Annotated in this window: 56 protein-coding genes (2 of these 56 running past the window's edge); 13 read left to right on the plus strand and 43 right to left on the minus strand. The window is 68.0% G+C overall.

Annotated elements, in window-relative coordinates; translation table 11 throughout:
* The 3 genes from ACT535_RS23320 to tesB form a co-directional block, all read right to left on the minus strand.
* Positions 1-393, minus strand: partial view of an ammonium transporter gene (locus tag ACT535_RS23320; protein WP_168457158.1) — the 5' portion only. It extends 1,104 nt beyond the left edge of the window; only the first 393 of its 1,497 coding nucleotides appear in the window; the start codon lies at positions 391-393; the stop codon falls past the left edge of the window.
* A 29-nt stretch (positions 394-422) separates the two neighbouring features.
* Positions 423-761: a P-II family nitrogen regulator gene (locus ACT535_RS23325; protein ID WP_024276769.1), complete on the minus strand. Its 339-nt coding sequence runs from the start codon at positions 759-761 to the stop codon at positions 423-425.
* 328 nt (positions 762-1,089) lie between these two features.
* A complete protein-coding gene (tesB, locus tag ACT535_RS23330; protein WP_168457157.1) occupies positions 1,090-1,965 on the minus strand; it encodes an acyl-CoA thioesterase II in 876 nt (291 codons plus the stop codon).
* A 204-nt stretch (positions 1,966-2,169) separates the two neighbouring features.
* On the opposite strand from tesB, the gene ACT535_RS23335 reads away from it, so the two are divergent.
* Positions 2,170-3,459, plus strand: coding sequence for a ubiquinone biosynthesis hydroxylase (locus ACT535_RS23335; protein ID WP_476366212.1), 1,290 nt, complete (start codon positions 2,170-2,172; stop codon positions 3,457-3,459).
* 54 nt (positions 3,460-3,513) lie between these two features.
* A complete protein-coding gene (locus ACT535_RS23340) occupies positions 3,514-5,397 on the plus strand; it encodes an ABC-F family ATP-binding cassette domain-containing protein (RefSeq protein ID WP_476366213.1) in 1,884 nt (627 codons plus the stop codon).
* Here the strand turns inward: ACT535_RS23340 and ACT535_RS23345 are convergent.
* The 23 genes from ACT535_RS23345 to ACT535_RS23455 form a co-directional block, all read right to left on the minus strand.
* On the minus strand, positions 5,366-6,310 hold the full coding sequence (locus ACT535_RS23345; RefSeq protein ID WP_476366214.1) for a LysR substrate-binding domain-containing protein: 945 nt from the start codon (positions 6,308-6,310) through the stop codon (positions 5,366-5,368). The two genes, ACT535_RS23340 and ACT535_RS23345, sit on opposite strands and share 32 nt — an antisense overlap.
* Positions 6,311-6,422: 112 nt before the next feature.
* Positions 6,423-7,496 carry a YeiH family protein gene (locus ACT535_RS23350; RefSeq protein ID WP_476366215.1) on the minus strand — a complete coding sequence of 358 codons (1,074 nt, stop codon included), beginning with the start codon at positions 7,494-7,496 and terminating at the stop codon, positions 6,423-6,425.
* An 86-nt stretch (positions 7,497-7,582) separates the two neighbouring features.
* A complete protein-coding gene (locus ACT535_RS23355; protein ID WP_476366216.1) occupies positions 7,583-8,140 on the minus strand; it encodes an SH3 domain-containing protein in 558 nt (185 codons plus the stop codon).
* An 85-nt stretch (positions 8,141-8,225) separates the two neighbouring features.
* Positions 8,226-8,999 carry a ferredoxin--NADP reductase gene (locus ACT535_RS23360; protein WP_476366217.1) on the minus strand — a complete coding sequence of 258 codons (774 nt, stop codon included), beginning with the start codon at positions 8,997-8,999 and terminating at the stop codon, positions 8,226-8,228.
* A 10-nt stretch (positions 9,000-9,009) separates the two neighbouring features.
* Positions 9,010-9,345, minus strand: a complete 336-nt coding sequence (fdxA, locus tag ACT535_RS23365) for a ferredoxin FdxA (RefSeq protein WP_476366218.1) — start codon at positions 9,343-9,345, stop codon at positions 9,010-9,012.
* A gap of 260 nt (positions 9,346-9,605) precedes the next feature.
* Positions 9,606-10,481 (minus strand): ABC transporter ATP-binding protein, encoded by an 876-nt coding sequence (locus ACT535_RS23370; RefSeq protein WP_476366219.1) that lies wholly within the window; start codon positions 10,479-10,481, stop codon positions 9,606-9,608.
* A gap of 7 nt (positions 10,482-10,488) precedes the next feature.
* The gene (locus ACT535_RS23375; protein WP_476331391.1) at positions 10,489-11,313 is read right to left on the minus strand and encodes an ABC transporter permease; all 825 of its coding nucleotides are present in this window, start codon (positions 11,311-11,313) and stop codon (positions 10,489-10,491) included.
* A gap of 143 nt (positions 11,314-11,456) precedes the next feature.
* The gene (locus tag ACT535_RS23380) at positions 11,457-12,890 is read right to left on the minus strand and encodes an ABC transporter substrate-binding protein (RefSeq protein ID WP_168457148.1); all 1,434 of its coding nucleotides are present in this window, start codon (positions 12,888-12,890) and stop codon (positions 11,457-11,459) included.
* A 169-nt stretch (positions 12,891-13,059) separates the two neighbouring features.
* The gene (locus ACT535_RS23385; protein ID WP_168457147.1) at positions 13,060-13,836 is read right to left on the minus strand and encodes a Crp/Fnr family transcriptional regulator; all 777 of its coding nucleotides are present in this window, start codon (positions 13,834-13,836) and stop codon (positions 13,060-13,062) included.
* A gap of 82 nt (positions 13,837-13,918) precedes the next feature.
* Positions 13,919-14,443 carry a nucleoside deaminase gene (locus ACT535_RS23390; RefSeq protein WP_476366220.1) on the minus strand — a complete coding sequence of 175 codons (525 nt, stop codon included), beginning with the start codon at positions 14,441-14,443 and terminating at the stop codon, positions 13,919-13,921.
* Between the two features lie 217 nt (positions 14,444-14,660).
* On the minus strand, positions 14,661-15,083 hold the full coding sequence (locus ACT535_RS23395; RefSeq protein WP_168457146.1) for a F0F1 ATP synthase subunit epsilon: 423 nt from the start codon (positions 15,081-15,083) through the stop codon (positions 14,661-14,663).
* A 132-nt stretch (positions 15,084-15,215) separates the two neighbouring features.
* Positions 15,216-15,449, minus strand: coding sequence for a hypothetical protein (locus ACT535_RS23400; protein ID WP_168457145.1), 234 nt, complete (start codon positions 15,447-15,449; stop codon positions 15,216-15,218).
* A 27-nt stretch (positions 15,450-15,476) separates the two neighbouring features.
* Positions 15,477-16,913, minus strand: a complete 1,437-nt coding sequence (atpD, locus tag ACT535_RS23405) for a F0F1 ATP synthase subunit beta (protein WP_476331102.1) — start codon at positions 16,911-16,913, stop codon at positions 15,477-15,479.
* Positions 16,914-16,946: 33 nt separating this feature from the next.
* Complete coding sequence (locus ACT535_RS23410) at positions 16,947-17,822, minus strand: F0F1 ATP synthase subunit gamma (protein ID WP_168457143.1); 876 nt, start codon at positions 17,820-17,822, stop codon at positions 16,947-16,949.
* 36 nt (positions 17,823-17,858) lie between these two features.
* Positions 17,859-19,391, minus strand: a complete 1,533-nt coding sequence (gene atpA / locus ACT535_RS23415) for a F0F1 ATP synthase subunit alpha (RefSeq protein ID WP_168457142.1) — start codon at positions 19,389-19,391, stop codon at positions 17,859-17,861.
* Positions 19,391-19,945, minus strand: a complete 555-nt coding sequence (locus ACT535_RS23420; protein WP_168457141.1) for a F0F1 ATP synthase subunit delta — start codon at positions 19,943-19,945, stop codon at positions 19,391-19,393. Before ACT535_RS23420 ends, atpA begins: the two co-directional genes overlap by 1 nt.
* Positions 19,946-20,181: 236 nt before the next feature.
* Complete coding sequence (locus tag ACT535_RS23425; RefSeq protein WP_476331095.1) at positions 20,182-20,907, minus strand: amino acid ABC transporter ATP-binding protein; 726 nt, start codon at positions 20,905-20,907, stop codon at positions 20,182-20,184.
* Positions 20,885-21,544 (minus strand): amino acid ABC transporter permease, encoded by a 660-nt coding sequence (locus ACT535_RS23430; RefSeq protein ID WP_476331092.1) that lies wholly within the window; start codon positions 21,542-21,544, stop codon positions 20,885-20,887. Before ACT535_RS23430 ends, ACT535_RS23425 begins: the two co-directional genes overlap by 23 nt.
* On the minus strand, positions 21,541-22,215 hold the full coding sequence (locus tag ACT535_RS23435; RefSeq protein WP_168457138.1) for an amino acid ABC transporter permease: 675 nt from the start codon (positions 22,213-22,215) through the stop codon (positions 21,541-21,543). Before ACT535_RS23435 ends, ACT535_RS23430 begins: the two co-directional genes overlap by 4 nt.
* Before the next feature lie 73 nt (positions 22,216-22,288).
* A complete protein-coding gene (locus ACT535_RS23440) occupies positions 22,289-23,098 on the minus strand; it encodes a transporter substrate-binding domain-containing protein (protein WP_476366221.1) in 810 nt (269 codons plus the stop codon).
* 238 nt (positions 23,099-23,336) lie between these two features.
* On the minus strand, positions 23,337-24,686 hold the full coding sequence (locus tag ACT535_RS23445) for a S41 family peptidase (RefSeq protein ID WP_168457680.1): 1,350 nt from the start codon (positions 24,684-24,686) through the stop codon (positions 23,337-23,339).
* Positions 24,683-26,086: a murein hydrolase activator EnvC family protein gene (locus ACT535_RS23450; RefSeq protein WP_476366222.1), complete on the minus strand. Its 1,404-nt coding sequence runs from the start codon at positions 26,084-26,086 to the stop codon at positions 24,683-24,685. Before ACT535_RS23450 ends, ACT535_RS23445 begins: the two co-directional genes overlap by 4 nt.
* A gap of 79 nt (positions 26,087-26,165) precedes the next feature.
* The gene (locus ACT535_RS23455; protein ID WP_476366223.1) at positions 26,166-28,070 is read right to left on the minus strand and encodes a M3 family oligoendopeptidase; all 1,905 of its coding nucleotides are present in this window, start codon (positions 28,068-28,070) and stop codon (positions 26,166-26,168) included.
* Between the two features lie 220 nt (positions 28,071-28,290).
* Between ACT535_RS23455 and ACT535_RS23460 the strand changes: the two genes are divergently transcribed.
* The 3 genes from ACT535_RS23460 (at position 28,291) to mepK (ending at position 33,001) form a co-directional block, all read left to right on the plus strand.
* Positions 28,291-29,016 carry a response regulator transcription factor gene (locus ACT535_RS23460; protein ID WP_476366224.1) on the plus strand — a complete coding sequence of 242 codons (726 nt, stop codon included), beginning with the start codon at positions 28,291-28,293 and terminating at the stop codon, positions 29,014-29,016.
* 96 nt (positions 29,017-29,112) lie between these two features.
* Positions 29,113-31,104, plus strand: coding sequence for a L,D-transpeptidase family protein (locus ACT535_RS23465; RefSeq protein WP_476366225.1), 1,992 nt, complete (start codon positions 29,113-29,115; stop codon positions 31,102-31,104).
* A gap of 457 nt (positions 31,105-31,561) precedes the next feature.
* Positions 31,562-33,001 carry a peptidoglycan L,D-endopeptidase MepK gene (gene mepK, locus ACT535_RS23470; RefSeq protein ID WP_476366226.1) on the plus strand — a complete coding sequence of 480 codons (1,440 nt, stop codon included), beginning with the start codon at positions 31,562-31,564 and terminating at the stop codon, positions 32,999-33,001.
* A gap of 31 nt (positions 33,002-33,032) precedes the next feature.
* On the opposite strand, the gene ACT535_RS23475 is transcribed toward mepK, so the two are convergent.
* The gene (locus tag ACT535_RS23475; protein WP_029876550.1) at positions 33,033-33,296 is read right to left on the minus strand and encodes a DUF2312 domain-containing protein; all 264 of its coding nucleotides are present in this window, start codon (positions 33,294-33,296) and stop codon (positions 33,033-33,035) included.
* 201 nt (positions 33,297-33,497) lie between these two features.
* Here ACT535_RS23475 and ACT535_RS23480 point away from each other — a divergent pair, with 201 nt between their 5' ends.
* Positions 33,498-34,430, plus strand: a complete 933-nt coding sequence (locus ACT535_RS23480) for a DMT family transporter (protein ID WP_476366227.1) — start codon at positions 33,498-33,500, stop codon at positions 34,428-34,430.
* 35 nt (positions 34,431-34,465) lie between these two features.
* Entirely contained in the window at positions 34,466-35,035 is a 570-nt protein-coding gene (locus tag ACT535_RS23485; RefSeq protein ID WP_476366228.1) for a DUF1036 domain-containing protein, read from the plus strand.
* A 6-nt stretch (positions 35,036-35,041) separates the two neighbouring features.
* Here ACT535_RS23485 and ACT535_RS23490 read toward each other — a convergent pair whose 3' ends face one another.
* The 9 genes from ACT535_RS23490 to obgE form a co-directional block, all read right to left on the minus strand.
* Positions 35,042-35,731 carry a tetratricopeptide repeat protein gene (locus ACT535_RS23490; RefSeq protein WP_476366229.1) on the minus strand — a complete coding sequence of 230 codons (690 nt, stop codon included), beginning with the start codon at positions 35,729-35,731 and terminating at the stop codon, positions 35,042-35,044.
* A 135-nt stretch (positions 35,732-35,866) separates the two neighbouring features.
* The gene (ykgO, locus tag ACT535_RS23495) at positions 35,867-35,992 is read right to left on the minus strand and encodes a type B 50S ribosomal protein L36 (RefSeq protein WP_024276737.1); all 126 of its coding nucleotides are present in this window, start codon (positions 35,990-35,992) and stop codon (positions 35,867-35,869) included.
* Between the two features lie 146 nt (positions 35,993-36,138).
* The gene (rlmH, locus tag ACT535_RS23500) at positions 36,139-36,621 is read right to left on the minus strand and encodes a 23S rRNA (pseudouridine(1915)-N(3))-methyltransferase RlmH (RefSeq protein WP_476366230.1); all 483 of its coding nucleotides are present in this window, start codon (positions 36,619-36,621) and stop codon (positions 36,139-36,141) included.
* Between the two features lie 33 nt (positions 36,622-36,654).
* Positions 36,655-37,035 carry a ribosome silencing factor gene (rsfS, locus tag ACT535_RS23505; protein ID WP_168457132.1) on the minus strand — a complete coding sequence of 127 codons (381 nt, stop codon included), beginning with the start codon at positions 37,033-37,035 and terminating at the stop codon, positions 36,655-36,657.
* A 145-nt stretch (positions 37,036-37,180) separates the two neighbouring features.
* Positions 37,181-37,825 (minus strand): nicotinate-nucleotide adenylyltransferase, encoded by a 645-nt coding sequence (locus tag ACT535_RS23510; RefSeq protein WP_476366231.1) that lies wholly within the window; start codon positions 37,823-37,825, stop codon positions 37,181-37,183.
* Positions 37,822-39,063 carry a glutamate-5-semialdehyde dehydrogenase gene (locus ACT535_RS23515; protein ID WP_476366270.1) on the minus strand — a complete coding sequence of 414 codons (1,242 nt, stop codon included), beginning with the start codon at positions 39,061-39,063 and terminating at the stop codon, positions 37,822-37,824. The genes ACT535_RS23510 and ACT535_RS23515 overlap by 4 nt, the downstream gene beginning before the upstream one ends.
* A 185-nt stretch (positions 39,064-39,248) precedes the next feature.
* Positions 39,249-40,184 carry a hypothetical protein gene (locus ACT535_RS23520; protein WP_476366232.1) on the minus strand — a complete coding sequence of 312 codons (936 nt, stop codon included), beginning with the start codon at positions 40,182-40,184 and terminating at the stop codon, positions 39,249-39,251.
* Positions 40,185-40,326: 142 nt separating this feature from the next.
* Positions 40,327-41,511: a glutamate 5-kinase gene (proB, locus tag ACT535_RS23525; protein ID WP_476366233.1), complete on the minus strand. Its 1,185-nt coding sequence runs from the start codon at positions 41,509-41,511 to the stop codon at positions 40,327-40,329.
* Positions 41,512-41,692: 181 nt separating this feature from the next.
* On the minus strand, positions 41,693-42,730 hold the full coding sequence (gene obgE, locus ACT535_RS23530; protein WP_168457127.1) for a GTPase ObgE: 1,038 nt from the start codon (positions 42,728-42,730) through the stop codon (positions 41,693-41,695).
* A gap of 85 nt (positions 42,731-42,815) precedes the next feature.
* Here obgE and ACT535_RS23535 point away from each other — a divergent pair, with 85 nt between their 5' ends.
* The 3 genes from ACT535_RS23535 to pdeM all read left to right on the plus strand — a co-directional run bounded on the left by ACT535_RS23535 (position 42,816) and on the right by pdeM (position 46,232).
* A complete protein-coding gene (locus ACT535_RS23535; protein WP_476366234.1) occupies positions 42,816-44,996 on the plus strand; it encodes a primosomal protein N' in 2,181 nt (726 codons plus the stop codon).
* A gap of 5 nt (positions 44,997-45,001) precedes the next feature.
* On the plus strand, positions 45,002-45,463 hold the full coding sequence (locus ACT535_RS23540) for an NUDIX hydrolase (RefSeq protein WP_476366271.1): 462 nt from the start codon (positions 45,002-45,004) through the stop codon (positions 45,461-45,463).
* 67 nt (positions 45,464-45,530) lie between these two features.
* The gene (pdeM, locus tag ACT535_RS23545; RefSeq protein WP_476366235.1) at positions 45,531-46,232 is read left to right on the plus strand and encodes a ligase-associated DNA damage response endonuclease PdeM; all 702 of its coding nucleotides are present in this window, start codon (positions 45,531-45,533) and stop codon (positions 46,230-46,232) included.
* Positions 46,233-46,244: 12 nt separating this feature from the next.
* Here the strand turns inward: pdeM and ACT535_RS23550 are convergent, their stop codons facing one another.
* Genes ACT535_RS23550 through ACT535_RS23560 form a run of 3 tightly spaced genes read right to left on the minus strand, consistent with a single transcriptional unit; the run spans position 46,245 to position 48,850 of the window.
* The gene (locus tag ACT535_RS23550) at positions 46,245-46,841 is read right to left on the minus strand and encodes a Smr/MutS family protein (RefSeq protein WP_476366236.1); all 597 of its coding nucleotides are present in this window, start codon (positions 46,839-46,841) and stop codon (positions 46,245-46,247) included.
* On the minus strand, positions 46,838-48,133 hold the full coding sequence (mltA, locus tag ACT535_RS23555; RefSeq protein WP_476366237.1) for a murein transglycosylase A: 1,296 nt from the start codon (positions 48,131-48,133) through the stop codon (positions 46,838-46,840). Before mltA ends, ACT535_RS23550 begins: the two co-directional genes overlap by 4 nt.
* 3 nt (positions 48,134-48,136) lie before the next feature.
* Positions 48,137-48,850: a Tim44/TimA family putative adaptor protein gene (locus tag ACT535_RS23560; RefSeq protein WP_168457672.1), complete on the minus strand. Its 714-nt coding sequence runs from the start codon at positions 48,848-48,850 to the stop codon at positions 48,137-48,139.
* A gap of 519 nt (positions 48,851-49,369) precedes the next feature.
* Here ACT535_RS23560 and ACT535_RS23565 point away from each other — a divergent pair.
* Positions 49,370-50,311, plus strand: coding sequence for an ROK family protein (locus ACT535_RS23565; protein WP_168457123.1), 942 nt, complete (start codon positions 49,370-49,372; stop codon positions 50,309-50,311).
* A gap of 10 nt (positions 50,312-50,321) precedes the next feature.
* Here ACT535_RS23565 and ACT535_RS23570 read toward each other — a convergent pair whose 3' ends face one another.
* Positions 50,322-51,179: a LysR family transcriptional regulator gene (locus ACT535_RS23570; protein ID WP_168457122.1), complete on the minus strand. Its 858-nt coding sequence runs from the start codon at positions 51,177-51,179 to the stop codon at positions 50,322-50,324.
* Positions 51,180-51,276: 97 nt separating this feature from the next.
* Here ACT535_RS23570 and ACT535_RS23575 point away from each other — a divergent pair, with 97 nt between their 5' ends.
* A complete protein-coding gene (locus ACT535_RS23575) occupies positions 51,277-52,203 on the plus strand; it encodes a DMT family transporter (protein ID WP_476366238.1) in 927 nt (308 codons plus the stop codon).
* Here ACT535_RS23575 and ACT535_RS23580 read toward each other — a convergent pair.
* Positions 52,191-53,105 (minus strand): hypothetical protein, encoded by a 915-nt coding sequence (locus tag ACT535_RS23580; protein ID WP_476366239.1) that lies wholly within the window; start codon positions 53,103-53,105, stop codon positions 52,191-52,193. The two genes, ACT535_RS23575 and ACT535_RS23580, sit on opposite strands and share 13 nt — an antisense overlap.
* A gap of 193 nt (positions 53,106-53,298) precedes the next feature.
* Between ACT535_RS23580 and ACT535_RS23585 the strand changes: the two genes are divergently transcribed.
* On the plus strand, positions 53,299-54,084 hold the full coding sequence (locus tag ACT535_RS23585) for a Bax inhibitor-1/YccA family protein (protein ID WP_168457119.1): 786 nt from the start codon (positions 53,299-53,301) through the stop codon (positions 54,082-54,084).
* A gap of 87 nt (positions 54,085-54,171) precedes the next feature.
* Here the strand turns inward: ACT535_RS23585 and ACT535_RS23590 are convergent, their stop codons facing one another.
* A complete protein-coding gene (locus ACT535_RS23590; RefSeq protein ID WP_476366240.1) occupies positions 54,172-54,927 on the minus strand; it encodes an SDR family oxidoreductase in 756 nt (251 codons plus the stop codon).
* Between the two features lie 86 nt (positions 54,928-55,013).
* Positions 55,014-55,712 carry the 3' portion of a GTP cyclohydrolase II RibA gene (gene ribA / locus ACT535_RS23595; RefSeq protein ID WP_476366241.1) on the minus strand. Its footprint extends 414 nt past the window's final position, so 699 of the gene's 1,113 nt are visible here — the last part of the coding sequence; its start codon lies beyond the right edge, outside the window — the gene reads right to left on this strand; its stop codon occupies positions 55,014-55,016.

Raw genomic sequence — 55,712 nt, forward strand, 5'->3', positions numbered from 1 at the left:
GCCGGTGACGCCGGAGAGGAACGCCTTGGAGAAGCCGCCGATGAAGGGCGAGCCGCCGGTGAAGGCAAGCGAGTAGCCGTAGAGCACCCAGATGAGACCGACGATGCACACGCTGTAGGCGACCTGCATCAGCACGGAGAGCATGTTCTTGGCGCGCACGAGGCCGCCGTAGAACAGGAACAGGCCGGGCACCGACATCATCAGCACCAGCAGCGCGGACGTGAGCATCCAGGCGACGTCGCCCTTGTTCACGGTGGGGGCGGCTGCAGCGGCGGGAACGGCGGTCGCGGCGTCAGTCGCCGGCGGGGCCGTCTGGGCCAGTACCGGCGCGGCTACCGCCAGCGCCAGAAGAAGCGCGGGAACCCCCACGCGGGACCACGTCTTGGACGTCATGGATGAATGCTCCGTGAAAGAGATGAGGCTCAAAGGGCGTCGGCGTCGGTCTCGCCGGTGCGGATGCGCACGGCGTGCTCGATCGGGATGACGAAGATCTTGCCGTCGCCGATCTGACCGGTCTTGGCAGACGCGGTGATCGCCTCCACCACCTTGGAGACCTGGTCGGCGGACACCGCGACCTCGATCTTCAGCTTCGGCAGGAAGCTCACGGCGTATTCCGCGCCGCGGTAGATCTCGGTGTGGCCCTTCTGACGCCCGTAGCCCTTGACCTCGGTCACGGTGAGGCCGTGTACACCGATACCGGTGAGGGCGTCGCGCACCTCCTCCAGCTTGAATGGCTTGATGATGGCCATGACGATCTTCATGGATCGGTCCCTGTCCCCTGATGCCGCTGCGCTTCGCATGAAGCCCGAGCGGTGTTTCTCGCGGCGGCTTCGCCGAGCGGGTCGGGGAGATCCGCGCCGCGGCTGGCAAGCCTGCGGCCAGAGGAATCAAGTACCGTGCCAAGAGAGTGGCAAGGCGGCGGATGCCGGGAGTCCCGTGCATATTTTTCCGCCACGGCGCGCGCCGCAGGGGCTTCGCCGCCTGCTCGCCGCTTTTAGTGCCTATTTTTTAATCTTAACGCCCAAGGGAAGGACACATATCGTTCGCACTTGCGTGATGACGCACTGCGGCGCCGAAGACGACGCCTGCCTATGCGCGCGGCGTTACCGGCCGCATGAGGCCTTCCTGTGCCGCCGAAGCAACCAGAATCCCGTCTCGGGTGAACAGCTCGCCGCGGCAGAATCCCCGTCCGGCCGAGGCTGCCGGGCTTTCCTGGGTGTAGAGCAGCCAATCGTCGGCGCGGAATGGGCGGTGGAACCACAGGGCATGGTCGAGGCTCGCCACCTGCACGTCCTCATCGAACACGGACTTGCCGTGGGGCAGCAGCGCCGCCTGTAGCAGGGACAGATCGGAGGCGTAGGCGAGCACCGCCTGATGAATGGGCAGATCGTCCGGGAGCGGGCCGCGGGCGCGAATCCAGATGCTCGGCCGGGCGCCCGCAGATCCGAGATAGGACATGTCCAGGCTGGTGGGCTTCACCTCCAGCGGCCGGTGCGCCATCCAGTCGCGGCCGGCGGCGCCGGGAAAACGGGCGAGCAGGCGATCCCGCCACACCTCGTCGCCGGGCAGATCCTCGGGCTGGGGCACCTCGGGCATCTGGCTTTGGTGGGTGAAGCCCTCCTCGGGCTTCTGGAACGACACCGACATGCTGAAAATGGCTTCGCCATGCTGGATCGCCACCACCCGGCGGGTGGTGAAGGAGCGGCCATCGCGGATGCGGTCCACGTCGTAGATGATGGGGACGGTCGGGTCGCCACCGAGCAGGAAATAGCCGTGCAGCGAGTGGGTGACGCGTGCGTCCTCCACCGTGCGGCGGGCGGCGACGAGGGCCTGGGCGATCACCTGCCCGCCGAACACCCGCCCCCCGGTGGGCGATACGCTGCGACCCCGGAACAGGTTGATCTCGAGCGGCTCGAGGTCAAGGATGCCGAGGAGCTTCTCCACGTCGGGATTCTGGGCGGTCATGCGGGGGGCTCGCCGACGGCAGCGCGCCCTCGGGGCGGCAGCGTCAATAGGTGGAACGGGATGCGGGTCGCGCGGTTCAGTCGAGGGCAGGACGCCACGCCCACGCCTCGACCGTCAACCCCAAAACGTCAGCCGGCTCCCCTATAGGCGAGCCGATCGGCCTTGGTCCGCGTACAACGAGAACAATCAGTAGGAGTGAAGGTCATGGGCTCCCCGAACGCACCGCTTCCGGAGACCGGCTGGTCCGCAAACCCGGCCGCCGCACATCTTGCGCCGGCGGAACGGGCGGATGTCGCCATCGTCGGCGGCGGCCTCGCGGGTCTGAGCCTCGCCCTCGCCCTGCGCCAGGGCCTCGGCCCGGATGCCGACATTGCCCTTTACGATCCCACCCTCTCCCGCGCCGGGCTCGACGACGGCCGCTGCTCCGCCATCGCCGCGTGCGCACGCCGCATGCTCACCAGCCTGGGGGTGTGGCAAGAGCTTGCCGGCAAGGCCGAGCCCATGCGCACCATGGTGGTGACGGACAGCCGCACCAAGGACGTTGCGCGCCCCACCTTCCTCACCTTCGACGGCGACGTGGAGCCGGGCGAGCCGTTCGCCTTCATGGTGCCGAACCTCGATCTGCAGCAGGCGCTGGTGACGGCCGCCCGCTCCGCCGGCATCGACCTGCGCGAAGAGGCCGTGACATCCTTCCGCAGCGAGGGCGGCGGGGTCGAACTGGCCTCCGGCTCGGGTGCGCCGCTGCGCGCCGGCCTTTTGGTCGCCTGCGATGGCGCGCGCTCGCGCATCCGGGAGATGGCCGGCATCTCCACCGTCTCGTGGGGCTACGGGCAGAGCGGGATCACTTTCGTGGTGGAGCACGAGCGCCCGCACGAGGGCCGCGCCGAGGAGCATTTCCTGCCCGCCGGCCCGTTCGCCATCCTGCCCTTGCCGGGCAATCGCTGCTCGGTGGTGTGGACCGAGCGCACCGCCGATGCCGAGCGCCTTCTTGCCCTCCCCTCCGCCATCTTCCAGGAGGAGCTGGAGCAGCGCTTCGGCCATCGCCTCGGCTGGGTGAAGCCGGTGACGAAGCCCCGCGCCTATCCCCTCGGCTTCGCCATGGCCCGCGCCTTCATCGGCGACCGGCTCGCGCTGGTGGGCGATGCCGCCCACGTCATCCATCCCATCGCCGGGCAGGGCCTCAACATGGGCCTGCGCGACGTCGCCGCCCTCGCCGAGGTGGTGACGGACGCCGCGCGCGTCGGCCTCGATTTCGCCTCCCCCACCACGCTGGAGCGCTACCAGCGCTGGCGGCGGTTCGACACCTTGGCCATGGGTGTCGCGACGGATGGGCTCAACCGCCTGTTCTCCAACCATTCCGATGCCCTGCGCGCCATCCGCGACGTGGGCCTCGGGCTGGTGGACCGCCTGCCCCGCCTCAAGGGCCTGTTCATCAAGGATGCGGCCGGCCTCACCGGCGAGGTGCCGAAGCTGCTGCGCGGCGAGACGCTCTGAGGCGGGACGCTTCCCCATCTTGCCCTGCCCGGCCCCGCCTGCGAAAAGCCGGGCATGATCGTTCTCGACGATATTTCCCTGCGCCTCGCCGGGCGCCTGCTCATCGACCATGCCTCCGTCGCCCTCCCCGAGAACGCGCGCGTAGGCGTGGTCGGCCGCAACGGCTCGGGCAAGACCACGCTTTTCAAGGCGCTGGTGGGCGAGCTGGAGCTGGAATCCGGCGCCATCCGCCTGCCCAATCGCACCCGCATCGGTCGCGTGGCGCAGGAGGCGCCGGCCGGGCCGGACAGCCTCATCGAGCGCGTACTGGCCGCCGACACCGAGCGCGCGGCACTGCTCCATGAACGGGAGACCACGCAGGACCCCAACCGCATGGGCGAGATCGAGATGCGGCTCCTCGACATCGGCGCCCATGCGGCGCCGGCGCGGGCGGCCACCATCCTCGCCGGCCTCGGCTTCGACGAAAGCGCGCAGCAGCGGCCCTGCTCGGAATTCTCCGGCGGCTGGCGCATGCGCGTTGCGTTGGCGGCCCTGCTCTTCACCGAGCCGGACCTGCTGCTGCTCGACGAGCCCACCAACTATCTCGACCTTGAAGGCACCCTGTGGCTGCAGGACTACCTCGCGCACTATCCGCGCACGGTGATCCTCATCTCCCATGACCGCGACCTTCTGGACGAGAGCGTCGACCATATCCTCCATCTCACCGGGCAGAAGCTGACGCTCTACAAGGGCGGCTTCACCTCCTTCGACCGGCAGCGGCGCGAGCGGCTGCTCTTGGACCAGAAGGCGCGCAAGAAGCAGGAGATGCAGCGCGCCCACATGGAATCCTTCGTCGCCCGCTTCCGCGCCAAGGCCACCAAGGCGAAGCAGGCCCAGTCGCGCCTCAAGGCCCTCGCCCGCATGGAGCCCTTGGCCGCGCAGGTGAGCGAGGAGGCGGCGGCGATCTCCATCCGCCATCCCGAAAAGCTGCTGTCGCCGCCCATCGTGGTGCTGGAGAAGGTGGCGGTGGGCTATGTGCCGGGCCGGCCCATCCTCCAGAATCTCAACCTGCGCATCGACGAGGACGACCGCATCGCCCTCCTCGGCCCCAACGGCAACGGCAAGTCCACCTTCGCCAAGCTCCTCGCCGACCGGCTGAAGGAGGAAAGCGGCCGGGTGGTGCGGGCGGACAAGCTGGAAGTCGCCTATCTCGCGCAGCACCAGATCGACGAACTGATCCCCGGCGACAGCCCCGCCCAGCATGTGCGCCGCCTGATGCCCGACGCGCCCGAGGCGCGGGTGCGAGCGCGGGCGGCGGAGATGGGCTTTTCCGGCGGCGCGGCGGACACGAAGGTGTCGTCCCTCTCGGGCGGAGAGAAGGCGCGGCTGCTACTGGGCCTCGCGACCTTCCACGGACCGCATCTGCTCATCCTCGACGAGCCCACCAACCATCTCGACATCGAGGCGCGCGCGGCGCTCATCGAGGCCATCAACGACTTCCCCGGCGCGGTCATCCTCGTCTCCCACGACCGGCATCTGCTGGAGGCCTGTGCCGAGCGGCTGTGGCGCGTGTCGGGCGGCACGGTGAAGGCCTATGACGGCGATCTCGACCAGTACAAGAGCGAGGTGCTCTCCCGTTCCGATGGCGACCGGATGACCGACAAGGGGCGCAAGGACCGCTCCGAGACCAAGGTGGAAGCCGCCTCCGCCCCCGCGCCCCGCCGCATCGCCACCGGCCCGCTCAAGAAGCGCATCCGCGAGTTGGAAGGGGCGGTGGACAAGCTGACGAAGCAGATCGAGGGGCTGGACGCAAAGCTCTCCGACGCCGGCCTCCATGCCGCAAAGCCCCTGGACGCCGCGCGCTTCGCCAAGGAGCGGGCCGAGGCGGCGGACAAGCTGGCGCAGGCGGAGGAGGAATGGCTGGAGGTCAGCGCCGAGCTCGAGGCCGCGGGCGGCTGACCGGCGCGGCGGGCGCTGTTTCGGGCGCCATCTCCGGCTCGCGCACCAGCGCCAGCAGCGCCTGTGCCGCCCGCGAATTGTAGCGGTCGGCGTGGCGCAAAGCGTAGAAGCGCCGGGCCGGCAATGTGAGCGGCAACTGCTTCAGTGTGCCCATGGCGAGGCCCGAGGCGGTGACGAGATCGGAAATCACCGTCGCCCCCGCCCCTGCGGCGACTGCGCTCACCACCGCTTCGTTGGACGGCAGCTCCAGCACCACCTTCAGCCGGGACGGATCAACCCCCGACACGCGCAGGGCATCCTCGAACACCTGCCGCGTGCCCGAGCCCGGCTCGCGCAGCACGAAGGGCATGTCGAGGAGATCGGCCGGGGTCAGCGCCTTCAACTCTGCGCGGGAATCGTGGGCCGCCACCACCAGCACCAGCCGGTCGCCGGGCACCGCGACCCGCGCCAGCAGCGCCTCCTCCACCTCGCCCTCCACGAAGCCGAGATCGGCCTCCCCCGCCCGCACGGCGGTCGCGACCTGGGCGGTGTTGCCGATCACCACCTCCAGCGCGATGTCGGGATAGAGCTTGTGGAAGCGGTGGAGCAGCGGGCCGAGCCAGTAATTGGCGATGGTCTGGCTGGCGTGGATGGACAACCGGCCGCGCCTGAGGCCGGACAGATCGGCAAGGATGGTCTCGGCCGCCCCGGCACGGGCAAGGACCGCTTCCGCTTCGGGGACGAAGACGCGGCCGGCTTCCGTCAGCTCGATGCGGCGTCCGACGCGGTGGAAAAGGGCGACCCCGCAGGAGGTCTCAAGGGCCGCGACAGAGGCGCTGACGGCCGACTGGGTCATGTTCAGCGTTTCGGCAGCGCGGGTCATGTGGAGCGCGCGGGCGACGGCGACGAAGACCTTCAGTTGCTCCAGCGTCATTCGCGCCCGATGACCCCCACGCTCAAACGCCGCGCGGGCTTGAGTACGCCGCGCTCAAACGCCGCGCGGGCTCAATGAAAAGGCCCGTGAGGCATGCTCACGGGCCTTCGTATCACATGAAGGTCTTGATGAGGATGAAGCTCAGCCCGGAGATGAACAGCCAGGCGGCGGCGCCGAGCAGAAGCGGCTTGATGCCCTTCAGCCGCAGCTTGCGCATGTCCGTCTCCAGCCCCATGGCGCCCAGCGCCACGGCGAGGAGGAAGGTGGTGGTGGTGGCCACCGGCATCTTCACCTCGGGCGGCACATAGCCGCTGGAGGCCACCATCACCATGGCGATGAAGCCGAACACGAACCACGGCATGGGCGGGCTGGCATGGCCGGCCGACTTGTCGCCGCGCGCCCGCATCACCGCCGCCGCGCCGAGGCCGATGACGAGGGGCGCCAGCAGCATCACCCGCGAGAGCTTTGCCACGGTGCCGAACTCGCCGGCCTGCTGGCCGCCCTGGAAGGCCGCCGCCACCACCTGCGCCACCTCGTGGATGGAGGCGCCGGTCCACAGGCCGAAGGCGTGGGCGTCGAAGCCGGTGAACGGGATCAGCGCCGGCATCAGCAGCATGGAGAGCGAGCCGAAGATGGTGACGCAAGCCACCGCATAGGCCACGTCCTCGTCCGATCCACGCGTCACCGTGTTGGTGGCGATCACCGCCGAGGCGCCGCAGATGGCGGTGCCGGCGGCGATCAGCTCCGAGAGCTGCCGGTCCACGCCCATGGCGCGGCCGAGCCAGCGGGTGACGAAGAAGGTGGCGAACAGGGTGAAGGCGACGATGGAGAAGCCGACCACGCCCACGGAGCGGACCTGCTCGAAGGTGAGCTGCAGGCCCAGCAGCACGATAGCGAAACGCAGGATGCGCCGGAGCGCGAACTTGACGCCCGGCTTGATGATGGCCGCCGTGCCGAAGATGTTGTGCAGCGCCATGCCGATGACGATGGCGAGGATGAGCGGGCTGACGAGCCCCATCCCCGGCACCTGCCGGATGGCATAGGCCGCCGCCGCGATCACCACCGTATAGGCCAGACCCGGCAGGATGCCGCCGAAGGCCGTCACCAGCGGACCGCTCGAAGACGGCGCGGCGACGGGGGGCACGGCGGGAATGAGCGCGGGATCGGTCAGGTGCTTGTCGGTCATGGCAGGGGTCCTCTTGAGACGAGGATGGCCCCCTGCCATGGATCGATCAAACGAGTTGTTTTTCTACAATTGATCGAATTATTCGATCAACGCACCACCACGCCGCGCCGCACGACGGTATTGCCGGCCGGGCCGCGCGTGGCGCCCACGTGGCGGCAGACGCCGTTGCGGCAGCTGGTGGCGCCCACGTGGCCAACCGGGCCGCGGGCGTAGGGGCCGTAGTAGCGGTTCCACTGGCCATACCACGGCCGCCCCACATAATGGGTGTTCCAGTAGGACTGGTTGAACGCCACCGCGGCGATGCCGAGGCCCGCCGCAACGGCGGCCGTCATCACCACCGGCGAAGCACCGGCGGAGGGCACGACCTTGATGTATTGCGCCGCCATCCAGCCGCGTACGTTGCCCAGCGCGACATCGCACCAGGTATAGTCTGCGAGACAGCCATAGGTCTGGAGCGCCGCGCCGGCCGGAACCGTGACGACAGCGGGGAAGCTGGTGCTCGGCCCCGCCCGAAGGTTCACATTCGTCACCGCCACCGCCGGCTGGGCCGCCACGGCGGCTCCGGCGGCGAGGACGCCGGCCAGCATGACGGCCGCTCCGGCCAGTGCGCGCAGGCGCGATCCAAAATCGAAACGTATCGGCACCAGCATCTCCATCATCGGGATCTGGCGCCGTAGCCTAGCTTCGGATCGTTACCGGCCCGTTGCATGATTTTGCAATCTGCAACGCTCAGCGCTCCGCGAAGGCCTTCTCGACCACATACGTCTCCGGCCGGTTGCCCGCGCCTTCCACGAAATCGCGCGATTCGAGAAGCGCCTTGGTGTCGGCGATCATCTGCGGGGAGCCGCACAGCATGACCCGGTCGTGCTCGGCGTCGAGGTCCGGCAGGCCGAGGTCGGCAAAGAGCTGGCCGCTCTCCATGAGATCGGTGACGCGGCCGCGATTGCGGAACGGCTCGCGCGTGACGGTCGGATAATGCAACAACTGCGTCTGCGCATATTCGCCGAGGAAATCATGCGCCTTCAGATCCGCCACCACCTGCTCGCCATAGGCGAGTTCCGCCACCTCGCGGCAGCCATGGACGAGGATGATGTGCTCGAACCTTTCATAGGCCTCCGGGTCCTTGGCGATGGAGACGAAGGGCGCGAGGCCCGTGCCCGTGGCGAGCAGATAGAGGCGCTTGCCCGGCTTGAGATTGTCCAGCAGCAGCGTGCCCGTGGGCCGGCGGCCGACGAGGATGGCATCGCCCGGCTGCAGCATCTGGAGGCGCGAGGTGAGGGGGCCGTCCGGCACCTTGATGGAGAAGAATTCCAGCTGCTCCTCGTGCGGAGCGCAGGCGAGCGAATAGGCGCGCAGCAGCGGCTTCTCGTTCACGTCGAGGCCGATCATGGTGAACTGGCCGCTCTTGAAGCGGAAGGCGCTGTCGCGGGTGGCGGTGAAGGAGAAGAGGCGGTCGGTCCAGTGACGGACCTCGAGGACGGTCTCGGTGTTCAGATTGCTCATGATCGCCTCCTCAGACCTCAGCCGGCGCCGGGGAGAAGGCGCTCTCGAACTTGCCGTCCACGTTCATCCACTGCGCGGCATCCGCCGGCGGCTCCTTCTTCTCGGCGATGTTGGGCCACAGGGCCGCATATTCGGCATTGAGCGCGATCCACAGCGCGGCGGCCGGATCGCTGTCGGCGGAGATGGCGGCCGCCGGGCATTCCGGCTCGCAGACGCCGCAGTCGATGCACTCGTCGGGCTTGATGACGAGCATGTTCTCGCCTTCATAGAAGCAGTCCACCGGGCAGACGGCGACGCAATCCATGAATTTGCAGCGGATACACTTGTCGGTGACGACGTAGGCCATGGGGCAGGTCCGGTTGTTGTTCGGATTTTATTTTAACCGGAGGGTGCCGGGCTCTTGAGGACTAAGGCCTTGCAGGGTCAATTAATTGCGGATTTTCTGACTATCGGGAGGATGTGGAAATAGTCATGTAAAACGCCGTCGTCCTCCGGATTGACCGGAGGACCCATGACAACGTGTGTCCCTGTCTTACCAAGCCAGCAACGATGGAAAGATAGGCCCTCCGGTCAATCCGGAGGGCGACGGCATCAGGTCGCCAAGCCTCACACCACCTCGGCCAGATTCGCCCCATTGAGGTTCACTGCCAGACCTTTCAGCGCATCCTCGTTCAGCTCGCCGCCCATCGCCTTCAGGCTTTCCTCGCGGATAAGCGCGCCGAGATCGGCCCGAAGCTGCACGAATTCCGGGGTCAGTTGAAGCGCGGCATCGCGCGGACGCGGCAGGGGGACGGTCACCTCGGCCTTGATGGTCCCGGGGCGGGCGGTCATCACGTAGATGCGGTCAGAGAGGAAGATCGCTTCGTCGATGTCGTGGGTGACGAACAGGACGGAGATGCCCAACCGCTGCCAGAGGTTGGTGAGGATCTGCTGCATGATGACCCGCGTCTGCGCATCTAGCGCGCCGAACGGCTCGTCCAGCAGCAGCACCTTCGGCCCCGTGGCCAGCGCGCGAACGATGCCCACGCGCTGCTTCATGCCGCCGGAGAGGCGGTCGGGATAATGGTCCTCGAAGGCGGACAGGCCGGCGAGGCCGAGCAGCGTGCGCGCGGCAACCGCCCGCTCGGACTTCCCCATGCCACGCATCTTGAGGCCAAACTCCACGTTCTCCCGCACCGTCTTCCACGGGAAGAGCGAATATTGCTGGAAGACCATGCCGCGATCGGCGGAGGGCCCCTTCACCGGCTCGCCATCCACCGTGACCGTGCCGGAGGTGGGCTTGAGGAAGCCCGCCACCGCATTGAGGAACGTGGACTTGCCGCAGCCCGACGGCCCAATGATGGAAACGAACTCGCCGGGATTCACCACGAGGTCCGCATCGCACACCGCGATGACGGCGCCATCGATGGTGTCGTAGGCGAGGTTGAAGTCGGAGACCTCGATGAGGCCGGTCCTGGCCGGCGCGGTCGCGGGGATCGCCATGATGGCCTCACTTGGCGCGCGACCAGGGCGTCACAGCCCGGCCCGCGATGCGGATGAGAAACGAGGAGCCGAGCCCGAGCACGCCGATGGTAATCATGCCCAGCGCGATGTCCGGATACTGCACCAGCGAGTAGGCCTCCCAGGTGAAATAGCCGATGCCGAACTGGCCGGAGATCATCTCCGCCGCGATCAGCGAGACCCAGGCGACGCCCATGCCCACGGTGAGGCCGGTGAACACCTGCGGCAGCACGGCGGGGAAATAGACTTCGCGAAACGTCGCCCGCTCTGTGGCGCCGAGGCAGCGGGCGGCACGCACCAGCACCTCGTCCACATTCGCCATGCCGTGCAGCGTATTGATGAGGATGGGGAAGAACGAGCCGAGGAAGGTGATGAAGACGATGCTTTCCTCGTTGGTCGGCCAGAGCATGATCGACATGGGCACCCAGGCGATGGCCGGGATGGGCCGCAGCACTTCAGAGACGGGGAAGACAAACTCCTTCAAGAGCTGGAAGCGCCCCATCAGCAGGCCCAGCGGCACCGCCACCACGGCGGCGAGCGCGAAGCCGATGAAGATGCGCCGGCAGGAAATGTAGATGTGATTGAGGAAGGCGCCCGTGGAGAACGCCGTGCGCGCGCTTTCCAGAACCTGCTCGGGCGAGGGCACGTTGATGAAGCGCACGTAGAAGGTCATGCGGTTCACCGTCACCACATGCCAGGCGAGGATGAACAGGCCGATGGCCAGCGCCCCGAGCAGCGTAGCGCGGATGGTGCCCGCGTTGAGCTTCAGCCAGCGCCGTGCCCGCCCCGCGAAGGAACGGTCGGGCGCCGGCATCGCCGCCACCGCGTCCCGCTCCGGCCGCAGCACGATGTGTCCCGGCACGGTCGGCCGGGCCGTCAACCCGTCGGCGAGATGGAGCGGCGATGCGACGGGCCCAGACTTCACGGCGGCTTTCATGGCAATGCTGCTCATGGCGCTCACCCGCGGGCCGCCGACGCGGCTTTCAGCGCATCGGGGAAGGGCAGCACCTTGCCGCCGCCCTTGGCCGCGGCCGCCTCGGCATCGGCCTTCAGCATGAAGGGCTCGATCTGCGTCTTTCCGTCCTTGGTGGAGACGGCATAGAAGGCGTCGGTGGCGAACAGCTTGATGCCGCGGGCGGTGTCGAACAGATAGGTCATGTTGATCTTCTTGCCGGCCGCATTCAGCTCGGCCAGCGCGCCGAGGGTGCAGGCGGCGCTGGAATAGGGCTTGATACCCTCCCCTTCCACCCAGATCTCGCCGGCCTTGCGCGGCTCGGAGATCTTGACCTTGCAGAAGCTGTCGTCGCCGGCGACCTCGTAGTTCGCGAGGCTCTTCAGCTGCGCCTCGTAATCAAGGCCGAGTTCTTTGTAGGCTTGGCGGACATAGCTGTCGTTAACCCAGGCCTTGACGTCGAATTCCTTCATGCGGCCGAGCTTCTGCAGCACCGCGGCGTCCTGCGCAGCGTCCTCCACCAGCTGGGGCTTGATGGTGGGGTCCATGGTCATGATGCCGCCCGGGCCGAGGAAGATGTAGACCACTTCCTTGTCGATGCCCGTCCACTTGGCGATCTTCTCGGCAGCTTCCTTCGGATCCTTGCGGACCCAGTCGTTGGCCTCGATGACCGCCTTGATGTAGCCGACCACGACCTCGGGATATTTCTCGGCGAAGTCCGTGCGTACCACGACGCCGTGCCAGGTCGGGGCGTTGGTCTCCACGCCGTCGAAGATCTTGCGGGCGAAGCCGCGGAAGGGAAGCAGCTCTGCGAAGGGCACGAAATCGGCGTGGGCGTCGATCTTCTTTTCCTGGAGGTTGGTGGAGCCCACCTCCGGAGACTGGCTGACGAGCCGGAAATAGTCCGCCGGCCAGTTCTTGTCCTGCATGGCTTTCAGGATCATCCCGTGGGCGGCCGAGCCGAAGGGCACGCTGACGACCTTCCCCTTCAGGTCGCTCAATTCGTAATAGGGCGAGTCCTTGTTCACCACCACGCCGTTGCCGGAGCCGTAGATGTTGTAGGCGGCGACCGCGATGAGCTGGGACTTGGACTGGGGATTGGACTGGAAGGTGTAGCCGTTCACCACCAGCGGGTAATCGCCCATGCCGCCGAACTGCAGCTTGTCGGCCATCATGCCGTTTGTGACGGGCGGGCCGGAGGTGAAGTTCTGCCACTCGATGTTGTAGGTGGCGCCGGCATATTTGCCGTCCTTCGGCAGATACTTGTCGAGAAGCTTCAGCTCCTTGATGACGACGCCCGTGGTCACCGTATTGGTCGTGGTGTCCTGCGTGCCGATGCCGATGTTGATGGTCTCGGCGGCGGCGGGAAGCACGGCGGCGCAGCTGGTCGCGAGGGCAAGGGCAAAGGCGCGAAGAATGCTGGGGCGAAACGGGTTCATCAGATCCACCTCTCGGGGCTAAGACGGCTCTCGACGGTGATCTTCAGGCGTCAGGTTCGATCCGTTCAAAGGAAGATGCGGCCGAGGTGTCGATTAGTTGCCTCCTTTGCGGACCCGCCTTCTTTTTCATCAACGCGCGCATTTCTGGAGCGCGAAACCGCGATCCACCTCACCGGTCGCCCCGCATCACGTGCAGCGCTTCGAGGTCGTAGACCACGATCTTGGCTTTCTCCGCCTTCAGAACGCCCTGTTCCTGCAAGCGCTTGAGGCTGATCGTGACCCACTGGCGGGTGGCCCCCACCATGTGGGCCAGGTCCGCGTGCGTGAAGGCGGAGCCGATGGCGATGGCGCCCTCCTCCTTCACGCCATAGGTGTCGGCGAGATGGATCAGGAGGTGGGCGAGGCGTTCGGTGACCGAGCGGGTGCCCAGCATCTGGGCAAGGGCCGAATAGCACTTGCCCTTGAAGGTGAGCCCCTCGATGAGGCCGATGGCAAAGGCCGGCACCTGGGCGATGAGCCGCCGCAGGGTCTTTCCGGTCAGGTGGACAACGACGCTGTTGGTTGCCGCGACCCCCGACCAGACGTGCTGGCCCTGGCCGAACAGCTCCGGCCCGCCGACGAAATTGCCAGCACTCCAATAGGCGAGCGTGATCTCCCGGCCGGAGGGCGCGATGTAAAAGACCCGGATTCGGCCGCTCTCGATCAGGAAGATGCCATCGTGTGGCGTGCCTTGGGAGAACAGCATCTTGCCCCGATAGACCACCCGCTTCTGGCCCTCGCGCAGCACCTCCTCCCGCTCCTTTGCCGTCAGGCGCTGGAACAGCAGCGGAGGCCCGTTCGTGAGCGCAGCATTCTCGGTGAGCAGCAGCGCCTGCGCGGGATTGGACCCGGCCAGGAGGGGCGATGCGGCGGGCACTGTTTGGGCGTGCAGGGGGGCAGACTGCATGCGAGGCTCTCCCGTTTGGACGGCTTCCAAGCGGCAAGAAGCATACCAGCCATTATATAAGTTAGTCGATTTTTTTAATAGATTATTTGTCGAACAGCGCCAGCGCCTCGGGCGCGAGCACGCCGCCGGTGATCTCCACCTTCAGGAAGGGCGCAGCGTCCGCCATCGTTCGCGCCACATCGAGGGCCGGCATGCCGATCTGCGGCTGCCGGCCGTACTTCGCTGCCACCTGCTCAAGCGAAGCGCCGAAGACCACGCGGTTGAGCCCGCACCAGAGGATCGCGCCCATGCACATGGGGCAGGGCTCCGCCGAGGCATAGAGGGTCGCGCCCTTCAGCTCTTCCGCCGGCCGGGCGGCGAGGAAGCGGCGGATCGCCACCATCTCCGCGTGGGCCGTGGGATCGTTCAGTTGCCGACCGAGATTCGGTCCTCGCGAGAGGATATCCCGGCCCCGCACGATCACCGCGCCGAAGGGAAAATCGGATTCTGCGGCGATGGCGATCGCCTCGCGCATCAGCCGCTCGTCCTCCGGCCGCTGGGGGCCCAGCACAGCATCGGCACGGGTCTCGCGCGGGAAGAGCGACAGCACACCGCCAGCCGCCGTCATCGCGAGACCTGCCAGGACGCCACGGCGGCTCGGGGCTGGTGCGGCGCGCGCCGGCTGTGCGGGTAGTGCCGAATCTTTTGCGGCCATGGCGGTCCCCCCTGTTGCCGGGAAGCTGACCATGCGGCGCGCACTGGAGCAACACTGGCGGGGGCCGACAAAGAAAAGGCCCGGGCTTGGGACCCGGGCCGATTTCGATACAGCGCGTGTTGACCCACGCTCAGTGCGTCGTAGCGCCGGTCCGGTCACGCTCCAGCGCCTCGTAGACCTGCTGCAGGTCGGCCAGCTGACGGGAGGCCCTCTGCTTGGCGTCGTCGCCGCTGGCGTCGTTCACGTCCTCGCGGGCGTCCTGGATCTGCTGCGCGAGAACGGCGAGGTCAAGCTCTTCCACCGGCTTCGCCTCTTCGGCGAGGATCGTGAGGCCGGCCGGATTCACCTCGGCGAAGCCGCCGCGGACGAAATAGCGGCGCGCGCCGCCGTCGGCCTTGATGGTGAGGATGCCGGGCTTGAGCATGCCGATGAAGGGCGCATGGCCGGCCAGCACGCCGAACTCGCCTTCCGCGCCCGGCACGATCACCTCGGTCACGGCGCCGGAAAAGACGAGGCGCTCGGGGGAGACCAGCTCAAAAGGTAAGGTCGCCATCTGTTCAATCTCCGGGTCGTCCCCGCCGGGGATCCCGCGGGAGCCGTGCCGGCCGCCCTCGCGAGGATCGGGCCGGCGGAACGTATCCGCCATGGGTGGGAGCCGGATGGCTCCGTGAAATCTAAGGTCCGATCAGCGGCGGCGGTCGGCGACGAAACCGACGCCCAGGCCGATGATCGCGCCCACCACGGCCGCAAGCAGGATGTGGCGGGTCTGCTCGGAGGTGAGGCCGCCGCGCGGCCCCTCTCCCTGAACACGGATGTCGATGCCCGGGAGGCGCAGCTCCGCCACCTGGGGCCGGGTGAGCCAGCCGGTGATGCCACCGGCCAGCAGCCCGAGCACGAGGCAGACGATCTTGATGTTCATCGCGATCGCTCCGCCGCGTGGATGGGATCAGGCCGCCTCGGCGGCCAGCTTCTTGCCCTTCTCGATGGCTTCGTCCATGGAGCCGACCATGTAGAAGGCCTGCTCGGGCAGGTAGTCGTACTTGCCTTCGACGAGGCCCTTGAAGCCGGCGATGGTGTCCTTGAGGTCCACCAGCTTGCCGGGCGAGCCGGTGAACACTTCCGCGACGTGGAAGGGCTGCGAGAGGAAGCGCTCGATCTTGCGGGCGCGGGCCACGGTGAGCTTGTCCTCTTCGGAAAGCTCGTCCATGCCCAGGATCGCGATGATGTCCTGCAGCGCCTTGTAGCGCTGGAGGGTCTGCTGCACCTGGCGCGCCACGTTGTAGTGCTCCTCGCCGATGACCAGCGGAGAGAGGATGCGCGAGGTGGAGTCCAGCGGGTCCACCGCCGGGTAGATGCCCTTCTCGGCGATGGAGCGCGAGAGCACGGTCGTCGCGTCGAGATGGGCGAAGGAGGCGGCGGGCGCCGGGTCGGTCAGGTCGTCGGCCGGCACGTAGATGGCCTGCACCGAGGTGATCGAACCCTTGGTGGTGGTGGTGATGCGCTCCTGCAGGGCGCCCATGTCGGTGGCCAGCGTCGGCTGGTAGCCCACCGCCGAGGGAATGCGGCCGAGCAGAGCCGACACTTCCGAGCCGGCCTGGGTGAAGCGGAAGATGTTGTCCACGAAGAACAGCACGTCCTGGCCCTGGTCGCGGAAGTGCTCGGCGACGGTGAGGCCGGTGAGCGCGACGCGGGCGCGGGCGCCCGGAGGCTCGTTCATCTGGCCGTACACGAGGGCGCACTTGGAGCCGGCGGCCGAGCCGTTGTGCTCGTGGGGGTCCACGTTCACCTTGGACTCGATCATCTCGTGATAGAGGTCGTTGCCCTCGCGGGTGCGCTCACCCACGCCGGCGAACACGGAATAGCCGCCGTGCGCCTTCGCGATGTTGTTGATGAGCTCCATGATGAGCACGGTCTTGCCCACGCCGGCGCCGCCGAACAGGCCGATCTTGCCGCCCTTGGAGTAGGGCGCGAGCAGGTCCACCACCTTGATGCCGGTGACGAGGATTTCCGCTTCCGTGGACTGGTCCGCGTAGGACGGGGCGGGCTGGTGGATGGCGCGCTTGGTCTCGCCGACCACCGGGCCGAGCTCGTCCACCGCCTCGCCGATCACGTTCATGATGCGGCCGAGGGTGGCGTCACCCACGGGCACCAGGATCGGGGCGCCAGTGTCGGTCACGGGCTGGCCGCGCACGAGGCCCTCGGTGGCGTCCATTGCGATGGCGCGGACGGTGTTCTCGCCGAGATGCTGGGCCACCTCGAGCACCAGGCGGTTGCCGTGGTTGGTGGTCTCGAGCGCGTTGAGGATTTCCGGCAAGTGGCTGTCGAACTGCACGTCGACAACGGCGCCGATGACCTGGGTGATGCGTCCGGTGGGGTTCGCCATGTTCGTCGTCCTTTGTCCTCGTCCAGGCCGTGGTCAGAGCGCTTCGGCGCCGGAGATGATTTCGATGAGTTCCTTCGTGATCATGGCCTGACGCGTCCGGTTGTAGATCAGCGTCTGCTTCTTGATCATGTCGCCCGCGTTCCGCGTCGCGTTGTCCATGGCGCTCATCTGCGAGCCGTAGAACGACGCCTGGTTTTCCAGGAGGGCGCGGAAGATCTGCACCGCGATGTTGCGGGGCAGCAGGTCGGCGAGGATGTCCTCCTCGGCCGGCTCGTATTCATAGACCGGACCGGCCGCATCCGCGTCCCGCGCCTCGAAGGTGGCGGGGATGATCTGCTGGGCGGTCGGCACCTGAGAGATCACGCTCTTGAACTGGGCGTAGAAGAGCGTGCAGACGTCGAACGCACCATGGTCCAGCAGGGACAGGATCTTCGACGCGATGGCGTCGGCATCCTTGAAGCTCAGCGTGCGCACCGAGCGCAGGTCGACCAGCTCGATGATGCGGTCGGGATAGACCCGGCGCAGCTGGTCATAGCCCTTGCGGCCGACGCAGAAGAACTTGACGTCCTTGCCTTCGCCGAGGAGCTGCTGCGCCCGCTCGCGGGCGAGGCGGACGATGGAGGTGTTGAAGGCACCGCACAGGCCACGCTCGCCGGTGGCCACCAGAAGCAGGTGCTTCTGGGTGGAGCCGGTTCCGGCGATGAGGACGGGCGCCTGCCCGCCGCCGATGATGCCGGCGGCGAGATTGCCCAGCACCGTCTCCATGCGCTCGGCATAGGGACGGGCCGCTTCCGCCGCCATCTGGGCACGACGCAGCTTCGCCGCGGCGACCATCTGCATCGCCTTGGTGATCTTCTGCGTCGCCTTCACCGAGGCGATGCGGTTTCGTAGGTCTTTCAGGCTCGCCATCGTGCCCGTCCGTCAGGTTCGAGGAACAGGCGCCGTTCAGGCAAAGCTCTTGGCAAAGGCGTCGATCGCCTTCGTCAGCTTCTCGGCGGTGTCCTTGGACAGTTCCTTGGACGTGCGGATGGCATCCAGGATCTCCGGATGCTGCGAACGCAGCGCCAGGAGCAGACCCTGCTCGAACTCGCGCACCTTGGAGACAGGCAGCGGGTCGAGATAGCCGTTGGTGCCGGCATAGATCACCGCCACCTGCTCCTCGACCTTCAGCGGCGCGAACTGGCTCTGCTTCAGCAGCTCGGTCAGACGGGCGCCGCGGTTGAGCAGCTTCTGGGTGGAGGCGTCGAGGTCGGAGCCGAACTGGGCGAAGGCCGCCAGCTCACGATACTGGGCGAGCTCGCCCTTGATCTTGCCGGCCACCTGCTTCATCGCCTTGATCTGGGCCGAGGAGCCCACGCGCGACACCGAGAGGCCGACGTTCACCGCCGGGCGGATGCCCTGGTAGAACAGGTCGGACTCAAGGAAGATCTGGCCGTCGGTGATGGAGATGACGTTGGTCGGGATGTAGGCCGACACGTCGTTCGCCTGGGTCTCGATGACCGGGAGGGCGGTGAGCGAGCCGGCGCCGTGGGCGTCGTTCAGCTTGGCCGCGCGCTCCAGCAGGCGGGAGTGCAGGTAGAACACGTCGCCGGGATAGGCTTCGCGGCCCGGCGGGCGGCGCAGCAGCAGCGACATCTGGCGGTAGGCCACGGCCTGCTTGGACAGGTCGTCGTGGATGATGAGCGCGTGCATGCCGTTGTCACGGAAATACTCGCCCATGGCGGTGCCGGTGAACGGCGCCAGGAACTGCATCGGCGCGGCGTCCGAGGCGGTGGCGGCGACGACGATGGAATATTCCAGCGCGCCCTGCTCCTCGAGCACCTTCACGAACTGCGCGACGGTGGAGCGCTTCTGGCCCACCGCGACGTAGACGCAATAGAGCTTCTGGCTCTCGGGGGCGTCGCCGGCGTTGAGGGGCTTCTGGTTCAGGATGGCGTCGAGCGCGACGGCGGTCTTGCCGGTCTGGCGGTCGCCGATGATCAGCTCGCGCTGGCCGCGGCCGATCGGGATCAGCGCGTCGATGGCCTTGAGGCCGGTCTGCATGGGCTCATGCACCGACTTGCGCGGGATGATGCCCGGCGCCTTCACGTCGACGCGGCGACGCTCGGTGAACATGATCGGGCCCTTGCCGTCGATCGGGTTGCCGAGCGCGTCCACGACGCGGCCGAGCAGGCCCTTGCCGACCGGGGCGTCCACGATGGCGCCGGTGCGCTTGACGGTCTGGCCTTCCTTGATCTCGCGGTCGGAGCCGAAGATCACGATACCGACGTTGTCGATTTCGAGGTTCAGCGCCATGCCGCGCGTGCCGTTCTCGAACTCGACCATCTCGCCGGCCTGGACGTTGTCGAGGCCGTAGACGCGGGCGATGCCGTCACCGACGGAGAGGACCTGGCCGACCTCGGAGACTTCAGCCTCCTGGCCGAAGCCCTGGATCTGCTCCTTGAGGATGGCGGAGATTTCAGCGGCTCGAATGTCCATCAGCGGACCTCTTTCATCGCATGCCGGATAGAATTGAGTTTGGTCTTGAGCGACGCGTCGACCATGCGGGAGCCGAGCTTCACGATGAGACCACCGAGGATGGACGGATCGACGGTGACGTCGAGGTTCACGTCCTTGCCGGTCTGTTGCGCCAGCGCGTCCTTGAGCGCGGCGAAGTGGGTGTCGCTCAGAGGAGCGGCCACCGTCACCTGCGCCGTCGTCTCGCCGCGCTGGGCGGCCACGAGGGCGGCATAATCAGAAATCATCCTGGGCAGCGCGAACAGGCGGCGGTTCTGCGCCACCAGCTTCACGAAATTTCCGGCAAGACCGGAAATGCCTGCCTGACCAAGAACCGCGGCGATGGCCTTCAGCTGCTCCTCGGCCGAAAAGACCGGGCTCTTAACCAGCCGCGCCAGATCCGCGCTTTCTGCAATCAGGGCCGACAGGCGATCGAGATCCGCCTTCACGGAATCGACGGCGCCGGCCTCGCTCGCCAGTTCGAACAGCGCGGTCGCATAGCGCCCCGCCATGCCTGACACGATCGTATCCGCCACCCCGCACCTCTCTCGGACTTCCAGGGCCGGTCACGCACCTTGCGTCACCTCTCCCCAAGCCCTTGATCTGTTGGGAATAAAATTGTGCGACTTCGCGAGGGGGCTGAACCCGTCCCTCGAAATCCCGGAGTGCCTAACACAGGCAGATCAAGGCGGCAACATGACGGGAGGATGGCGCATAGGCCGCATTGCCGCACCGCGACAGGCTTGACCGTAACGAAACCCGAGCCGGCGCCTCAGCTTTGGCCGAGAAACTGCCGGAGCTCTGCCGTTTGAGGATTCGCAAATACATCTTCCGGGGGACCGATCTCATGCACCCGCCCCTGGTGCATGAACACCACCCGGTCGCACACCTCCCGCGCGAACCTCATCTCGTGCGTGACCATGAGCAGGGTCATCCCCTCCTCGGCCAGCTTTTTCACCACGGCCAGCACCTCGTTGACCAGCTCGGGATCGAGCGCGGAGGTGATCTCGTCGCACAGGAGGGCGAGCGGCTTCATGGCCAGCGCCCGGGCGATGGCCACACGCTGCTGCTGGCCGCCGGACAGTTCGTCGGGATAGGCGTCGAACTTGTGGGCGAGCCCCACCTGTTCCAGCCGCACCCGCGCTTCGGTCTCCGCCTCCTTCTGCGACACCTTCTTCACCACCATGGGCGAGAGCATCACGTTGCGCCCGGCGGTGAGGTGGGGGAACAGGTTGAAGCCCTGGAAGATCATCCCGACCTTCAGCCGAAGCGCGCGCAGATGCACCTCGTCCGGTGCCAGCTGGGCGCCGGCGACGGTGATGGAGCCGTCGTTGATGGTCTCAAGCCCGTTGATGCAGCGCAGGAGGGTCGACTTGCCCGATCCCGACTTGCCGATGATGGCGATGACCTCGCCGGCCGCCACGTCGAGGTTGATGCCCTTCAACACTTCGTTCGTGCCGAAGCTCTTCCGGACCTCAGTGATGGTGATGAGCGACATTCAGCTTCCTTTCGAGAAGCTGGCTGCTCTTCGACAGAGGCCAGCACAGCACGAAATAGATGAGGGCGGCGAAGCCGTAGACGGTGAACGGCTCGAACGTGGCGTTGGTGATGATGGTGGAAGCCTTCGACAGCTCCACGAAGCCGATGATGGAGGTGAGCGCCGTGCCCTTCACCACCTGCACGGAGAAGCCCACCGTGGGCGGCACGGCAATGCGCAGGGCCTGCGGCAGCACCACGTAGCGCAACTGCTCGAAGAAGCTCATGGCGAGCGAGGACGAGGCCTCCCACTGGCCGCGGGGAATCGCTTCCACGCAGCCGCGCCAGATCTCGGCGAGGAAGGCGGACGTCCACAGCGTCAGCGACACGAAGGCCGCAGCCCACGGCGAAACGTCGAGGCCCAGGAGCGGCAGGCCGAAGAAGATGAGGAAGAGCTGCATCAAGAGCGGGGTGCCCTGGAACAGCTCGATGTAGAGATTCGCCGCCCGCTGCAGCCACACCTTGCGGGCGATGCGGCAGTAGAGCACCACAAGCCCCACCACGCCGCCGCCGATGAAGGCGACGATGGAAAGCAGCACCGTCCAGCGCGCGGCCAGAAGCAGGTTGGAGACGATGTCCCAGGTGGTGAATTGGGTCATGTCGCCTTCCTCCGGCGGGGAAAGAGAAACAGCCCGAGCCCTCGCATGACCTGGCGCAGCAGCACCGCCAGAAGGAGATAGAGGACGGTGGCGACGATGTAGGCCTCGAAGGCCCGGAAGGTGCGCGACTGGATGAAGTTGGCGGCGAATGTCAGCTCCTCCACCGAGATCTGCGAGCACACCGCCGAGCCGAACATGACGATGACCATCTGCGAGCTCAGCGCCGGCCAGATCTTCTGCAGCGCCGGCACCAGCACCACGTGGCGGAAGGTCTGGAGGGGGCTCATGGCGAGGCTGGCGCCGGCCTCGAACTGGCCGCGCGGCGTCGCCTCGATGCCGGCGCGGATGATCTCGCAGGCGTAGGCGCCGAGATTGATGACCATGGCGAGGATGGCCGCCTGCATCTCGGTGAGCCCCACGCCGACCGCCGGCAGGCCAAAGAAGATGAAGAACAGCTGGATCAGGAAGGGCGTGTTGCGGATCAGCTCCACATAGGCCGAGACGGCGGGGCGGAGCCAGCGCGGCCCCAGCGCCTTGGCCCAGGCACAGGCGATGCCGAGCCCGACGCCAAGGGCACCACCGACCACGATCAGTTCCACGGTGATGGCGACCCCCTTCGCCAGCACCGGCCCGTAGTCGGCCAGGGATGAGAAATCGAAACTGTAGGCCATGTCCGGCTGGTCCCCCGATGGCGCCGCGCCCGTGGATCGCCCCCTGCCCGTCACCGGACAGGGAGGATCGTCCTCAGAGGTCCTTCGGCAGCGGGGCGCCGAGCCACTTCTCGGAGATCTTCTCTAGCGCGCCGTCGGCCTTGGCGGCGGCGAGGATGGCGTTGACCTTCTCGAGCAGCTTCGGCTCGTCCTTGTTCAGGCCGACGTAGCAGGGCGAGTTCTTGATGAGCACCTTAACGGTGGGCTTCTTCGGCGGATTGCGGGCGAGGATGGCGGCGGCCACCACGTTGCCGGTCGCCACCACCTTTACCTGGCCGGAGAGGAAGGCCGAGATGGTGGAATTGTTGTCCTCGTAGCGCTTGATGTCGGCGGTGGGCGGGGCGACCTTGGTCAGCTCCAGATCCTCCACCGAGCCGCGGGTGACGCCCACCGTCATGCCGGCGATGTCCTCGACCTTCTCCACCTTCACGTCGGCGGGGCCGAAGATGCCGTTGAAGAAGGGGGCGTAGGCCACCGAGAAGTCGATCACCTTCTCGCGGTCGGGATTCTTGCCGAGGCTGGAAATGACGAGATCGACCTTCTTGGTCTGCAGATAGGGAATGCGGTTGGCGCTCGACACCGGCACCAGCTCCGCCTTCACCCCCAGCCCCTTGGCGATGAGGTTGGCCACGTCGATATCGTATCCCACGGGCTTGAGATCGGTGCCCACCGAGCCGAACGGCGGGAAGTCCTGCGGCACGGCGATCTTGATGACACCGGCCTTGAGGATGTCGTCGAGCGCTTCCGCGGCGGCCGGGACAGCGGTGAGGCCGAGGGCCAGCGCGCTGCCGAGGGCAGCTCCGGCCAGGGTCCGGGCGAGGAAAGATCTGCGGGTGGCCTGCATGGCGGGGACCGAAACTCCGTGGGCGGCGCCTGCGCGCCATTCCACCCACTGGAGCAAGGGGTATGCCAGCGTGCATGCAATCGCCCGCGCGGCGGCCGGCAGGGACCAAGCCTTGCTGCCGCGGGCTCCCCGGCAGCAGCCCTAAACGCAAAATGCCCCGCCCGAGCATTCGGACGGGGCATTTGCCTAAAGTATAAGCAGTTGCCGAACGGCGCGCCGTCCGGCTTCCGTTAGGGCGTCAGTTCGCCTGCGAAGACTTGTTGGGCGTCGCCGGGAAGGCGGCGTTCTTGACGGTGCCCTTCATCAGCTCGACGGCGAGCTTGAGCTGGGTGTCGTCCTTCGGATCCGGCGGAACGTAGGAGGGCGAGCCGGTCTGCTCGTCGTCGCCGTTCTTGAGGTGACCCTTCAGCGAGGCCTCGCCGCGGGTCGAGTCGGTGGAGACGCCCAGCTTCTGCTTCATCTCGTCCGGCAGGTCCTGCACCAGGACGATGTCGGGCTCGATGCCCTTGGCCTGGATGGAGCGGCCCGACGGCGTGTAGTAGCGCGCCGTGGTGAGCCGCAGCGCACCCTGCTGGCCGAGCGGGATGATGGTCTGCACCGAGGCCTTGCCGAAGGTGCGCGAGCCGAGGATCGTCGCCCGCTTGTGATCCTGCAGCGCGCCGGCGACGATCTCGGACGCCGAGGCCGAGCCGCCGTTCACCATCACGATCACCGGCTTGCCCTTGGTGAGGTCGCCGCCGCGGGCATTGAAGCGCTGCGTCTCTTCCGGGTTGCGGCCGCGGGTGGAGACGATCTCGCCCCGCTCGAGGAAAGCGTCGGACACCGCCACCGCCTGGTCGAGCAGGCCACCGGGGTTGTTGCGCAGGTCGATGATGTAGCCCTTGATCTTGTCCGGCCCGATCTTCGCCGTCAGATCGTCGATGGCCTTCTTCAGGGTCTCGAAGGTCTGCTCGTTGGTGAAGGAATTGATGCGGATATAGGCGATGTCATCCGCTTCGACGCGCGAGCGCACCGTCTGAAGCTTGATGGTGTCGCGCACCAGCTTCACCTCGATGGGCTTCTCCGCGCCCTTGCGCAGGATGGTGAGCGTGATGGGCGTGTTGACCGGCCCACGCATCTTGTCGACCGCCTCGTTCAGGGTCATGCCCTGAACCTGGTCGCCGTCGAGCTTGGCGATCAGGTCGCCGGAGAGCACGCCGGCCTTGGCCGCGGGGGTGCCCTCCATGGGGGTGACGACCTTCACGAGACCGTCTTCCATGATGACTTCGATGCCGAGGCCGCCAAACTCGCCGCGGGTCTGAACCTGCATGTCGCGGTGATTCTTCGCGTCCATGTAGGAGGAGTGCGGATCGAGCGACTGGAGCATGCCGTTGATGGCCGCCTCGATCAGCTTGGCGTCATCGGGCTTCTCGACATAGTCGGAGCGCACGCGCTCGAACACGTCGCCGAACAGGTTGAGCTGCTTGTAGGTGTCGGACGACGCGGCCTCGGCCGCGGTCCCGAGGATCAGCCGTGGCTGGACCGCTGCAACCGCCACGAGGGCGCCAGCCGCCACGCCAAGTAGAAAGAGAGACGTCCGACGCATTATCCACGTACCTTCTGACTGTCCGTTGCCGCCCACCATGGCGTGGGGTCGATCGAGAGCCCGTCTTTTCGGAACTCGACATACAATTGGGGCTGTCCCGTGGCCGTTGCCGGCGACGATGAGCCGTTTTGGGCGGATGCGCCGCTCCCCCCGGAGCCGATACCCCCCGGACCGCGCTGCACCGTATTGGCCACGGTGCGGGACAGGCCCCCCATGACCCCCACCGGCTCGCCCGCGAGGACGAACTGGCCGAGGTCCACGGTGATCCGTTCCATGCCTGCCATCAGAATATGGTAGCCACCGCCCGCGTTGATAATCAAGAGTTGGCCATAGCTGCGGAAAGGTCCGGCATAGACCACCCAGCCGTCCGCGGGCGCGCTTACCGGAGCACCCGTGCGGGTGGCGATGGTGATGCCTTTCTCGGTCCCGCCCACCCCGTCCGCCGCGCCGAAATTCCGCAGCGTCACACCCGCCACAGGAAGCGGCAGCAGCCCTTTGGCCTGCGGGAACGCGATGGCCGGCGTGATGCGCGCCGGATCCTTGAGTGCCGTGAGGTCGGGCCGGCCGGGCTCCTGGGGACGCGTCACCGCCTGCGCGGCGTCCGCTGCCCTAGCGGAAGGCCCCACTTCGTTCTCCAGCCTCGTCACGAGATCGTGCACATCAGGGGTCGCCTTGGCGACGCTTTCCGCCTGCGCCTTGTCTGCGGAGGCGACCGGATGCTCCTCGGCCTGCCGCTTCTGGCGCTCGCCCACCAGCACGGCGAGCCGGCGGCTGTCCTCGTCGAGGTCGGCCCGCAGGCCGGTGAGGCTGTCGCGGGCGGACGCGAGTTCGGTGCGCACCCGCGACAGCTCGGAAAGGTCGGAGGCGAGCGTCTCCGCCTCCACCCTGAGTTCCGGCAGCAGAGCGCCGAGCAGGATCGCCGAGCGCACCGCATCGAGGGCATCGTCCGGCCGCATCAGGATGGCGGGCGGCGGCTCGCGGCCCATGCGCATCAGCGCGGCCAGCACCTGGGCGAGGATGCCCCGACGTTTGCCGAGGGAAGTGCTGAGATCGGCGGCGGACCGGTCGAGTTGGGCGATGCGGCCTTCCACATCGATGAGCTGCTGCTCCACCGCACGGGTGCGGGCGGCGGTGTCGAGCAGCATCTGGTTCAGACGTCCGCGATCGCCCTTGGCCGCCTCCAGATCGGCGCGGAGCTTGCGCTGCGCCTCCTCGGAGCCCTTCACGTCGGCCTTCAGCGCGTCGGTATCGATGCCGGTGCGGTTGGGAACCGGCGGCGGCAGGGGCACCGCCGGCCCGGGGGCGCCCGGCTGGGCGACGGCCGGTGGTACACGCAGCCACGGCGCCGCGGCCATAAGGGTCGCGGCCAGCGTCAGGAGGATCAGGACCGACCGCGGCATCATGAACCGATCCTCAACGAACAGGGTTGAGGATCGGTAAAGCCCAAGGCGTCCGCAAGCGGTTCCTTGAGCCCGTGCCGGCTCAGCCCTCCATGCTCTCCAGCTCGGAGATCATGCGGTCGATGAGGTTGAGGCCGGTCTGCCAGAAGGCGGGATCGCGGGCGTCGAGGCCGAACGGGGCCAGCAGCTCCGCATGGTGCTTGGTGCCACCTGCCGCCAGCATCTCGAGATACCGTTCCGCGAAGCCGTCGGAGGCCTTTTCGTACACCGCATAGAGCGAGTTCACGAGGCAGTCGCCGAAGGCGTAGGCGTAGACATAGAAGGGCGAGTGGATGAAGTGCGGAATGTAGGTCCAGAAGGTCTCGTATCCCGCACCGAGATGGATCGCCGGGCCAAGGCTCTCGCTCTGCACCTGCATCCAGATCTCGCCGATCTTCTCCGAGGTCAGCTCACCCTGGCGCCGTTCCGAATGGACGTGGCGCTCGAAGGTGTAGAAGGCGGTCTGGCGGACCACGGTGTTGATCATGTCCTCCACCTTCTGGGCGAGCATGATCTTGCGGGCCTTCGGATTTTCCGCCGAATCCAGGAGCTTGCGGAAAGTCAGCATCTCGCCGAACACCGAGGCGGTCTCGGCCAGCGTCAGCGGGGTCGGCGCCATCAGGGCGCCCTGGCGCGCGGCGAGCACCTGATGGACACCATGGCCCAGCTCATGGGCCAGCGTCATCACGTCCCGCGGCTTGCCCTGGTAGTTGAGCAGCACGTAGGGGTGCGCCGACGGCACGGTCGGATGGGCGAACGCGCCCGGCGACTTGCCCGGACGCACCGGCGCGTCGATCCAGTACTTGTCGAAGAAGGTGCGGGCGATGTCCGCCATCTTCGGCGAGAAGTTGCCGTAGGCGGTCAGCACCGTGTCCTTCGCCTCACCCCAGCCGATGTCGCGGCTTTCCACCTTGGGCAGCGGCGCGTTGCGGTCCCAGAACTCCAGCTTGTCCTTGCCGAACCAGCGGGCCTTCAGCGCGTAATAGCGGTGCGAGAGGCGCGGATAGGCCTCGCGGATGGACGAGACCATGGCGTCCACGACCTCCTTTTCCACCCGGTTGGCGAGGTGGCGGGAAGAGGCGACATCGGGGAAGCCGCGCCAGCGGTCGGAAATCTCCTTGTCCTTCGCCAGCGTGTTGGTGATGAGGGTGAACAGGCGCAAATTCTTGGAGAAGGTATCGGCCAAGGCGAGACCGGCGGTGCGGCGCACCTCCTCCTTAGGGTCCTGCATGAGGTTCAGCGTGGGCTCGATGGCAAGCTCCTGCCCGTCCACGTTGAACCGCAGGGACGAGATCGTCTCATCGAACAGCCGGCTCCAGGCGCTGCGCGACGGGCTCGACTTCTCGTGGAACAGCTGCTCGATCTTGTCGTCGAGCTGATAGGGCTTGTCCTTCCGCAGGTCCTCGACCCACGGCCGGTAATAGGCGAGCGCCGCATCGGCCATGGCGGCTTCCAGCGCCGCGTCGTCCAGCCGGTTCAATTCCAGCGTGAAGAACAGGAGATGGGTGGACGAATCGGTCAGCTTCTCCTGGATGTCGCCGTAGAACTTGGCGCGGGCCGGGTCCGAGGTATCGCCGGCATAGACGAGGCTGCCATAGGAGGCGATGCGGCCGAGGAGGTCATCCACCGCCTCATAGCGCTTCACCGCCTCGGCCAGAGCCGCGCCGGCGCCGGGGGCGGCGAGGATGTCGGCGAGCCTGCCCTTGTAGGCGTCCTCGAACGCGCGGCATTCGGCATCGGCCTTGGCGATGTCCGCAGCCAGCTCCGGCGCGTCCATGGCGGCATAGAGGTCGGTCAGGTTCCACTCCGGCAGCGCCTCGGTGGCTGCGGCGGAGGCGACGGCGGTCTGGGCGGCGTGGCGGGCGGCGGCAAAGGCGCTTTCGAAATCGTGCGAACGAACGGGCATCGCCGAAACGCGGGCAATGGCGTGCGGAAGAGTGTGCGGCATGGAACCTCCGGAAACGGGCGGCGCGGTCCGTGTCGGCCGCACCCGCTCTTGCACTCGATCGTGGCGGACAAAATCGCCGCAATGGCCCTGCGCCGCAAGCCGGGTCGGTGGAGGTGCTTTCGGGCTTCCGCGGGCCGGGAGGATTTGGGTCAGGGGTTCTTAACCATCGCCGCCCAATCTCGCTGACGAATCCCTGCCAGCCTGAGTCGCCCGCCTCTCCATGTCTTCCTCCCTTCTGATCGTCGAAGACGATTCCGATGAGGCGCGCCGCCTCGAACAGGCGCTGACCCGAATGGGCTACCGCTGCACCGTCGCCCATGACGGCGACGACGCCCTCGCCCTCCTGTCGGCGGAGCGATTCGACGCGGTGCTGCTGGACCTCGTGCTGCCGGGGCTCGACGGCATGGGCGTCCTGGCAGCCCTCGCGGCAGGCGGTGACGCGACCCCGGTCGTGGTTCAGGTGACGCCCGCGGGGCTCGATGCGGCCAGTGGCGCCATCCGGGCCGGAGCCCGCGATTTCGTGGTGAAGCCGGCCGGCGCGCTGCGCCTGGAGGTGGCGCTCGGCAATGCGGTGGCGTTCGCGCGGGCCGCGGCGGGCAGCCGAGCGGTCCCCCTGCGGGCTCCATTACCCGCAGCTCAGGACAATGTGATCGCCTTCCCCTCGGCAGCGGTGCAGGCGCGCCAGGAGTACGCGGGCGAGGAGGTGATCGGCTCTGCGTTCGCCCGGCTGGACGCCTCCGGCCACGCCCGCAGGCTCGACCAGATCGAGGCGGAAGCCATTCGTTTTGCTTGCCACCTCTATGGTGGCCGGATGGCCGAGGTGGCCCGCCGGCTCGGCATCGGCCGCTCGACCCTTTACCGCAAGCTCGCCGAACTGGGCGAGACAGAGGTAGATGAAAACCATCAGATGGAACCGTCAGCGGCACAATTTGTTGCTGCCGAGTGACAAGCCACCATAAACCCGGCATTCGCCCAAGCTTGTGAGTTGATCGAAGCCTCCCGGCACGGCACCAACACAGCGGGTGGAGGCGAGGAGAGCACAATGGGTATCGCGCAGCGTGAGGTTAGCGTCGCGGGCACGTTGTGCCGGCTGATGAGCGCTGGCCTGGTGGGTCTCTCCCTCGGCGTCGCCCCAGCCGCCGCCGCACCGGGCGACATTCCCGTCACCGCCAATGCCGGCATGGGCACGGGTGATATCGGCACGAGCGCCGCAGCGCCCGCCGGCGCCCGCGCGACCGGCGGGATCGACGGCGCAGGCAATGCCGCGGTTCCGCTCACCACGCCCCTGCCCCCGGCAGCCGCTGCCCCTACATCTATGCCCCGTGCCGCCCCTCCCGCCTCCGTTACGAACCCGGTTCGCGGCGGCGTCGATTCGGCTGGCGACGGTCAAGCACCAGCCTCGGTTCAAGCGCCCGCGTCGGCCCAGTCCAACCCGGCGCCCGCAACCTCTGCCCAGCCTGCTCCCGCCCAGGCCGCGACGCCCGCTCCCGCACCGCAGCCTGCGGTCGCCGCCAACCCGCTCGCGCCGGTGAGCGAGGCCATCGCCACGCTCCTCGCCACGCCCGAGACCGTCACCGCTTCCAAAAAGGAGCAGGAGGCGCTCGCCGCCTTCTACGGCGCCCGCCAGACCATGCCGGTGTTCGTCACCGACACGGGCCTCGATGCGCGTGGCAAGGCTGTGATCGCCCGCCTTGATGCGGCCGGCGAGGATGGGCTGGACCCTGCCGACTATCAGGTGCCCCTGCCGAAGAAGGGTGCCACGGCCGCCGATCTCGCCCGCACCGAGCTGAAGATCGCCGTCGCGGCCATGACCTACGCGCGCCATGCGCAGTCTGGCCGCTTCGATCCCGGCCGCATCTCGTCGCTGGTCACCCCTGTGCGCGACATCCCGGACCCGACCGCGGCCCTGACCAAGGTGGCCTACGCGCCCGACGCCAACGCCGCGCTCGCCGCCTTCAACCCGCCCCACGCGGGCTACAAGGCGCTGAAGGCTCAGCTCGCCAGGGCCAATGGAAGCGCGCCGACCATCCCCGCCATTCCGCCCGGCCCCCAGGTCAAGCCCGGTGCCAGCGATCCGCGCATGCCCACCCTGCGCGCCCGCCTCGGCATCGCGGGCAAGCCGGGAGACGATCTCGTCTACGACCCGGCGCTGGTGGAGGCGGTGAAGGCCTTCCAGGAATCGGCGAAGATCAAGCCGACCGGCATCATCGGGCCAGCGACGCTCGCCGCGCTCAATGTGGGCGCCACCAGCGGGGGCGGCAGCCTGCGCAACGACGTGATCGCCAACATGGAGCGCTGGCGGTGGCTGCCGCGCGACCTCGGCGAACGATACGTCATGGTGAACATTCCCGAGTTCATGGTGCGCATCAACCAGGACGGCCGGGTGATCCATGAAACCCGCGTGGTGGTGGGTAAGCCGGAGACGCCGACGCCGCTGCTGACCCGCGACATGCAGTACATCGTCGTCAATCCGGCCTGGAACATCCCGCCGAGCATCGCCCGCAACGAAATGATGCCGCTCTTGCGCAGCGATCCCGGCGCCCTCGCCCGTCGGGGCATCCAGGTGGTCCGCAATGGCTCGGGCGGCTACTCGTTCCGCCAGGACCCCGGCGAGCGCAACGCGCTCGGGCGCATCAAGTTCATGTTCCCCAACGATCACTCGGTCTATCTGCACGACACGCCGTCCAAGGCGCTGTTCCAGAACGACCGCCGCGCCTACAGCCACGGCTGCGTGCGCGTTTACGAGCCGCTGAAGTTCGGTGAGGTCATCTTCAACATGGGCCTGCCGGGCGACACCTGGAGCGAGCAGCGCATCTCCAAGATGTTTGGCGGCTCGGAGCGCTACATCAACCTGAAGCAGCGCTTCCCAGTCCACATCGTCTACTTCAACGCCGTCGTGGACGGGTCCGGCCGCCTCATGATGCGCGAGGACCTCTACGGCATCAACGCGGCCACGAAGACCTATCTGGGCCTCGACGGCAAGCAGCGAATCGCCGACGGCACCACGCCCAAGACGGCGCCCCGCGCGCGCTGAGCGCTCCGCACTGCAAAGGCCCGCTTCGGCGGGCCTTTTGTTTTGTATCAATAGTTTAGCCTCTTGGTCGCAGTCTGGTCCGCGACAACCTGCCGCGAATTTTGCCGGAAAGTCAGCACTGCTGCCCCTTGCCTGATGCGTCAGAGCCACAGCTCCACGCAACGCGTGGCACGTTTTCGCCATACTCCGCCGCTACTCACGGGACCGTGACCCGAGGCACCGGCCATCTGCCGACCTCGGGGAGCTGGGGGAGCTGGGCGTCAACACGCCCTTAACCGAACCCGACAAGACTCCGTCTCCATCGCTTCGCGGCAACACATCGCGAAGTCCTTGAAATCTGAGCCTCGGGTTCGAGACATTGGCCATCCGCACCGCGCCTGAAACCGTCCGCCACACGCGCCGCATTAGCGGCCAGCGCGGTCGGTCCGCCTTTCAGGCGACCCTGCCAGCCCTCGCAATGGCCGCCAGCCTCGTCCTCGCCGGCACCACCTCGCTGCAGAATGCAGTCGCCAACGGCGACACCCGCACCATCACCCTGCACCACACCCATTCCGGCGAGAGCGGCAGCTTCACCTTCAAGAAGGACGGCCGCTACGATCAGGCCGTGCTCGCCGAGCTAAACCATTTCCTGCGCGACTGGCGCAACCAGAAGTCGACCCAGATGGACCCGCATCTGTTCGACATCGTCTGGGAGGTCTACCGGGAGGTGGACGCCAGTGCCCCGATCCAGATCGTCTCGTCCTATCGCTCGCCGGAAACCAATTCCATGCTGCGCTCCCGCTCCAGCGGCGTGGCGAAATTCTCCCAGCACATGCTGGGCAAGGCGATGGACTTCTACATTCCGGGCGTGAACCTCACCGACCTGCGCGTGGCCGGCCTCAGGCTCCAGCGCGGCGGCGTCGGCTTCTATCCCACGTCCGGCTCGCCCTTCGTCCACATGGATACCGGCAACGTGCGCCACTGGCCGCGCATGACCCACGACCAGCTCGCCCGCGTCTTCCCCGACGGCAAGACCGTGCATGTGCCGACCGACGGTCGGCCGCTGGCGAAATACGACGTGGCGCTGGCGGAGATCCAGGCGCGCGGCTCGAAGCCCGGCGTCGCCGTGGCCGATGCCGGCAAGGGCAAGAACTTCTTCGCCAGCCTGTTCGGCAAGAAGGACGCGGACGACGACGAGGGCGGCGAAACCCCGACCGCCGCCTCCTCCACGGTCGCGTCCGGCGAAGAGACCGCCTCTCGCGACACGCCGGCGTCCGCGCCCGCCCGCGCGGTGCGGACGGCTTCCGCGACCATGCCGGTTCCCCCGACCCGCCCGGCTGAACTCGTCGCTGGCGCCATGGTCAGCACCCAGGCGACGCGCAACGGCTTCCTCGCGCCGCTGCCCCTGCCCCGCCCGGCGGAGGCCGACCGCGACACCCGCACGGCCAGCTTCGCCTCGGCGCCGGTGCCGCTGCCCTCCGTCATCACGCGCGGTACCGAAGGCGAGACCGGACCGGTTCTCGGCTATGCGTCCGCCGGCTCCATGATGGATCAGCGCATGCCGCTCACCGGCGGCTTCATGGCCGGCGCCCACGCACACCCGCCGGCGCCTGTCGCGACGACGCCGGTGGCGGCAGCCAGCGCCCCGACGACCGGCCGGCAGCGCACCAAGCTCTCGGAAATCGCCTTCGGGCGCCTGTTCCTGTCGCCGAGCCTCTCCAACGAGCTTTATCTGCGCGTGCCGGAAATGCGGCAGCTGGCGACCTTCATGGCGCCGCCGCGTGAAGTTGTGGCGACGGCGTTCTCGCGGGATGGCTCTTTCGGCCTGAAGGCCCGCTTCGCCGGCACCGCCGTAGCGGACCTGCCGACCTACGTGTTCCGTGCGCCCCAGGTGGCCTACAACAGCCAGCGCATGTGATCCGCGCGGGCGCCCCCTGCGCCCGCTGCCGTCAGACGAAGATGCCCAGCGCCTGCATATAGAGATCGACGATGGCCTCGTGCTCCTTGCGCTCGTCGACGTCCTCCTTGCGGATTTTCAGGATCGTGCGCAGCGCCTTCACGTCGAAGCCGTTGGCTTTGGCCTCGGCGAACACGTCCTTGATGTCGTCGGCGATGGCCTTCTTCTCCTCCTCGAGCCGCTCGATGCGCTCGATGAAGGACTTGAGCTGTTCCTTGGCAAAGCCCGCGGGGGAATCTGAAACGTCTTCCGCCACCTGGACGGTCTCCTTGGGTTCCGCCGCGCGTCCGTCGAGGCCATGCCGGGCCGGCGCGCAGGTCAAAGGGTGGAGCCGTGATGGCTCCGGAGGGAAAGCTGATAGAGGCGGGCCGGACGCCGCGCGTCAAGGATGCGTCCCCGCTTTCCACCCCGCCCGTGATCCACAAGTGGCTCGAGACCCGGGCGCGGACGAACTTTCGTGAGCAGAACGTCCTCCTTCCCCTTGGCGTTCGGTACCTTGATGCTGACGCTCGGGGCGCTGGCCATGGGCGCTTCGGTGCTGTTCGTCCGGCTCGCGGACGTGGGCCCGTTCGCCAGCGCCTTCTGGCGGGTGGCGCTGGCCCTGCCGCCCCTGGCCCTCTGGGCGGCGCTTGCGGAAGGGGCGCGCGCCTTCCGGCCCGACCGGCTTTCGCTGCTCGCCGGCGCCTTTTTCGCCGGAGACCTGTTCTTCTGGCATCTCGCCATCCTCGGCACCACTGTCGCCAACGCCACGGTGCTGGCCACCACCTCGCCCTTGTGGATCACCGCCTTCGCGGTGCTGGTGCTGCGCCAGAAGGTGTCCCGCGCCGGCCTCATCGGCCTCGCGCTGTGCATCGCGGGGGCTCTGGCACTGGTGGGGCGCTCGTGGCAGTTCGATCCGCAGCATCTGCCCGGCGACGCCGCCGGGCTGGCGACGGCCGTGTTCTTCGCGGGTTATTTCCTCGCGGTGAGCCGGGCGCGGGCCTCGCGCGGCGCGGCGGCCGTCACCCTCGTCTCCACCGCGACGACCGCACTGATCCTGCTGGCGGTGGCCCTCATTGCGGAGCCGACCCTGTGGCCGGCCAGCACCGGCGGCTTGGCGGCGCTGGTGGCGCTGGCCCTCGTCTCGCAGGTGGGCGGACAGGGGCTGATGGCGGTGGGCCTCGCCGCCGTACCGCCGGCATTTGGCGCGCTGGTCTTTTTCCTGGAGGTCGCCTCTGCCGCCGCCCTCGGCGCGCTCCTGCTGGGTGAGCCGATCACCGCGCTTCAGGCCGCCGGAGGCGCGCTGATCCTCGCCGGCATCGTGGTGGCCCGTCCGCGCGCACAGCGGACCCGCACGGGTGAGGCCGGGATGGATGCGTCCGGCACCGGGTACCGGGAGGGCAGGCATTGACGCCCCGGCGCCCACGGGGCACACAACACCTCATCATGCCCTTCGCCGCCACGCCCTCCCGCTTCGACGGCATGCCCGAACCCTGCGCGTCGCGCGCGCCGGGCCGGCGGGTGAACCCCGCGCCGCGAAACCTCGCACTCCTGCTCGGCGCCACCCTCGCGCTCGGGATCGGCATCACGCTCATCCCCACGCCCGCGGCCGCCGAGTTCCGGCTGTGCAACCGCACCCAGAGCCGGATCGGCATCGCCCTCGGCTACAAGGACGGCGACGCCTGGGCCACAGAAGGCTGGTGGAACGTGGCGGCCAACAGCTGCGAGACGCTGCTGCGGGGAGACCTCTCGGCGCGCTTCTATTACCTCTACGCCGTCGACTACGACCAGGGCGGCGAGTGGGCCGGCAAAGCCTACATGTGTACCCGGGAAAAGGAGTTCACCATCAAGGGCGCGGAGGATTGCCTCGCCCGTGGCTTCGACCGCACCGGCTTCTTCGAGGTGGACACGCAGGAGCAGAAATCCTGGACCGTGCAGCTCACGGAATCGAACCAGGCGAAGCAGGGACAGGGTCCCGCGCCCCTGCCGCCACCGGCGCCGCGGGCGAAACCCTGAGGCGGATCAGATTCCGCGACCCTCCACCTTGATGGTCAGCTGGCTTTCCAGCTCGCCCGCGCCATCGAGGCGGGGATTGACCGCCAGCGCCTGCCGCACAGCCTGCAATGCGCGCTTGTCGTCGCCGAGGTCACGCATAATGAGGGCGAGGCCGTAGAGCATGGCGAAATGGCGCGGCTCGCGCGCCAGCACCTCCCGGATGTCCGCGAGGGCCGCGCCGTAGTCGTCGCGCAGGTAGAAGATGGTCGCCCGGCGGCTGAGCGCACCGATATAGTCGGGCTCGATCTCGATCACCGCGTCCAGCAGTTGGAGGGCGAGGTCCGTCTCCTTCGCCTCCGCTGCGGCGGCCGCCCGGGCCATGAGCAGGTCCGCGCTGGGACTGCCGGAATCGCCGAAAATCTGGTCGAGGCGGTCGGCGATCATCTTGGCGCTGCGATCGTCGGGGGCGACCTTCAGGGCGGCGAACAGGCCCTCCACCTGGGTGCGCTTGTCCTTCGGCAGGCGCGGACGCGCAGGAGCGGGATCGGACGGGCTGGCGGACGGAGGGCCGGGTTGCGGCATCGCCTTGTCGCCGCGCAATTGCTGCGCCTGAGCGAGGCCGCCGGAGATCGCAATCAAGAGAGCGGCGGCGAGGCCGAGACGCGCGGCACGGAGCGTGCGGCTGGCGGGGACGGGAGGCATCGCGCGGAAGGTCATCGGCGAAGTCTCCGCCGCGTTGCACGCGCCGTCAACAGTTGCGCCGGCCGCGGGGAGGTCCCGGGCCGGCGCAAGAGATCACATCTGCTCAAGACCGCCGCCTTGACCTCAGTCCGGCGGCGCTCAGGCCGGGCTTCAGCCCTGGCGGGCCTTGTAGCGCTTCTGGGTCTTGTTGATGATGTAGACGCGGCCCTTGCGGCGCACGAGACGGTTCTCGCGGTGGCGGCCGAGCAGCGACTTCAGGGAATTGCGGATCTTCATGACAAACTCGCTCGTGTCGAAATTCGGAGCCGACCGCGGCGCGCTTGCCGCGCGGCCTATCGACACCGGGAATTGGATCGGAGCCGGCGTGATAAGGGTCCGGAACGGGGATGTCAATGCGAGCGGCGGATTCGCACCTCCGGCGATCAGGCCCGGTGATAGGGATGCCCGGCGAGGATGGTGACTGCCCGATAGAGCTGTTCCGCCAGCATGACACGCACCAGCTGGTGCGGAAACGTGGCCGTGCCGTAGGCGATCATGAGGGACGCCCGCGCACGCACCTCGTCGCCGAGGCCGTCCGCGCCGCCAATGACGAAAGCGAGCGCGGAAAGCCCGCCATCCCGTTCGGACGCGATGCGGCGGGCGAAATCCTCGCTGGAGAGGTTGCGTCCGCGCGGATCGAGCACCACCAGCCCGGCTCCGGCGGGAAGCGCCGCAAGCAATGCCGTCGCTTCCTCGGCCATGCGGTCCTCGGCGCGGCGGGCAGCGGATTCGGCGATCTCGATCATGTCGCACGGACCGAGGCCCAAGGGCCGGCCGGCGGGGCGGATGCGATCCAAGTAGCGGGCCACGAGGTCCCGCTCGGCGCCGGCTTTCAGCCGGCCGACACAGGCGAGGACGAGGCGCACGTCGTCACAGGCCCGCCTGGACGGAAAACCGCATCAGGAGCGGGGCGTCCCGGCCCACATCTTCTCGATGTTGTAGAAGCTGCGGACCTCGGGCTGGAAAACGTGGACGATCACGTCGTTCGCGTCGATCAGCACCCAGTCGCAGGCCGGCTGGCCTTCCACCCGAACGTGCTTGATCCCCACCGCCTTGAGCGCCTCGATGAGGTGCTCGGCAATGGCGCCCACGTGCCGCTGCGAGCGGCCGGAGGCGATCACCATGTAATCGGCGATGGAGGTTTTGCCGCGCAGGTCGATGGAGACGATGTCCTCGGACTTGTCGTCTTCCAGCCGGGCTTGGACGAGGGCGAGGATTTCCGCAGCGTCGGGAAGCGCCTCGGAAACCTTGGCGTCTGAAACCGTGGCGGGCGGTGTCATCTCAGCGGCCGCCAGAAGTGCCGTCGTGGACAGGGGTCCAAATCCTCTCGCTCAAGGCGACGGTCCAAACCGTCGCACCCCCTCAGAATGCCTGCAAATCAATGAATTTTCAAGACGTGTGGCGAGCGACACCCATCCGGCACCCTTACCGAGCCGCGCGGGCGGCCCGGATTCCCGTTGAAGACAGGGGGGATTTCAGCCCGTGGAGGAACACCCACGCGGGTGGCGCGCAGTCCGCCAGAAGCCGCGCCTCCTGTTCGCCGAGGCGATAGCGCGCCAGCGCCTGCGCGGCCGGAGAGGCGGTCGCGGCGAGGCTCTGCCCCATTCGGTCCACCACCGCGATGGGCACGAGGTCGGCGATGCCGCGCCAGTGCTGCCAGCGGTCGAAATGGGCGAGATTGTCCGCCCCCATGATCCACACGAAGCGCACGCCCGGCAGCCGCCGCACCAGATAGGCCAGCGTCTCGTAGGTGTAGCGGGTGCCGATGCCGGCCTCGAAGCCGGTCACATCGATGCGCGGATGACGCGCCACTGCGCGGGCGACGGCGATGCGCTCCTCCAGCGGCGGCAGGGCGCGATTGTCCTTCAGGGGGTTTCCCGGCGTCACCAGCCACCACACCCGGTCGAGGCCGAGCCGTCGCAGGGCGAGAAGGCTCGCCGCGCGGTGCGCGTCATGGGCTGGATTGAAGCTGCCGCCGAACAGGCCGATGCGCAGCCCCGGCGTGACGAAGGGCAGACGCCGCGCGGCGCGCGGCGTCACGGGCTCCACGACGGGGCCGTAGGATGTCACGGGCGGGTCTGTCCCGACCCGTGAATGCGGTACTTGAAGGAGGTGAGTTGCTCGGCACCCACCGGCCCGCGCGCATGCATCCGCCCGGTGGCGATGCCGATCTCCGCGCCGAAACCGAACTCGCCGCCATCGGCAAACTGGGTGGAGGCGTTGTGGAGCACGATGGCGCTGTCCACCTCGGCGAGGAAGCGATCGGCCGCCGCCGCATCCTCGGTGACGATGGAATCGGTGTGGTGGGACCCGTGCGCCTCGATATGGGCGATGGCGTCGCCCACCCCATCCACCACCTTCGCGGCGATGATGGCGTCGAGATATTCCGTGTCCCAATCCTCAGGGAGCGCCGGCTTAACGCGCGCATCCACCGCCTGCACCTCGGCATCGCCGCGAATTTCGCAGCCCGCGTCGATCAGCATCTCCACCAGCGGCTTGAGATGCGTTCCGGCCACCGCGCGGTCCACCAGCAGCGTCTCGGCCGCGCCGCAGACGCCGGTGCGACGCATCTTGGCGTTCAGCACCACAGTCTTCGCCATGTCGAGATCGGCGGCCTTGTCCACGTAAACATGGTTGATGCCGTCGAGATGGGCGAACACCGGCACCCGCGCGTCACTCTGGACGCGGGCGACGAGGCTCTTGCCGCCGCGCGGCACGATCACGTCAACGGTATTGCCGAGACCGGCCAGCATGTGGCCCACGGCCGCGCGGTCCGGCACGCTCACGAACTGCACCGCATCCTCGGGCAGGCCGGCGGCGGTGAGCCCGGCGACGAAGGCGCGATGGATGGCGCCGGAGGAATTCAGACTGTCCGAGCCGCCGCGCAGGATCACCGCATTGCCGGCCCGCAGGCACAGGGCCGCGGCGTCCGCCGTCACGTTGGGGCGGCTCTCGTAGATGACGCCGATGACGCCGAGCGGCGTGCGCACGCGCTCGATGATGAGGCCATTGGGGCGGGTCCAACGCTCGGTGACGAGGCCGATGGGATCGGCCAGTTCCGCCACCTGCTCCACGCCCGCGGCCATGGCCTCCACCCGCGCGGGGGTGAGGGTGAGGCGGTCGAGGAAGGAGCCGGTCATGCCGTCCGCCTTGGCCTTGGCGACATCGATGGCGTTGGCGGCGAGGATGTCGTCAGCCGCTTCACGGATCGCCGCGGCTGCGGCCTTGAGCGCCTGCGTCTTCACCTCGGGCGCCGCGAGGGCGAGGCTGCGGGCGGCGGCGCGGGCACGCTTGCCCATGGCCAGCATCACCCCCTCCAGCTCCGCCGGCGGCACAGGCCGGCCCGCAATGGCGGCGGCATCGGTGCGGAGGGCGGAGGCGGTGGACATGGCGAGGACTCTTTCAACGGGAGAAGGGTTTCCGCCCCCTAAGATGGGGACGGATGCCTTGATTAGCACGTCATGTGGCCGGGGCGACAGGCCGGGCTGGCCGCTCAGGCCATAGGCGGCGCATTGGGATCGGGGACCTCCAGGACCGGCAGCAACCGTTCGTACGCGACCGCGAGAAAGGCGCAAAAAACGACGAACTCGAACGTGGAGATAGCGCTATTCAGAAATGACATCAGGGCCTGGGCGACAACAGGGATCGCGGGCAGGGATCCCATCGTCGGTGGAAAGTGAGCGGCAAACGGCGGCCAATCAGAGGCGTAAAGGAACATCACCGGCAGCATGACGAGGGCCAGCGGCACAAGGAATGCCACCCAGAGAATGAGATGCGCACCCACCAGGCGCCATGTGTTGCCACGGCCCATCCGCTGCACCTCGCTCCAGGGCAGAACCTGTCCCAATGCCCGAGCGGGCAGACGGAGCAGGAGCCGGGCCTGGATCGCAAGTGAGGCCAACAGGAATGGTCCAAGGAGCACGACGGCCGATAGCCAATCCGGCAATCTAAGCCCACTCAGCAGAGCCCCGATAATTGCGATGACGATCATGACCAGCAACATGGCAAGAAGGGTCACCACCACGATTCTCAGCGCATCGAGCAGGTAGCCGAGAATTCGCCCTGGCCCCTTGCCCAGGGTCTCTGCATCAAGCCCGGCCCGGCCCCGCAACACCTCATTTTGCGCAACGAGGGCGAGCACGATCAGCGGGATCGCCGTCAAGAGTATAAAAACTAGAGCGAAGGCGATAAACAACGCGACCGACCAGACCGGTGGCGCCTGGATCGCGTGCATGGGTGCAGCGACCGCAGCGGGTCGCACGACATTCCAAGTGTCGAATCCGATTTGGGAATTCCACGCGCCGCCCAGCACCGACCAGGCTAGGATATAAATCCCGATCAGCCGCCAATGCCTGCGGCAGATCACGATGCTCCACTCGAACGCAAGTTTGACCGATCCGAAGATGGGGAGCTTTACCCGTTCGCCCATGGTCCGCCCTGACCGGGGCATAGTTGAGCGACGCGCGCGGCCCGCCCCACAGCCGTGGCAAGCACAACCGCTAAGCGACAGATCACAACCTGTCGAGCACTAACAACATGTTACCTAAGGGTAACGCGTTGAAAAAGAAGCCTCACTCCACCCCGAGCGCCAGATCGTCCCGGTGCACCATCTCCGACCGTCCCTTCACGCCCAGCAGCGCCTCGATCTCGGAGGTGGAGTGGCCCATGATGCGGGCGGCGTGGGTGGAATCGTAGGCGACGAGGCCGCGGCCGACTTCAGCGCCGTCGGGGCCGCGCAGTACCACGGCGTCGCCGCGGTCGAACTGGCCATCGATGCGCTTCACGCCGGCCGGCAGCAGGCTCGCCCCGCGCCGCAGCGCAGCCACTGCGCCGTCATCGAGATGCAGCGTGCCACGCGGCTCAAGCGCCCCGGCGATCCAGCTCTTACGAGCACGCACCGGATTGGCGGAGGTGAGGAACCAAGTGCAGCGGCCACCCTCCATGATGCGCTTGAGCGGATTCTTCACGTGGCCGGAGGCGATCACCATGTGGGTGCCGGCGGAAGTGGCGATCTTGCCGGCCTCGATCTTGGTCCGCATGCCCCCGCGCGACAGCTCGGAGCCGGCATCGCCGGCGATCGCCTCGATCTCGGCCCCGATGCGTGGCACGACCGGGATCAAGGTCGCGTTGGGGTCCTGCGCGGGCGGGGCGGTGTAGAGGCCGTCGATGTCTGAGAGCAGCACAAGCAAGTCCGCGCTCGCCATGGTGGCGACGCGGGCGGCGAGGCGGTCGTTGTCGCCGTAGCGGATCTCGGCGGTGGCGACCGTGTCGTTCTCGTTGATGATGGGCACGGAGCGCAGCTCCATCAGCCGGCCGAGGGTCGAGCGCGCGTTGAGATAGCGGCGACGCTCCTCCGTGTCGCCCAGCGTCAGCAGCACCTGCCCGGCGGTGATGTTGTAGTGGCCGAGGATGTCCGCCCAGGTCTTGGAGAGCGCGATCTGCCCCACGGCGGCGGCGGCCTGGCTATCCTCCAGCTTCAGCGGCCCCGACGGCAGGCCCAGCACGGTGCGGCCCAGCGCGATGGCGCCGGAGGAGACTACCAGCACTTCGCAGCCTTTGGCGTGCAACGCGGCAATGTCCTCCACCAGCGAGGTCAGCCAGGCAAGACGCACCCGCCCCTGCGCGCGATCGACCAGAAGGGCCGAGCCCACCTTGATGACGATGCGGCGGAAATCGGCGAAGGAGGGCGTCTTCGCCTGCGCGTCGGAAGACGCTTCAACGGCAGTTTCGGGGGAGGCGGTCTCGGGGGTGGCCATGGACTTGTGAACCGGCAAGGCACGTCAGGCGTGCGGACGGCGCACGTCGGTGCGGGAGAGATCATCCCCCTTGAAGAGGAGCGGCACGTCATGCGCCTTGGCCACGGCATAGGCCATAGCCTGCCCGATGTTCAAGCCCGGCCGTCCGCGGTCAGCCGATGGGGCGGATCCGCAAGGCGCCCTAAGGCTGCCACCCTTCCCGCGGCGCTGCCTCTTCCTTCTCGACGCCGCGCGCCTCTTCCACGACCGCAAGAAGCGCCCTGAGCGCCTCCGGCACGCCTTGACCTGAGGTGGCGGAGAGGAGCAGCGGCTTCTTCTTCGCCGCGCGCTGCAGGCGCTCCTTCTGCTGCTTGAGCAGTTCGGGCGAGAGGGCATCCACCTTGGAGAGGGCCACGATCTCGGGCTTCTCGTCGAGCCCATTGCCATAGGCGGCAAGCTCGGCACGCACCGTCTTGTAGGCCTTGCCGGCATGCTCGGACGTGCCGTCCACGAGATGCAGAAGCGCGCGGCAGCGCTCCACATGGCCGAGGAAGCGATCGCCGATGCCGACGCCCTCGTGGGCGCCCTCGATCAGGCCGGGAATGTCGGCCAGTACGAACTCGCGCCCGTCCACCCGCACGACGCCGAGGCCGGGATGCAGCGTGGTGAAGGGATAGTCGGCGATCTTGGGTTTCGCCGCCGTGGTCGCCGCGAGGAAGGTGGACTTGCCGGCATTGGGCAGGCCAACGAGACCGGCGTCGGCAATCAGCTTCAGCCGTAGCCAGATCCAGCGCTCCTGCCCCTCGAGGCCGGGATTGGCGCGGCGGGGGGCCTGGTTGGTGGAGGTCTTGAACTGGGCATTGCCGAAGCCGCCGTTGCCGCCCTCCAGAAGCTTGATGCGCTGGCCAACCTCGGTGAGGTCGGCGAGGATGGTCTCCTCGTCCTCATCGAGGATCTGGGTGCCGGCCGGCACCTTCAGCACCACGTCCGCGCCCTTGGCGCCGGTGCACCTGGCGCCCCTGCCGTGGTCGCCCTTCTTGGCCTTGAAATGCTGCTGGTAGCGATAGTCGATCAGCGTGTTGAGGCCGTCCACGCACTCGATCCACACGTCACCGCCCCGCCCGCCGTCGCCGCCGTCGGGACCGCCGAACTCGATGAACTTCTCGCGCCGGAACGAGACGCACCCCGCCCCGCCGTCACCGGAGCGCACATAGACCTTGGCCTGATCGAGGAATTTCATGGGTTCGAGGTAGACGCGCGCAACCTGGAACGCAAGGGGAGAAACCCCCTTTGACCTTTCCCGCGCGCCGGACCAAAAGACGAACATGAGCCCGCGCACCGTCGATGTCCTCCTGCCCCTCGGCCTCGACGCCGCCTATTCCTACCTCCTGCCCGAGGGGATGGCCGTGTCGCCCGGCGACCTCGTGCATGTGCCGCTCGGCACCAAGAGCGTCATCGGCGTGGTCTGGCCGCGCGCGCAGGCCGCTGGCGGCAGGGCGGTGGAGGCCGGCAAGCTCAAGGCGGTCAAGGCGAAGCTGGACTATGTGCCGCTGCCGCCCGACCTCATCAGGCTCATCGACTGGATGGCCGACTACACGCTGGCGCCGCGCGGCATGGTGCTGCGCATGGCGCTGCGGCACGGCGAAAGCCCGGGCGCGGCGCGCGAGCGGGTTGGGGTAAGGCTCACCGGCACGGCGCCGGCGCGCATGACGGCCGCCCGGGCGCGGCTTCTGGACACGCTGGCCGACGGCTTCGTGCGCGGGAAGACCGAGGCCGCTCGGGAGGCCGGCGTATCCCCCTCCGTGGTGGACGGGCTGGTGGATGACGGTACGCTGGAAGCCGTCGTCCTGCCGCCCGAGCCCGCCGCCTACCCGCCCGATCCCGACCATTCCGTGCCCGAACTCTCCCAGCCGCAGGCGGAGGCGGCAGCGACCATGGTCGCGGCGGTGAAGGCGAAGACATTCGCCGTCCACCTGCTCGACGGCGTGACCGGCTCCGGTAAGACCGAGACCTATTTCGAGGCAGTTGCGGAAGCGATCCGCGCTGGTCGGCAGGCGCTGATCCTGCTGCCGGAAATCGCCCTCACCCAGGCCTTCCTCGATCGCTTCACCGAGCGCTTCGGCGTGAAGCCGGCGGAATGGCACTCCGGCGTCTCCACCCGGCGGCGGGCCAAGGTGCTGAACGAGGTGGCCTCGGGACAGGTGAAGGTAGTGGCGGGGGCACGTTCGGCCCTGTTCCTGCCGTTCCGGGATCTCGGCCTCATCATCGTCGATGAAGAGCACGACCCGGCCTACAAGCAGGACGATGGCGTCTGCTACCACGCCCGCGACATGGCGGTGGTGCGCGCGCGCCTCGCTTCGGCGCCCATCGTGCTGGCCTCGGCGACGCCCTCCATCGAGACCGAGGTGAATGCCAGGCGCGGACGCTACCGGCGGCTCGCCTTGCCGGTGCGCTTCGGCGGCGCCAAGGTGCCCGGGCTCTCCCCCATCGACCTGCGCAAGGAAGGCCCGCCGCGCGGCCGCTGGATCGCGCCGCGGCTGGAAGCGGAGATCAACAAGACGCTGGAGGCGGGCGAGCAGGCCCTCCTGTTCCTTAATCGCCGAGGCTATGCGCCGCTCACCCTGTGCCGTTCGTGCGGCCACCGGATGCGCTGCCCCTCCTGCTCCGCCTGGCTGGTTGAGCACCGCTTCCGCCGCCGTCTCACCTGCCATCACTGCGGCTATCAGGCGCCCGTGCCGGAAAAGTGCCCCGCCTGCGATGCGCCGGAGAGCCTCGTCCCGGTCGGCCCGGGCGTCGAGCGGCTGCAGGAGGAGGTGCAGACCCTCTTTCCCAATGCCCGCGCCCTCGTCCTCTCCTCGGACCTGCTGGGCGGGGTGGAACGGATGCGCGCCGAACTCGATGCGGTTGCGAAGGGCGACGTGGACGTGGTGGTGGGCACCCAGCTCGTCGCCAAGGGCCACAATTTCCCCGGCCTCGCCTTGGTGGGCGTCGTCGATGCGGATGTGGGCCTCGGCCATGGCGACCCGCGCGCCGCCGAGCGGACGTTCCAGCTGGTGCATCAGGTCGCCGGACGCGCCGGGCGCGGCAAGGCGGAGGGGCGCGGCTTCATCCAGACCCACATGCCCGAGCATCCGGTGATGCGCGCCCTCGTGACGGGCGATCGCGACGCCTTCTACGACGTGGAGATCGCCGCCCGCGAGGAGGCGCAGCTTCCGCCCTTCGGCCGCATGGCGGCGCTCATCGTCTCGGCCAGCGAGGCCCATGTGGCCGAAGGCCATGCCCGGCGCCTGATTGCCTCCGCACCCATCGTCCCGGAGGTGCGCATCCTCGGCCCGGCGGAAGCCCCCCTGGCCCTTCTGCGCGGACGCCACCGCTGGCGACTGCTGGTGCGCTCGCCGCGCAATTTCGATCTGCCGGCCTATCTCAGGGAATGGCGGGCCGTCGCACCGAAGGTGACGGGCAACATCAAGGTCGCCATCGACGTGGACCCGCAGAGCTTCCTGTGAGCGCCATGGACGATGCCATCGACCGCCCTGCCGCCCGGCTCCTCGTGCTCGACGCCGAGGACCGGCTGTTGCTGTTCCGCTTCGCCTATGCCGAGGGCGCGCTGGCCGGAAACGTCTATTGGGCCCCGCCCGGCGGCGGGCTGGAGCCCGGCGAGACCTATGAGGCCGCCGCCTGCCGCGAGCTGCTGGAGGAAACCGGCCTCGCCATCGCCCACCCCGGCCCGGCCGTCGCCCATCGCGAGGTCGCGTTCGTGATGCCGGATGGGCGCCCCGTGCGCTCGCGGGAGCGCTATTTCCTCGTGCGCGCGCCCGGTCTCGTGGTCTCGTCCGACGGCTGGTCGGAAGATGAGCGCAAGGCGCTGGTGCATCATGCGTGGTGGACAAGGGACGCGCTGGCCGCCCTCGCCGAGCAGGTGTGGCCGCAGGATGTCGCCGCCATGCTCGCGGAGGCCGGAATCTGGCCCTGATGGTGCGTCAATGCCGGCACCACCGTTCCGCTTGCTCGCGGCGCGCCGTTGGGCAAAATCCGCCGCCATGCTCGCCCTCGCCGAATCAGCGGACCTCTCCCTCGCACGGATCGACCTCCGTGGCGCGGAGCTGGAGCTTGACCCCTCCGGCGCCCTGCTCTGGCCGGACGAGCGGCTGATGGTGGTGGCGGACCTCCACCTCGAGAAGGGCTCCGCCTTCGCCCGGCGGGGCCAGATGCTGCCGCCCTATGACACACTCGACACGTTGAAGCGCCTTTCCGCCGCCATCGCCCTGCACCAGCCGCGCATGGTGATCGCGCTGGGCGACAGCCTGCACGACCGCTGGGCCGGCGAGCGCATGGCAGACTCCCTTCGCGACGAGATCCGGCGCATCCAGACCGGCCGCACCTTCATCTGGATCGCCGGCAACCACGATCCCCTGCCTCACGACCTCGGCGGCGAGGGCACGGCCATGCTCGCCCTCGGTCCCCTTCTCTTCCGCCACGAGCCGGAAGAGGGACCCGCGCCGGGCGAGGTGTGCGGACATCTTCACCCGGCGGCGCGCGTGGTCGCGCGCGGACGGGGCGTGCGGCGGCGGTGTTTCGTCACCGATGGCAGCCGCATGATCCTGCCCGCCTTCGGCGCCTACACCGGCGGGTTGAGCGTCGCCGATCCCGCCATCGCACGGCTATTCCCGGCACGCCGATTCACCGCCCACCTGCTCGGCGCGGGGCGCACCTATGGGATGCCTGCGGCGGCCTGCCTCTGATCTGAACGGCGCTCAGCGCCGGCGGCGGATGCGCACGTAGAGCGCGCCCTCCCCGCCATGGCGTCGTCCGGCGGATTCGAACCCGACCACCACCGCCCGCAGATCGGGCTCCGCCAGCCACAGGGGCACCGCCCGCTTGAGCACGCCCCGGCCCTCGCCGAAGGCCGGCCCGGAACTCATCAGGCGCTCGGGATCGCCCTTGCCGGTGATGACCAGCACCAGCGAATGGCCGGTCGCCTGCGCCTCAATCAGGAACAGGCGCAGCCGGCGATGGGCGGCGGCCTGGGTGAGGCCATGCAGGTCCAGGCGCGCATCCACCTCGGCCCCCCGGGTGAGACGGCGGCGCGTCTTCGGCTCCAGGGCGGCGAGGGGTGGGGGCGGCGGGGAAGCGGGGGCGGCGGCGGCCTTGGGCGGAGTGCTGGCCTTGGCTTTCGTCTTCGCCTTCGGCTCGGGCGGCGGCTCGACGACGGGGGGCAACTCGGGGACGGCCACAACGGCCTGGGCGCCAACGGGCTTTTCAGGGCGCAGGCGCTTCACCGAGCGCACCACATGGTCCCAAAGCGCACGCTCTTCCGCATCGAGCACCCGGCGGCGGCCCCGGCGGCTCATGGCGCGCCCCCGGAATCCACCGGGGCGAAGCGCGGCACGAGCATGGTGAACACGCCACGATGCCGAATGCGGCCCGCCACCGCGCCCGCCGCATCGCCGGCGCCGAAAAAGAGGTCCGCCCGCGCCGGCCCGACGATGGCCGAGCCCGTATCCTGCGCGATCATCAGCCGCCGGAACGGCTCGGCGGCGCCGGGGGCAGACAGCGGTAGATCCGCCTCCACGAAGATCGGCGTGCCGTAGGTGTGGAGCTTGCGGTCGACCGCCAGCGAGCGCCCCGCCGTGAGCGGCACGCCCTGGGCCCCCATGGCGCCCTTATCGTCGCCCAGCGGCAGGGCCTTGAAGAAGGCGAACGAGCGGTTCTCCCGCCGCAATGCCCGGCCCGCCTCGGGGTCAGCTTCCATGAAGGCGCGGATGCGCGCCATGGACATCTCTTCGCGCGGCACCAGCCCCCGCTGGATCAAGAGCCGCCCCACCGCCAGATAGGGCTGGCCATTGAAGCCGTCATAGCCCAGCCGCAGGATGCGCCCGTCCGGAAGGCGCACGCGGGCGGAACCCTGAATCTGCATGAAGAACAGGTCGATAGGGTCCTTGAGCCAGACAATCTCCAGCCCGCGCCCCGCCAAGGCGCCATCCTCGATGGCCGCGCGGTCATGATACGGCACGAGGGCGCCCCCCTCCCGCCGGAAGGCGGGGCCGGAATTGGGCGTGGCGCCGGGTCCCGTCATGAGGAGATCGTCGGGACGCCCATAGACCGGAACGTCGAAGCCGTTGCCCGGCTGGAGCGATCCTTCCACCTCCGGCTCGTAATAGCCGGTGTAGTAGCCGCCATCGCCCCCGTCAGGGACCACCCTCCACGCGCGGAAATTAGCCTCGAAGAATAGGCGTGCAAGGCGCGGCGACGGCACGGTTGACCCCAGCCGCGCGGCGGAGGCGCAGGCACGGCGCAAGCCGCCCGCGAGCGTCGGCACGGAGGGCGGGCCCACCTCCTTCGGCGGCGTCTTCAACGCCGCGCAGCTTGCGCGAAAGGTGGCGAAGGCCGCGGCATGGTCGTCAGCGGTCCAGCCGTCTAGCGCGGCAAAAGGGACGGGCTCAAGCCTGGCCCCGGCTAAGGCTGGAACGATGGGCTGGAGCGACATGGCCGGTGCGGAGATGGGCCGAGAGGCGGGGTCGGCGGCGCAGGCGGACGTCGCCACGAAGACCGCCCCCACGATCCCGGCAAGGGTCGCGCCGCGTGCGGCAACGCCGGGAGAGACGCGCCGCACGCCGGCTGTGACGGCGCGCGCCTGTGCCATGGGCTACTGTGCGGCTTCCGTGGCCACCAGTTTCCAGTTGGGGTCGCGCGTGCCGAGATCGCGGGCGAAGGTCCACACGTCGGTCACGTCGGCCACCGTGTCGGGGCTGCCGTCCACCACCGAGCCATCCGGGCCGCGGGTGACGGAAATGAGCTTCGACACGAAACGGACGGTGAGTTGCGCATTGGTCCCGCGCACCGTGACGTCCTGCAGGTCCGCCGATTCGATGGAAACGAAGCGGGATTCCATCGTCTCCTTGCGGCTCTCGCGGTCGGCGATGGCAGAGACGAAACCGTCATACACGTCCTTGGCCAGGAGATCCTTGAGCTGCCGCCGGTCGCCTTCGGCAAAGGCGGTAACGATCATCTCGTAGGCCGCGCGGGCACCGGTGAGAAAATGCTTGGCGTCAAAATCCGGCTCGATGCGGGCGATCTCGTCGAGCGCGGCGGCGGTCGCCGATCCCTCGGCCGCGACGCCCTCCCACCGGAACGCCGGGGCCTCCACCTCGGCCGGGCCCGCGGCGGCAGGCGGCGGACCATTGCGCTCGGGCAGGGTCACCACCTTGCCCTCGGGCGCAGGCTGCGGCGGACGGGCGGTATCGCGGGAGTAGGGGTCATAAGGCGGCCGTTCGCGCCCCGTCCTCTGCCCCAGCACGCTGCGCAGCCGCACGAAGATGAAGACCGCGAGGGCCAGGAAGATGATCGTATAGATATCCAGCACTGCGCTTCGCCATGCCTCTCGGGCGAGCCGGTTTTCCGGGCCGCCGGGTTGCCTCGACCAGTCACGCCCACCCCGCCGCGCGCGTTTCCGGTCCTTCAGCTTATGTACGTCGAAGCTGCCTTATCGCCAGCCCCTGCGCTTGGGAAGCGCACCTTTTCCAAGGAAGCTTAAGCCACCGCGGCCGCCCGCGCCACCTCCCGTCGCAGCGACGGACCCGACTGCGCTGCGGTTGGTCCGTCACTCATCATAACGTTACGTCATCCAAACGACCGGATTTGGGCGGGCGAGGTGATTTCACCAACGGACAGAAGACGGCTTCGGAAGATAAAAGCCCCTCTTTCAGCCGGCACGACCCCTGAGGCAGGATCGCGGCCCAGACCTGCGAGATGACGAGAGGCACGGGGGAACCGCAACGGCCCCGTCGCGCTTGAGATCCCGCCGGCACCGGTGGGGCCGGCGCGCTTGCGTCCCGGCCACGCTTGGCGCAGTAGAAGCTCTCCACCATCGGGTTCACCAATGGCTCCCACAGTCCTGCTAGCGGATATCGGCGGCACCACGACCCGGGTCGCCCGGGCCGGCGCCGACGGCATCCCGTTCGATGTCCGGCTCGAAGCCAACGATTCTTATGCCTCGCTCGAGGATCTGCTGGGCACGTACCTCGCCTCCGTCAGCGGAGAGGCCCCCAAGTGCGGCGCCCTCGCGGTGGCCGGCCCCATCGACGGCGACGATGTGCGGCTCACCAACCGCAACTGGCGCTTCTCCACGCAAAAGCTCGCGGCCGATCTCTCGTTCCAGCGGCTCTCGGTGCTCAACGATTTCGAGGCATTCGCCCACGGTCTGCCGCTGCTCACCCGCGACGATCTGCTGGAGGTGGGCACCGGCCGTGCCGTTGCCGGCGCGCCCATGCTGCTGTCCGGCCCGGGAACCGGACTCGGCACCGCCCTCATCCTGCCGCGGGAAGCCGGCTACGAGGTGCTCGCCAGCGAGGCCGGGCACATGCGCCTCGGCGCGGTGACCACCGACGAGGCCCGCATCGTGGCCCATCTGGTGCGCGACCTCGGCCCGGTATCGGTGGAGCACGTGCTCTCCGGTCCCGGACTGGTGCGCCTGCACCGCATCCTCTCCGGCGAGAGCCTGTCCTCCCACGCCATCATCAAGGCGGCGCTGGACGGTCAGCGGCAGGAGAAGGAAAGCTGCCACATCTTCCTGCGCCTGCTCGGCCGAGTGCTGGGCGACCTCGCGCTCGCCGTGGATGCCAAGGGCGGCGTGTATGTGGGCGGCGGCGTCGGCCGGGCCATGGCGCATCTGTTCGCCGAAAGTCCGTTCCGCACCGCGTTCGAGGAGCACCCGCCCTATCACGACCGCCTGGCGCAGATTCCCATTCACGTGGTGATGCACGCGACGCCCGGGCTCGTCGGCATCGGAGAGATCGGCCGCCGCCTGCTGGTGGAGTGCTGACGCCGCGTGGTCAGGCTGCGGCGCGGGCTTCCCGGCCGCAGAAGGCGGCGATCAGGCTTGCCAGCTCCCGCGAGGCGGAACAGGCGTTGCCGGCGGCGCGCAGAGCGAGTTCCGTTGGCGGGATCGCAGGCCAGAGGTCGGACGTGGGCAGTTCCTTGAGCCTGGGATTGAGCGCAAGGTCGCTCAGGACCGTCACGCCCAAACCACCCGCAAGGGCCGCCTCGATGCCGATCAGACTGGGGCATTCATAGGCCACGCGCCAGGAGCGACCGGCCCTTTCCAAGGCGTGGACGGCCCGGTTGCGGTAAAGGCAGCCCTGCCGGAAGGCGGCGAGGCTGACGATCTCCTCTTCCGGCTCGAAGCCCGCCCCACAGACCCACACCAGGCGTTCGGGCCAAGCTGCCACCGCCGGTCCGGAGCCGGGCTCGCGCTTGAGCAGCACCACATCCAGTTCGCCGCGGGTAAAGCCGGCATCGAGATCGCAGCTGAGCCCGCACTCCACCGCAAGGCGCACCGCAGGGCGCGCCCGCGCGAATTCGGCAACCACCGAGGTCAGGGCCGCGAGGGCGAAATCGTCCGGGATGCCGAGCCGCACCACCCGGGCCGGCGCCACCCCGGACAAGGCGGCGCGGGCCTCCGCGCCGAGCGCAAGAATCCGCCGGGCGTAACCGAGCAGACGCTCGCCTTCGGCGGTGACGCTCACGCCTCGGGCGTCGCGGATCAAAAGCTGGTGGCCGAGCTGGTCTTCCAACCGCCGCACCTGCTGGCTGACGGTCGACTGCGTGCGATGGACGCGCTCGCCCGCGCGGGTGAAGCCACCCGCATCCACCACGCTCACGAACGCCTTCAGGAGATCCATATCCAGCATGGGGCACCCACAACATTCAAATTTCCACTAGCTAATATCGAATCATTCAATTTTTCAATGCTTGATCGGCGTGCTTCTCTGCAGTTCAGGAGATGACATGACCGCCACCCCCCTTCCCCTCGCCGCCTCCCGGCGGACAGACGCACTGCTGCCCGTCTTTATCGCGGCGTTCTGCATCATCTGGAGCTCGGCCTTCGCCGTCGCCAAGGTGGCGCTGGCGGATTGTCCGCCCTTGCTGCTCCTTTCCGGACGCTTCCTCGTGGCCGGGTTGCTCGTTCTGGGTGGCTGCCTGCTGTTCCTCCCCTCCTCCCACTTCCGCCGCCTGAACCTGCGCGATATCGCAGCGCTCGCCGCAATGGGCATCCTCAACAACGCGGTCTATCTCGGCCTGAGCTACGTGGGCATGACCCATGTGTCGTCGGGCTTCACCGCCGTCCTCGTCTCCGCCAATCCGCTGCTGACAGCCCTCGGCGCGGCGATGCTGCTGGGGGAGCGGCTTACGGGGCGCAAGCTGCTCGGGTTGGTTCTCGGCATGATCGGCGTGGCCATCGTGGTGCGCTCGCGCATCGTCTCGGGCCATGAGGATCCGCTCGGGACCACCTATGTGGTCGGCGCGCTGCTGGCGCTCACGGCGGCGACGCTGATGTTCAAGAAGGTGCGCACCTCCGCGTCCCTGTTCGTCGGCAGCGGCATCCAGTCCTTGGCGGGCGGGCTCGCGCTGCTGCCGGTGGCGCTGTGGCGGGAGGACGTGGCATCCATTCACCCGACCCTCACGCTGGGCCTGTCCTTCGCCTGGCTGACGCTGGCCGGCTCGGTCGGCGCGTTCAGCCTGTGGTTCTTCATCCTCGGCCGCACCAGCGCCACCCGCGCGAGCGCCCTGCACTTCCTGATGCCGCCGCTTGGGCTGATGTTCGGATGGCTCCTGCTGGGCGAGCCGGTGCCGCCGCTCGATCTCGTCGGCATCGTGCCGATCGCCCTCGGCATCCGCCTCGTCACCACTGCGCCGGCGTCTCAGAAGCGGTAATAGGCGGCGAGCACCACGCCGTTTTCCTGCGGCGCGTTGCGGGCGAAGACGGTGCCGAACACCGATAATTGCAGGGTGACGGCCGCCGAGAGATCGTAGGCCGCGCCCATCTGCAACTTGTAATACTCGTAGGAGTCACCGAAGTACGGCCCCGTGCCCGCCCCCTCCGAGATCACGGAGAACGACTGGGCGAGAAGCTGCCAGCGTTCGACAACCCGCCAGCCCAACGTGACATCGAGATGCAGTTCGTCCGGTGGCGGACCGAAGCGCATGCGCTGGGCGAGTTGGACATCGAGGAAAGCGGGCTTTCCGAACATCGTGAAGGACAGGCCATAGAGCAGACGAAGGTCGATCTCGGGGTCCTCGTAGCCCACCGCGGCGGCGCTCTGGGAATTCCCGGTACCCGGAAAGCGGCCGACGACCTGCGCCGAGACGACGCTCGTGTCGTCGCGCCACAGCCGCACGCGCGCCCCGACATCCTGGTAGCCCAGCCCCGTATAGGACGATGGCGAAGGCTCGCCGAACGAGACCGAGAGGAACTGAGGCGCTGCGACCAACGTCAGCCAATCGGTAGCGCCGTACTCGAAGACGAGGGTGACCTCCACCTTGTCATAGGGCCGGCTGGCATAGAGATCGTACGAGGGTCCGAATTCGGTCGCGGAATAGGCTGCCGAGCTTTGCAGGATGACCTGCCCGTGCCCTTCCTCCTGCGTCCAGGCGCCGCCGCGTACCGGCGCAGGAACGGCCGGAACAATCAGGGCAATGAGCGCGCTTGGAAGGCAGAACCTAGTCCGTTCAAAAGCGAATTTGCCGACGTAAATTTTTCCACGCGCCAGTGCCCAGGCGGCAAGACATGCCCGCCCGTCCGCAATCCGGCGCTTGAGATAATCCCCCGTCCGCATGCCCTGACCCCATGCGGGTTGAAACTATACCTTAACGCAGCCGCAACGGTATGCCTGACGTAAAGTGACCTTGCGTAAATTTCATCCAGCCTCGTCTTGCCGCCTCATCGCGAACCCACCATATTGACGGCGAACGCGCAGGCTCGGCCTCGGCCGGTCTTGGGCGTTTGAGATTTCTTCAAGGGGAACGACGATGTCCGATTATGATCGCAACGTCGCCGGGCGTTTCAACCCGTCGGTGGCACGCTCGCAGGCCGCGATCGACCAAGGGCTGCGGACGTACATGCTCAGCGTGTACAACTACATGGCGCTGGGCCTCGCCATCACCGGCGCGGCAGCGCTCGGCATCTACATGCTTTCGGTGACCACCGATCCGGCGTCGGCCGCGGGCCGTGTTGCCGGCGGCATCATGCTGACGCAGTTCGGTTACGCTCTGTTCGTGAGCCCGCTGAAGTGGGTGGTGATGCTGGCCCCGCTCGCGGCGGTCTTCTTTCTGAGCTTCCGCATCGAGCGCATGAGCGTATCGGCTGCCCAGCTCACCTTCTGGGTCTATGCGGCGCTGGTGGGCATTTCGCTCTCGACGATCTTCCTCGTGTATACCCACGAGAGCGTCGTGCGGGTGTTCTTCATCACCGCCGCCTCGTTCGGTGCGCTCAGCCTCTACGGCTACACCACGCAGCGTGACCTGTCCGGCATGGGTTCCTTCCTGATGATGGGCCTGTTCGGCATCATCATCGCCTCGCTGGTGAACATCTTCCTCGGCTCGACGATGCTTCAGTTCATCGTGTCCGTGGTCGGCGTGCTGGTTTTCGCGGGCCTGACCGCCTACGACACGCAGCGCATCAAGGAAATGTACTTCGTCGGCGACGACGTCGCCGTCGCGGGCAAGAAGGCCATCATGGGCGCTCTCGCGCTCTACCTGGACTTCATCAACATGTTCATGATGCTGCTGCAGCTGTTCGGCAACCGCAACAACTGATGCGATGCCCCGCAGGGGCAAGCCTGAAACAGGAAGGCCCCGGCAATGCCGGGGCCTTTTTCTTTAGCGAGGAGGTCGAACCGCGGGTCAGCCGCGGCCGATGAAGGGCATCTTGGTGGCCATCACCGTCATGAACTGCACGTTGGCCTCCAGCGGCAGGCTGGCCATGTAGACCACGGCGCTCGCCACATGGGCCACATCCATCACCGGCTCCACCTTGATGGAGAGGTCGGCCTGCGGCACGCCCGCCTTCATCTTCTGCGCCATGGGGGTGTCGGCATTGCCAATGTCGATCTGCCCGCAAGCGATGTCATAGGCCCGACCGTCCAGCGACGTGGACTTGGTGAGCCCGGTGATGGCGTGCTTGGTGGAGGTGTAGGGGGCCGAGAACGGCCGCGGGGCCGTCGCGGAGATGGAGCCGTTGTTGATGATGCGCCCGCCGCGTGGCTCCTGCGCCTTCATCACCCGGAACGCCTCCTGGGTACACAGGAACGGGCCGGTGAGATTGGTGGAGACCACCTGCTGCCATTGAGCGAAGGTGAGTTCATCAAGCGGGATCACCGGCGCACCGGTGCCGGCATTGTTGAACAGGAGATCGAGGCGGCCGAACTTCTCCACGGTCGCCGCGAACAGCGCCCGCACGGACTCCGGATCGGTCACGTCGGTTGCCACGGCCACGTAGGGCGCATCGCCGAGCGCCGCCGCCGTCTCTTCCAAGGCATCGAGCCGGCGGCCGGCGAGGGCCACGGCATAGCCAGCCTCGGCCAACGCTACGGCCACCGCCCGGCCAACGCCCGAGCCGGCTCCGGTAACGATGGCGACCTTCCGTCCTGCCTTGCTCATATGCTTCCTCCCGGTTCTTGGCCGGGCGGTTCTAAATCGTTTTGAAGCCCGGCGACAAGACGCTTTGGACCGGGAGCGCGCCGCTTTCAGTCCGGCGCGCGCGCCGCGAGGGCATCGAAATCGATGTAATGGCCAGCCCGATCCCGCTTGGAGGCGAGGTAGCGGACATTTTCGGCCGTCGGGCGACCCAGAACCCGTTGGTCGGCGACCACATCCAGCCCGGCCGCTTTCAGAGCATCGATCTTCTGCGGATTGTTGGTGAACACCCGCACCGCGGAAACGCCGAGCTGCCGCAGCATGGCGGCGGCGAAATCAAACCGGCGCTGGTCGAGGTCGAAGCCGAGCGCAGCGTCGGCGTCATACGTGTCGTATCCCTGCGCCTGAAGGGCATAGGCGCGCATCTTGTTGGAGATGCCGTTCCCGCGCCCCTCCTGGTCCAGATAGAGCAGGATACCGCCATCGCCCTCGGCCATGCGGCGGACAGTGTCTCGCAGCTGGTCGCCGCAGTCGCACTTCAACGAGCCGAAGAGGTCGCCGGTCAGGCACGCGGAATGCAGCCGCACGGACACCGGCCGCGAGAGGTCCGGACGACCGACGATGATCGCAACCTGGTCGCGAAGGCCGTCACCGCCGCGGAAGACGACGAACTCGGTCTCCGGCGCGCCTTCGAGCGGAACCGGCGCGCGGCCGACGATGGCCAGCCGCGCAACCTCCGCGGCCCGGAAGGCCATGATGTCGTCCGCCTCCACCGTCACCAGGCCAGCGGCCATGGCCTCCGGGACGGA

The organism is Xanthobacter sp. DMC12 (genome assembly GCF_056314105.1).

Bases quoted from the DNA above. Each gene is read 5' to 3' on its own strand.
- ACT535_RS23440 (WP_476366221.1), bottom strand. From the start codon at position 23,098: ATGCAGGCCACCCGCAGATCTTTCCTCGCCCGGACCCTGGCCGGAGCT.
- ACT535_RS23490 (WP_476366229.1), bottom strand. From the start codon at position 35,731: ATGACCTTCCGCGCGATGCCTCCCGTCCCCGCCAGCCGCACGCTCCGT.
- ACT535_RS23575 (WP_476366238.1), top strand. From the start codon at position 51,277: ATGACCGCCACCCCCCTTCCCCTCGCCGCCTCCCGGCGGACAGACGCA.
- ACT535_RS23550 (WP_476366236.1), bottom strand. From the start codon at position 46,841: ATGAGCCGCCGGGGCCGCCGCCGGGTGCTCGATGCGGAAGAGCGTGCG.
- ACT535_RS23430 (WP_476331092.1), bottom strand. From the start codon at position 21,544: ATGACCCAATTCACCACCTGGGACATCGTCTCCAACCTGCTTCTGGCC.
- ACT535_RS23570 (WP_168457122.1), bottom strand. From the start codon at position 51,179: ATGCTGGATATGGATCTCCTGAAGGCGTTCGTGAGCGTGGTGGATGCG.
- ACT535_RS23390 (WP_476366220.1), bottom strand. From the start codon at position 14,443: ATGACGGCGGCTGGCGGTGTGCTGTCGCTCTTCCCGCGCGAGACCCGT.
- atpA (WP_168457142.1), bottom strand. From the start codon at position 19,391: ATGGACATTCGAGCCGCTGAAATCTCCGCCATCCTCAAGGAGCAGATC.
- ACT535_RS23375 (WP_476331391.1), bottom strand. From the start codon at position 11,313: ATGCCGGCGCCCGACCGTTCCTTCGCGGGGCGGGCACGGCGCTGGCTG.
- ACT535_RS23535 (WP_476366234.1), top strand. From the start codon at position 42,816: ATGAGCCCGCGCACCGTCGATGTCCTCCTGCCCCTCGGCCTCGACGCC.
- ACT535_RS23410 (WP_168457143.1), bottom strand. From the start codon at position 17,822: ATGGCGAGCCTGAAAGACCTACGAAACCGCATCGCCTCGGTGAAGGCG.
- obgE (WP_168457127.1), bottom strand. From the start codon at position 42,730: ATGAAATTCCTCGATCAGGCCAAGGTCTATGTGCGCTCCGGTGACGGC.
- ACT535_RS23340 (WP_476366213.1), top strand. From the start codon at position 3,514: ATGATCGTTCTCGACGATATTTCCCTGCGCCTCGCCGGGCGCCTGCTC.
- ACT535_RS23465 (WP_476366225.1), top strand. From the start codon at position 29,113: ATGGGTATCGCGCAGCGTGAGGTTAGCGTCGCGGGCACGTTGTGCCGG.
- ACT535_RS23585 (WP_168457119.1), top strand. From the start codon at position 53,299: ATGTCCGATTATGATCGCAACGTCGCCGGGCGTTTCAACCCGTCGGTG.
- ACT535_RS23460 (WP_476366224.1), top strand. From the start codon at position 28,291: ATGTCTTCCTCCCTTCTGATCGTCGAAGACGATTCCGATGAGGCGCGC.
- ACT535_RS23450 (WP_476366222.1), bottom strand. From the start codon at position 26,086: ATGATGCCGCGGTCGGTCCTGATCCTCCTGACGCTGGCCGCGACCCTT.
- ACT535_RS23380 (WP_168457148.1), bottom strand. From the start codon at position 12,890: ATGAACCCGTTTCGCCCCAGCATTCTTCGCGCCTTTGCCCTTGCCCTC.
- ACT535_RS23400 (WP_168457145.1), bottom strand. From the start codon at position 15,449: ATGAACATCAAGATCGTCTGCCTCGTGCTCGGGCTGCTGGCCGGTGGC.
- ACT535_RS23350 (WP_476366215.1), bottom strand. From the start codon at position 7,496: ATGACCGACAAGCACCTGACCGATCCCGCGCTCATTCCCGCCGTGCCC.
- ACT535_RS23580 (WP_476366239.1), bottom strand. From the start codon at position 53,105: ATGCGGACGGGGGATTATCTCAAGCGCCGGATTGCGGACGGGCGGGCA.
- ACT535_RS23325 (WP_024276769.1), bottom strand. From the start codon at position 761: ATGAAGATCGTCATGGCCATCATCAAGCCATTCAAGCTGGAGGAGGTG.
- ACT535_RS23395 (WP_168457146.1), bottom strand. From the start codon at position 15,083: ATGGCGACCTTACCTTTTGAGCTGGTCTCCCCCGAGCGCCTCGTCTTT.
- fdxA (WP_476366218.1), bottom strand. From the start codon at position 9,345: ATGGCCTACGTCGTCACCGACAAGTGTATCCGCTGCAAATTCATGGAT.
- ACT535_RS23565 (WP_168457123.1), top strand. From the start codon at position 49,370: ATGGCTCCCACAGTCCTGCTAGCGGATATCGGCGGCACCACGACCCGG.
- pdeM (WP_476366235.1), top strand. From the start codon at position 45,531: ATGCTCGCCCTCGCCGAATCAGCGGACCTCTCCCTCGCACGGATCGAC.
- ACT535_RS23455 (WP_476366223.1), bottom strand. From the start codon at position 28,070: ATGCCGCACACTCTTCCGCACGCCATTGCCCGCGTTTCGGCGATGCCC.
- atpD (WP_476331102.1), bottom strand. From the start codon at position 16,913: ATGGCGAACCCCACCGGACGCATCACCCAGGTCATCGGCGCCGTTGTC.
- ACT535_RS23360 (WP_476366217.1), bottom strand. From the start codon at position 8,999: ATGAGCAATCTGAACACCGAGACCGTCCTCGAGGTCCGTCACTGGACC.
- ACT535_RS23515 (WP_476366270.1), bottom strand. From the start codon at position 39,063: ATGCTGGCCATGGGCAAGCGTGCCCGCGCCGCCGCCCGCAGCCTCGCC.
- rsfS (WP_168457132.1), bottom strand. From the start codon at position 37,035: ATGACACCGCCCGCCACGGTTTCAGACGCCAAGGTTTCCGAGGCGCTT.
- ACT535_RS23485 (WP_476366228.1), top strand. From the start codon at position 34,466: ATGCCCTTCGCCGCCACGCCCTCCCGCTTCGACGGCATGCCCGAACCC.
- tesB (WP_168457157.1), bottom strand. From the start codon at position 1,965: ATGACCGCCCAGAATCCCGACGTGGAGAAGCTCCTCGGCATCCTTGAC.
- ACT535_RS23385 (WP_168457147.1), bottom strand. From the start codon at position 13,836: ATGCAGTCTGCCCCCCTGCACGCCCAAACAGTGCCCGCCGCATCGCCC.
- ACT535_RS23335 (WP_476366212.1), top strand. From the start codon at position 2,170: ATGGGCTCCCCGAACGCACCGCTTCCGGAGACCGGCTGGTCCGCAAAC.
- mepK (WP_476366226.1), top strand. From the start codon at position 31,562: ATGGCCGCCAGCCTCGTCCTCGCCGGCACCACCTCGCTGCAGAATGCA.
- mltA (WP_476366237.1), bottom strand. From the start codon at position 48,133: ATGGCACAGGCGCGCGCCGTCACAGCCGGCGTGCGGCGCGTCTCTCCC.
- ACT535_RS23370 (WP_476366219.1), bottom strand. From the start codon at position 10,481: ATGGCGATCCCCGCGACCGCGCCGGCCAGGACCGGCCTCATCGAGGTC.
- ykgO (WP_024276737.1), bottom strand. From the start codon at position 35,992: ATGAAGATCCGCAATTCCCTGAAGTCGCTGCTCGGCCGCCACCGCGAG.
- ACT535_RS23435 (WP_168457138.1), bottom strand. From the start codon at position 22,215: ATGGCCTACAGTTTCGATTTCTCATCCCTGGCCGACTACGGGCCGGTG.
- ACT535_RS23520 (WP_476366232.1), bottom strand. From the start codon at position 40,184: ATGGGCGAACGGGTAAAGCTCCCCATCTTCGGATCGGTCAAACTTGCG.
- ACT535_RS23590 (WP_476366240.1), bottom strand. From the start codon at position 54,927: ATGAGCAAGGCAGGACGGAAGGTCGCCATCGTTACCGGAGCCGGCTCG.
- ACT535_RS23425 (WP_476331095.1), bottom strand. From the start codon at position 20,907: ATGTCGCTCATCACCATCACTGAGGTCCGGAAGAGCTTCGGCACGAAC.
- ACT535_RS23345 (WP_476366214.1), bottom strand. From the start codon at position 6,310: ATGACGCTGGAGCAACTGAAGGTCTTCGTCGCCGTCGCCCGCGCGCTC.
- proB (WP_476366233.1), bottom strand. From the start codon at position 41,511: ATGGCCACCCCCGAGACCGCCTCCCCCGAAACTGCCGTTGAAGCGTCT.
- ACT535_RS23540 (WP_476366271.1), top strand. From the start codon at position 45,002: ATGGACGATGCCATCGACCGCCCTGCCGCCCGGCTCCTCGTGCTCGAC.